General features: G+C 70.3%; 46 protein-coding genes, 1 tRNA gene and 3 pseudogenes (1 of these 50 running past the window's edge). 26 read left to right on the forward strand and 24 right to left on the reverse strand.

Going from position 1 to position 50,827, the window contains the following annotated elements; all coding sequences use genetic code 11:
• The 3 genes in view from ACFV7R_RS33435 to pdhA (ACFV7R_RS33445) are tightly spaced (at most 10 nt apart) and all read right to left on the reverse strand, a layout consistent with a single transcriptional unit that may run on beyond the window.
• On the reverse strand, nucleotides 1-870 hold the 5' portion of the coding sequence (locus ACFV7R_RS33435) for a dihydrolipoamide acetyltransferase family protein (protein WP_385270167.1). It extends 537 nt beyond the left edge of the window; only the first 870 of its 1,407 coding nucleotides appear in the window; its start codon is at nucleotides 868-870; its stop codon lies off the left edge, out of view.
• A gap of 10 nt (nucleotides 871-880) precedes the next feature.
• Nucleotides 881-1,876, reverse strand: a complete 996-nt coding sequence (locus tag ACFV7R_RS33440; protein ID WP_385270169.1) for an alpha-ketoacid dehydrogenase subunit beta — start codon at nucleotides 1,874-1,876, stop codon at nucleotides 881-883.
• Between the two features lie 2 nt (nucleotides 1,877-1,878).
• Nucleotides 1,879-3,159: a pyruvate dehydrogenase (acetyl-transferring) E1 component subunit alpha gene (pdhA, locus tag ACFV7R_RS33445; RefSeq protein ID WP_385270171.1), complete on the reverse strand. Its 1,281-nt coding sequence runs from the start codon at nucleotides 3,157-3,159 to the stop codon at nucleotides 1,879-1,881.
• 474 nt (nucleotides 3,160-3,633) lie between these two features.
• On the opposite strand from pdhA (ACFV7R_RS33445), the gene ACFV7R_RS33450 reads away from it, so the two are divergent.
• Complete coding sequence (locus tag ACFV7R_RS33450) at nucleotides 3,634-4,677, forward strand: phosphotransferase (RefSeq protein ID WP_385270173.1); 1,044 nt, start codon at nucleotides 3,634-3,636, stop codon at nucleotides 4,675-4,677.
• A 27-nt stretch (nucleotides 4,678-4,704) separates the two neighbouring features.
• On the opposite strand, the gene ACFV7R_RS33455 is transcribed toward ACFV7R_RS33450, so the two are convergent.
• Nucleotides 4,705-6,285: a protein kinase gene (locus ACFV7R_RS33455; protein ID WP_385270177.1), complete on the reverse strand. Its 1,581-nt coding sequence runs from the start codon at nucleotides 6,283-6,285 to the stop codon at nucleotides 4,705-4,707.
• Between the two features lie 370 nt (nucleotides 6,286-6,655).
• Between ACFV7R_RS33455 and ACFV7R_RS33460 the strand changes: the two genes are divergently transcribed.
• Nucleotides 6,656-8,290, forward strand: a complete 1,635-nt coding sequence (locus ACFV7R_RS33460; protein ID WP_385270178.1) for a protein kinase — start codon at nucleotides 6,656-6,658, stop codon at nucleotides 8,288-8,290.
• Nucleotides 8,291-8,397: 107 nt separating this feature from the next.
• Here ACFV7R_RS33460 and ACFV7R_RS33465 read toward each other — a convergent pair whose 3' ends face one another.
• Nucleotides 8,398-8,937: a bacterial proteasome activator family protein gene (locus tag ACFV7R_RS33465; protein WP_129798897.1), complete on the reverse strand. Its 540-nt coding sequence runs from the start codon at nucleotides 8,935-8,937 to the stop codon at nucleotides 8,398-8,400.
• A 231-nt stretch (nucleotides 8,938-9,168) separates the two neighbouring features.
• On the opposite strand from ACFV7R_RS33465, the gene ACFV7R_RS33470 reads away from it, so the two are divergent.
• Nucleotides 9,169-9,636, forward strand: a complete 468-nt coding sequence (locus ACFV7R_RS33470) for a hypothetical protein (protein ID WP_385270180.1) — start codon at nucleotides 9,169-9,171, stop codon at nucleotides 9,634-9,636.
• Nucleotides 9,637-9,639: 3 nt separating this feature from the next.
• Here ACFV7R_RS33470 and ACFV7R_RS33475 read toward each other — a convergent pair whose 3' ends face one another.
• Nucleotides 9,640-10,620, reverse strand: a complete 981-nt coding sequence (locus tag ACFV7R_RS33475; RefSeq protein ID WP_385270182.1) for an NAD(P)H-quinone oxidoreductase — start codon at nucleotides 10,618-10,620, stop codon at nucleotides 9,640-9,642.
• 242 nt (nucleotides 10,621-10,862) lie between these two features.
• Between ACFV7R_RS33475 and ACFV7R_RS33480 the strand changes: the two genes are divergently transcribed.
• On the forward strand, nucleotides 10,863-11,882 hold the full coding sequence (locus ACFV7R_RS33480) for an ATP-binding cassette domain-containing protein (protein ID WP_385270184.1): 1,020 nt from the start codon (nucleotides 10,863-10,865) through the stop codon (nucleotides 11,880-11,882).
• Nucleotides 11,879-12,727: an ABC transporter permease gene (locus tag ACFV7R_RS33485; RefSeq protein WP_385270186.1), complete on the forward strand. Its 849-nt coding sequence runs from the start codon at nucleotides 11,879-11,881 to the stop codon at nucleotides 12,725-12,727. The genes ACFV7R_RS33480 and ACFV7R_RS33485 overlap by 4 nt, the downstream gene beginning before the upstream one ends.
• A gap of 7 nt (nucleotides 12,728-12,734) precedes the next feature.
• Here the strand turns inward: ACFV7R_RS33485 and ACFV7R_RS33490 are convergent.
• Nucleotides 12,735-13,415: pseudogene (locus tag ACFV7R_RS33490) on the reverse strand (potassium channel family protein); the annotation flags it as partial.
• 162 nt (nucleotides 13,416-13,577) lie between these two features.
• Between ACFV7R_RS33490 and ACFV7R_RS33495 the strand changes: the two are divergent.
• Nucleotides 13,578-14,693 (forward strand): potassium channel family protein, encoded by a 1,116-nt coding sequence (locus tag ACFV7R_RS33495; RefSeq protein WP_385270188.1) that lies wholly within the window; start codon nucleotides 13,578-13,580, stop codon nucleotides 14,691-14,693.
• A gap of 16 nt (nucleotides 14,694-14,709) precedes the next feature.
• Here ACFV7R_RS33495 and ACFV7R_RS33500 read toward each other — a convergent pair whose 3' ends face one another.
• From ACFV7R_RS33500 to pdhA (ACFV7R_RS33520), 5 genes are read right to left on the reverse strand one after another with little or no spacing between them, the layout of a single operon-like run.
• Nucleotides 14,710-16,095 carry a molybdopterin molybdotransferase MoeA gene (locus ACFV7R_RS33500; protein ID WP_385270190.1) on the reverse strand — a complete coding sequence of 462 codons (1,386 nt, stop codon included), beginning with the start codon at nucleotides 16,093-16,095 and terminating at the stop codon, nucleotides 14,710-14,712.
• A complete protein-coding gene (locus tag ACFV7R_RS33505; RefSeq protein WP_385270192.1) occupies nucleotides 16,092-17,036 on the reverse strand; it encodes an NTP transferase domain-containing protein in 945 nt (314 codons plus the stop codon). The genes ACFV7R_RS33500 and ACFV7R_RS33505 overlap by 4 nt, the downstream gene beginning before the upstream one ends.
• Nucleotides 17,037-17,089: 53 nt before the next feature.
• Entirely contained in the window at nucleotides 17,090-18,538 is a 1,449-nt protein-coding gene (locus ACFV7R_RS33510) for a dihydrolipoamide acetyltransferase family protein (RefSeq protein WP_385270193.1), read from the reverse strand.
• A complete protein-coding gene (locus ACFV7R_RS33515; protein ID WP_385270195.1) occupies nucleotides 18,538-19,542 on the reverse strand; it encodes an alpha-ketoacid dehydrogenase subunit beta in 1,005 nt (334 codons plus the stop codon). The genes ACFV7R_RS33510 and ACFV7R_RS33515 overlap by 1 nt, the downstream gene beginning before the upstream one ends.
• Nucleotides 19,539-20,675, reverse strand: a complete 1,137-nt coding sequence (gene pdhA, locus ACFV7R_RS33520; RefSeq protein WP_385270197.1) for a pyruvate dehydrogenase (acetyl-transferring) E1 component subunit alpha — start codon at nucleotides 20,673-20,675, stop codon at nucleotides 19,539-19,541. Before pdhA (ACFV7R_RS33520) ends, ACFV7R_RS33515 begins: the two co-directional genes overlap by 4 nt.
• Nucleotides 20,676-20,865: 190 nt before the next feature.
• Here pdhA (ACFV7R_RS33520) and ACFV7R_RS33525 point away from each other — a divergent pair, with 190 nt between their 5' ends.
• Nucleotides 20,866-21,351, forward strand: coding sequence for an Lrp/AsnC family transcriptional regulator (locus ACFV7R_RS33525; RefSeq protein WP_385270244.1), 486 nt, complete (start codon nucleotides 20,866-20,868; stop codon nucleotides 21,349-21,351).
• Between the two features lie 3 nt (nucleotides 21,352-21,354).
• Here ACFV7R_RS33525 and ACFV7R_RS33530 read toward each other — a convergent pair whose 3' ends face one another.
• Nucleotides 21,355-21,945 (reverse strand): TetR/AcrR family transcriptional regulator, encoded by a 591-nt coding sequence (locus ACFV7R_RS33530; protein WP_129798888.1) that lies wholly within the window; start codon nucleotides 21,943-21,945, stop codon nucleotides 21,355-21,357.
• On the reverse strand, nucleotides 21,942-23,459 hold the full coding sequence (locus ACFV7R_RS33535; protein WP_385270200.1) for a 3-hydroxyacyl-CoA dehydrogenase: 1,518 nt from the start codon (nucleotides 23,457-23,459) through the stop codon (nucleotides 21,942-21,944). The genes ACFV7R_RS33530 and ACFV7R_RS33535 overlap by 4 nt, the downstream gene beginning before the upstream one ends.
• Nucleotides 23,460-23,618: 159 nt before the next feature.
• Here ACFV7R_RS33535 and paaN point away from each other — a divergent pair, with 159 nt between their 5' ends.
• Nucleotides 23,619-25,310, forward strand: coding sequence for a phenylacetic acid degradation protein PaaN (gene paaN / locus ACFV7R_RS33540; RefSeq protein WP_385270201.1), 1,692 nt, complete (start codon nucleotides 23,619-23,621; stop codon nucleotides 25,308-25,310).
• Here the strand turns inward: paaN and ACFV7R_RS33545 are convergent.
• The 3 genes from ACFV7R_RS33545 to ACFV7R_RS33555 all read right to left on the reverse strand — a co-directional run bounded on the left by ACFV7R_RS33545 (nucleotide 25,307) and on the right by ACFV7R_RS33555 (nucleotide 28,229).
• A complete protein-coding gene (locus ACFV7R_RS33545; RefSeq protein ID WP_385270246.1) occupies nucleotides 25,307-26,017 on the reverse strand; it encodes a TrmH family RNA methyltransferase in 711 nt (236 codons plus the stop codon). The genes paaN and ACFV7R_RS33545 overlap by 4 nt on opposite strands.
• A 233-nt stretch (nucleotides 26,018-26,250) precedes the next feature.
• Nucleotides 26,251-27,480: an HTTM domain-containing protein gene (locus ACFV7R_RS33550; protein WP_385270203.1), complete on the reverse strand. Its 1,230-nt coding sequence runs from the start codon at nucleotides 27,478-27,480 to the stop codon at nucleotides 26,251-26,253.
• Nucleotides 27,477-28,229, reverse strand: coding sequence for a DUF5819 family protein (locus ACFV7R_RS33555; protein WP_385270205.1), 753 nt, complete (start codon nucleotides 28,227-28,229; stop codon nucleotides 27,477-27,479). The genes ACFV7R_RS33550 and ACFV7R_RS33555 overlap by 4 nt, the downstream gene beginning before the upstream one ends.
• A 216-nt stretch (nucleotides 28,230-28,445) precedes the next feature.
• Between ACFV7R_RS33555 and paaA the strand changes: the two genes are divergently transcribed.
• The 6 genes from paaA (at nucleotide 28,446) to ACFV7R_RS33585 (ending at nucleotide 33,316) form a co-directional block, all read left to right on the forward strand.
• Nucleotides 28,446-29,471, forward strand: coding sequence for a 1,2-phenylacetyl-CoA epoxidase subunit PaaA (gene paaA / locus ACFV7R_RS33560; protein ID WP_385270207.1), 1,026 nt, complete (start codon nucleotides 28,446-28,448; stop codon nucleotides 29,469-29,471).
• The gene (gene paaB, locus ACFV7R_RS33565; RefSeq protein WP_054242083.1) at nucleotides 29,468-29,755 is read left to right on the forward strand and encodes a 1,2-phenylacetyl-CoA epoxidase subunit PaaB; all 288 of its coding nucleotides are present in this window, start codon (nucleotides 29,468-29,470) and stop codon (nucleotides 29,753-29,755) included. Before paaA ends, paaB begins: the two co-directional genes overlap by 4 nt.
• A complete protein-coding gene (gene paaC, locus ACFV7R_RS33570) occupies nucleotides 29,752-30,471 on the forward strand; it encodes a 1,2-phenylacetyl-CoA epoxidase subunit PaaC (RefSeq protein ID WP_385270209.1) in 720 nt (239 codons plus the stop codon). The genes paaB and paaC overlap by 4 nt, the downstream gene beginning before the upstream one ends.
• Complete coding sequence (paaD, locus tag ACFV7R_RS33575; protein ID WP_129798881.1) at nucleotides 30,465-30,995, forward strand: 1,2-phenylacetyl-CoA epoxidase subunit PaaD; 531 nt, start codon at nucleotides 30,465-30,467, stop codon at nucleotides 30,993-30,995. The genes paaC and paaD overlap by 7 nt, the downstream gene beginning before the upstream one ends.
• Nucleotides 30,995-32,056, forward strand: coding sequence for a 2Fe-2S iron-sulfur cluster-binding protein (locus tag ACFV7R_RS33580; RefSeq protein ID WP_385270212.1), 1,062 nt, complete (start codon nucleotides 30,995-30,997; stop codon nucleotides 32,054-32,056). Before paaD ends, ACFV7R_RS33580 begins: the two co-directional genes overlap by 1 nt.
• Before the next feature lie 114 nt (nucleotides 32,057-32,170).
• The gene (locus ACFV7R_RS33585) at nucleotides 32,171-33,316 is read left to right on the forward strand and encodes an acyl-CoA dehydrogenase family protein (RefSeq protein WP_385270214.1); all 1,146 of its coding nucleotides are present in this window, start codon (nucleotides 32,171-32,173) and stop codon (nucleotides 33,314-33,316) included.
• A gap of 22 nt (nucleotides 33,317-33,338) precedes the next feature.
• On the opposite strand, the gene ACFV7R_RS33590 is transcribed toward ACFV7R_RS33585, so the two are convergent.
• The 4 genes from ACFV7R_RS33590 to ACFV7R_RS33605 all read right to left on the reverse strand — a co-directional run bounded on the left by ACFV7R_RS33590 (nucleotide 33,339) and on the right by ACFV7R_RS33605 (nucleotide 36,487).
• Nucleotides 33,339-33,686 (reverse strand): rhodanese-like domain-containing protein, encoded by a 348-nt coding sequence (locus ACFV7R_RS33590; RefSeq protein WP_129798878.1) that lies wholly within the window; start codon nucleotides 33,684-33,686, stop codon nucleotides 33,339-33,341.
• A gap of 128 nt (nucleotides 33,687-33,814) precedes the next feature.
• Nucleotides 33,815-34,663, reverse strand: coding sequence for a hypothetical protein (locus tag ACFV7R_RS33595; RefSeq protein ID WP_385270216.1), 849 nt, complete (start codon nucleotides 34,661-34,663; stop codon nucleotides 33,815-33,817).
• Nucleotides 34,664-34,708: 45 nt separating this feature from the next.
• On the reverse strand, nucleotides 34,709-36,190 hold the full coding sequence (locus ACFV7R_RS33600; RefSeq protein ID WP_385270218.1) for a DUF2252 domain-containing protein: 1,482 nt from the start codon (nucleotides 36,188-36,190) through the stop codon (nucleotides 34,709-34,711).
• A 210-nt stretch (nucleotides 36,191-36,400) separates the two neighbouring features.
• A tRNA-Leu gene (locus tag ACFV7R_RS33605) sits at nucleotides 36,401-36,487 on the reverse strand.
• Between the two features lie 516 nt (nucleotides 36,488-37,003).
• Between ACFV7R_RS33605 and ACFV7R_RS33610 the strand changes: the two genes are divergently transcribed.
• The 7 genes and pseudogenes from ACFV7R_RS33610 to ACFV7R_RS33640 form a co-directional block, all read left to right on the forward strand.
• Nucleotides 37,004-37,867, forward strand: coding sequence for an FhaA domain-containing protein (locus tag ACFV7R_RS33610; RefSeq protein ID WP_385270220.1), 864 nt, complete (start codon nucleotides 37,004-37,006; stop codon nucleotides 37,865-37,867).
• A 10-nt stretch (nucleotides 37,868-37,877) separates the two neighbouring features.
• Nucleotides 37,878-38,387, forward strand: coding sequence for an FHA domain-containing protein (locus tag ACFV7R_RS33615; RefSeq protein WP_129798875.1), 510 nt, complete (start codon nucleotides 37,878-37,880; stop codon nucleotides 38,385-38,387).
• 132 nt (nucleotides 38,388-38,519) lie between these two features.
• Nucleotides 38,520-40,058, forward strand: coding sequence for a Stp1/IreP family PP2C-type Ser/Thr phosphatase (locus tag ACFV7R_RS33620; protein WP_385270248.1), 1,539 nt, complete (start codon nucleotides 38,520-38,522; stop codon nucleotides 40,056-40,058).
• Nucleotides 40,059-40,085: 27 nt separating this feature from the next.
• Nucleotides 40,086-41,522: an FtsW/RodA/SpoVE family cell cycle protein gene (locus ACFV7R_RS33625; protein WP_385270222.1), complete on the forward strand. Its 1,437-nt coding sequence runs from the start codon at nucleotides 40,086-40,088 to the stop codon at nucleotides 41,520-41,522.
• Complete coding sequence (locus ACFV7R_RS33630; protein ID WP_385270224.1) at nucleotides 41,519-42,994, forward strand: peptidoglycan D,D-transpeptidase FtsI family protein; 1,476 nt, start codon at nucleotides 41,519-41,521, stop codon at nucleotides 42,992-42,994. Before ACFV7R_RS33625 ends, ACFV7R_RS33630 begins: the two co-directional genes overlap by 4 nt.
• 171 nt (nucleotides 42,995-43,165) lie before the next feature.
• The gene (gene pknB / locus ACFV7R_RS33635; RefSeq protein WP_385270226.1) at nucleotides 43,166-45,139 is read left to right on the forward strand and encodes a Stk1 family PASTA domain-containing Ser/Thr kinase; all 1,974 of its coding nucleotides are present in this window, start codon (nucleotides 43,166-43,168) and stop codon (nucleotides 45,137-45,139) included.
• Nucleotides 45,140-45,207: 68 nt separating this feature from the next.
• A pseudogene (locus ACFV7R_RS33640) lies at nucleotides 45,208-45,351 on the forward strand (transposase); the annotation flags it as partial.
• 106 nt (nucleotides 45,352-45,457) lie between these two features.
• Here the strand turns inward: ACFV7R_RS33640 and ACFV7R_RS33645 are convergent.
• Together ACFV7R_RS33645 and ACFV7R_RS33650 are read right to left on the reverse strand one after the other, a co-directional pair.
• Nucleotides 45,458-46,639, reverse strand: a complete 1,182-nt coding sequence (locus ACFV7R_RS33645) for a transposase (protein WP_385270250.1) — start codon at nucleotides 46,637-46,639, stop codon at nucleotides 45,458-45,460.
• Nucleotides 46,640-46,831, reverse strand: a complete 192-nt coding sequence (locus ACFV7R_RS33650) for a hypothetical protein (protein WP_385270228.1) — start codon at nucleotides 46,829-46,831, stop codon at nucleotides 46,640-46,642.
• A gap of 353 nt (nucleotides 46,832-47,184) precedes the next feature.
• Between ACFV7R_RS33650 and ACFV7R_RS33655 the strand changes: the two genes are divergently transcribed.
• The 5 genes from ACFV7R_RS33655 (at nucleotide 47,185) to ACFV7R_RS33675 (ending at nucleotide 50,046) form a co-directional block, all read left to right on the forward strand.
• A complete protein-coding gene (locus tag ACFV7R_RS33655; RefSeq protein ID WP_385270230.1) occupies nucleotides 47,185-47,610 on the forward strand; it encodes a peptidase inhibitor family I36 protein in 426 nt (141 codons plus the stop codon).
• Nucleotides 47,611-47,790: 180 nt separating this feature from the next.
• A complete protein-coding gene (locus ACFV7R_RS33660) occupies nucleotides 47,791-48,645 on the forward strand; it encodes a hypothetical protein (protein WP_385270232.1) in 855 nt (284 codons plus the stop codon).
• 219 nt (nucleotides 48,646-48,864) lie between these two features.
• A complete protein-coding gene (locus ACFV7R_RS33665) occupies nucleotides 48,865-49,164 on the forward strand; it encodes a transposase (protein ID WP_385270234.1) in 300 nt (99 codons plus the stop codon).
• Nucleotides 49,161-49,388, forward strand: coding sequence for a hypothetical protein (locus tag ACFV7R_RS33670; protein WP_385270236.1), 228 nt, complete (start codon nucleotides 49,161-49,163; stop codon nucleotides 49,386-49,388). The genes ACFV7R_RS33665 and ACFV7R_RS33670 overlap by 4 nt, the downstream gene beginning before the upstream one ends.
• A 16-nt stretch (nucleotides 49,389-49,404) precedes the next feature.
• Nucleotides 49,405-50,046: a hypothetical protein gene (locus ACFV7R_RS33675; protein WP_385270238.1), complete on the forward strand. Its 642-nt coding sequence runs from the start codon at nucleotides 49,405-49,407 to the stop codon at nucleotides 50,044-50,046.
• 117 nt (nucleotides 50,047-50,163) lie between these two features.
• On the opposite strand, the pseudogene ACFV7R_RS33680 reads toward ACFV7R_RS33675, so the two are convergent.
• Nucleotides 50,164-50,714, reverse strand: a pseudogene (locus ACFV7R_RS33680) (transposase).
• Between the last annotated feature and the right edge of the window lie 113 nt (nucleotides 50,715-50,827).

Consider the following 50,827-nt stretch of genomic DNA (forward strand, 5'->3'; position numbering starts at 1 on the left):
GCCCGTGAACTCCTTGTCCTCCTTCAGCTCCTCGACCAGCTTCATCGTGCGCGTCACGTCGACCGTCACGAACTCCGTGACGTGCGGCGCGGTGAAGGCCGAGCCGACCATGGCGGCGGCGGTGGCCTTGCGGACGCCGCGGACGGGGATGCGGGTCTCGCGGGTCGTGTCGTACGAGGCCACCGGCGCCGGGGCCGCGACCGGGGCCGGCGTCACCGGCTCGGGCGCCTTCGGCGGCGCGGCCGCCGCGTGGACGTCCTCGCGGGTGATGATGCCGTCCGGGCCGGTCGGGGTGACCGTCGCGAGGTCGATGCCGAGGTCCTTGGCCAGCTTGCGCACCGGCGGCTTGGCGAGGGGGCGCTGCTGCGGGGGCGCGGTGGGCGGCGGGGCCGGGGTGGCGGTCTGTGCCGTCCCGTGGCCGTTCAGCTCGGACTGGATCGCGGCCGAGGCCTGCTGGGCCGGGGCCTCGGGTCCCTTGCGGGGGCGGCGCTTGGTGGAGGACGTGGCCACGCCGTACCCCACGAGGACCGGCTGGCGGCCCTCCGGCTTCGGCTCCTCCTGCGCCGGCGCCTGCTGCGGCTCGGCGGGCGCCTGCGGTGCCGGTGCCCCGCCGCTCACGTCCACCGCGATGATCGACGTGCCGACGTCCACCGTCGTGCCCTCGGGGAAGTGCAGCTCGCGGACGACTCCGTTGTAGGGGATGGGGAGTTCGACGGCCGCCTTCGCGGTCTCGACCTCGCACACCACCTGGCCGTCGGTGACCTTGTCGCCGGGCTGGACGTACCACTTGAGAATCTCGGCCTCGGTCAGGCCCTCGCCCACGTCGGGCATCTTGAACTCGCGTACGGAAGCTTCCGTCATCGTCGTCACGACCCTCTCCTCAGTACGCCAGCGAGCGGTCGACGGCGTCCAGCACCCGGTCCAGGCCGGGCAGGTACTCCTCCTCCAGGCGGGCCGGCGGATAGGGGGCGTGGTAGCCGCCGACCCTGAGCACCGGGGCCTCCAGGTGGTAGAAGCAGCGCTCCGTGATCCGGGCGGCGATCTCCGCACCGGAACCGAAGAACACCGGCGCCTCATGGACCACCACCAGGCGGCGGGTCTTCTCCACCGAGGCCTGGATCGAGTCGAAGTCGAGCGGGGAGACCGAGCGCAGGTCCAGCACCTCCAGGGAGCGGCCCTCCTCGGCGGCCGCGTCCGCGACCTCCTGGCAGAGCTTCACCATCGGGCCGTACGCAACGAGAGTGAGGTCGGTGCCCTCGCGGACGACCCGTGCCTTGTGCAGCGGGCCGGGGATCGCCTCCGTGCTGACCTCGGCCTTGTCCCAGTAGCGCCGCTTGGGCTCGAAGAAGATCACCGGGTCGTCGCTCTGGATGGCCTGCTGCATCATCCAGTAGGCGTCCGAGGCGTTGGACGGCGACACGATCTTCAGGCCCGCCACATGCGCGAACAGCGCCTCCGGGGACTCGGAGTGGTGTTCGACCGCGCCGATGCCGCCGCCGTAGGGGATGCGGACGACGACCGGGAGCTTGACCTTGCCCAGCGAGCGGGCGTGCATCTTCGCGAGCTGGGTGACGATCTGGTCGTACGCCGGGAAGACGAAGCCGTCGAACTGGATCTCCACGACCGGGCGGTAGCCGCGCAGGGCCAGGCCGATCGCCGTACCGACGATGCCCGACTCGGCGAGGGGGGTGTCGATGACGCGGCTCTCGCCGAAGTCCTTCTGCAGTCCGTCGGTCACGCGGAACACACCGCCGAGCTTGCCGACGTCCTCGCCCATGATGACGACCTTGGGGTCGGTCTCCAGGGCGCGGCGCAGCGACTCGTTGATCGCCTTGGCCAGGGCCATGTTCTTGGATGTCACATTCTCCACGGCCATGTTCAGACCCCCTCTACGTCCGCGAACGACGCCTGGTAGGCGGCGAACTGGGCTCGCTCCTCGTCGACGAGCGCATGCCCGTCCGCGTACACGTTCTCGAAGATGGCGAAGTGGTCCGGGTCCGGCATGGCACGGACCGCTTCGCGCACTCGCCTGCCCAACGCCTCGCTCTCCGCCTCGAGTTCCGCGAAGAATCCCTCGTCCGCGTGGTTTGAGGACTCCAGGTGGCGGCGAAGGCGCAGGATCGGGTCCTTCGCCTCCCACGACTGCCGCTCCTCGTCGCCCCGGTAGCGGGTGGGGTCGTCGGAGGTGGTGTGGGCGCCCATCCGGTACGTGTACGCCTCGACCAGCGTCGGGCCCTCGCCGTTGCGGGCGCGCTCCAGCGCCCACTTGGTGACGGCGAGGCAGGCCAGCACGTCGTTGCCGTCGACGCGGACGCCGGGGAAGCCGTAGCCCTGCGCGCGCTGGTAGAGCGGGACGCGGGTCTGCTTCTCGGTCGGCTCGGAGATCGCCCACTGGTTGTTCTGGCAGAAGAACACCACGGGGGCGTTGTAGACCGCGGAGAACGTGAACGACTCCGCGACGTCGCCCTGGCTGGAGGCGCCGTCGCCGAAGTACGCGATGACCGCCGAGTCGGCGCCGTCCTTGGCGATGCCCATCGCGTAGCCGGTGGCGTGCAGCGTCTGGGAGCCGATGACGATCGTGTAGAGGTGGAAGTTGTTGCCGTTCGGGTCCCAGCCGCCGTTGTTCACGCCGCGGAACATGCCGAGCAGGTTGGTCGGGTCCACACCGCGGCACCAGGCGACGCCGTGCTCGCGGTAGGTCGGGAAGACGTAGTCGTCCTCGCGGGTGGCCCGGCCGGAGCCGATCTGGGCGGCCTCCTGGCCGAGCAGCGAGGCCCACAGGCCCAGCTCGCCCTGGCGCTGCAGGGAGGTGGCCTCGGCGTCGAAGCGGCGGGTGAGCACCATGTCGCGGTACAGGCCGCGCAGCTCTTCGGGGGTGATGTCGGCGACGTAGCCGTCGTACTCGGCGTTCTGGACGCGCTCGCCCTCGGGCGTCAGCAGCTGCACCAGCTCGGGGCCGGCGGTCTGCGCGGCGCCCGTGGCCTTCCTGGCGACGGCGGCCCGCTTGGCGGGCGTGGCCTTCTTGGCGGTGGTCTTCTTGGCGGTCGTGCGGGTGGTGCGCTGGGTGCCGGTGGCGTCGGTTGCTTCGGCGCCGGTGGACCCGGCCTTGCTTCCGGCGCTGCGTCGCGGCTTGCGCGGGGCAGTGCTCTCCACGGTCACGTGTGCTCCTCCGTCGGTCCGGCCCCCGGGGTTGCCGGTAGGCCAGTGCGGCTCACCTGTTCCGACCCTCGGGCACGGGGTGGGTGCCACTCGGCCGGGAACAGGCGTGACAGGTGCCCCGGCGAGCGCCCTGCAAGAGGCACGTTACCCAGTGCTCCACATTTCTGTGTAACCCCTCCTGACCTGCGTTTTTGCTTGGAAATCCAAGTAAATCGCCAAGTCGGGAAGGGGCCCAGGTCACAGCCTTGCAGGGGGCCGGAACACCGGCACGTTATCCCGCGCACCCAGTTCACGGGAAGAGTTCGTGTCCGACACCGACTCAATGCCCGAAAAAGGGTAAATAAGGCTATTCATCCTCGGCGATCACGCGGGTGCGCGAACGGGATCACCCACTTGTGACCGAAAGCGACCGTCGACGACTTCCCGTGACAACGCCCAGCTCACAGGCTCGCCAGGTGCCCTAGCATCTGGCGCGTGCCGCGCCCATGTGTACCACCCCCTGCGCTCCACGCGCCCCCGCTGAGCGTCCTTCTGCGCCAGTACTCCGCCGGATCCGCCCTCACCTGCGACCCCGTCGACCAGGGGCTGCTCAACCGCGGCTACCGGCTGTGCACGACCCGCGGCCGCTACTTCCTCAAGCACCACTTCGACCCCGACACCGCCGACCCCGCCGCGATCGAACGCCGGCACCGGGCGACCCAGCGCCTGGCCGACCTCGGCGTCCCGGTGGCCCCGCCGCTGGCAGGCCGGGACGGGCGCACGGTCGCGGTCGTCGGCGGCCACGCGTACGCCCTGCACCCGTGGATCGACGGCCGGCACCGGCACGGCGGCCAGCTCAGCACCGGCCAGTGCGCACGGCTCGGCGCGCTGCTGGGGGCGGTCCACGCAAGCCTGGAGCGCGTGATGCCGCCCAAGGGGCGCACGCCCCCGGCCACAAGCCCCCACCCTGTGGAGAGCGCCGACCCCGCCGACACGTTCGACCTCATCGACGACCTCCTCGCGCGCGTACGCCGGCACCGCCCCGCCGACTCCTTCGACGAACTCGCCCGGCACCGGCTCCTGGAACGGCGCACGCTGCTGGAGCGGCACGCGGACCGGCGTCCCCCGCGCGGTGGCTCGGTGGGCTGGGTGCACGGCGACTTCCACCCGTTCAACCTGCTCTATCAGGGGGACGCCCCGGCCGCGATCGTCGACTGGGACCGGCTCGGCGTCCAACCCCGCGCGGAAGAGGCCGTACGGGCCGCCGCGATCTTCTTCGTACGCCCGGCGGGCACCCTCGACCTGCCCAAGGTGCGGGCGTACGCGCGCGCGTACCGGCGTGCCGCCGGAGCGGCGCCCTCGGAGCTCGCGGCGGCCGTGCACCGCGTGTGGTGGGAGCGCCTGAACGACTTCTGGATGCTGCGCTGGCACTACGAACGCGGCGACACCCGCGCGGACTCCCAGTTCCCGGCCGCTTCGGCGCTCGCGGTGTGGTGGACGCGGGAGTACGAGGCGGTGTGCGGGGCGTTCGTGCAGTGACGTACGCCCCGCGTCACCGGCTGCGGCTCAGAGGCCGCCGCCCTCGGTGCCGCCGTTGACGGTGCCCGCCGTATTGTCCGTCGGCTCCACGTCCGTCGGCTCCACGTCCGTCGGCTCGGTGTCCGTCGGTTCCGTGTCCGTCGGTTCCGTGTCCGTCGGCTCGGTGTCCGTCGGCTGGGTCTCCGAGGGCTCACCACTCGGCGTGGCGGACGGCGTGTACGAGGGCGTGTAGGACGGGGTGTAGTCCCAGTCGCCGCCCGTGCCCGTGTCGTCCTCCTCCGTCGAGGTGTCCGTGGGCTGCTCGGACTCGTCCTCGCTCGGCGACTTGCTGGTCTTGTCCTTCTCGGTGGTCTGCGAGGTGGTCGGCGACTGCGTGGTGCCGCCACCGCCCTTACCACCGCCGGTGTTCTGCAGCGCCAGCGCGACACCGGCCACGACGGCGATCACGGCGAGGGCGGCGAGAATCCACAGCTTGCCGCGGCCACTGCCCTTGTTGCCGTGCCCCTCGAAACCGCCGTCGTCGCCACCGCCGTAGGGCGGCAGGATCGGCTGCGGGATCTGCGTGGTGCCCTCGGCCGAGTGCGGCAGCACGGTCGTGCCCGCCATGCCCCTCGCCGGGGTCTGACCGCCCTCGTGCAGGTTCACCGGGCCGGTGTTCCAGGTGCCGGTGTGGCCGCCCTGGTCGTACAGCATCTGCAGGCCGTACTGGACCAGCCCGCGCATCTCCTCGGCGGTCTGGAAGCGGTCGTCGGGGTCCTTGGCGAGCGAGCGCATGACGAGGCCGTCGAGCTCCGGCGGCGAGACGTCGGAGGCCTCGGACGGCGGCGTCGGGATGTCCTGGACGTGCTGGTAGACCACCGACAGCGGGGTCTCGCCGACGAACGGCGGGCGCAGCGCGAGGAGTTCGTACAGCAGACAGCCGGTCGCATACAGGTCGGAGCGGTGGTCGACGGCCTTGCCGAGGGCCTGCTCCGGGGAGAGGTACTGCGGGGTGCCCATGACCATGCCGGTCTGCGTCATGGTTGTGGACGCGCCGTGCAACGCGCGCGCGATGCCGAAGTCCATCACCTTGACGGCGCCGTTGTGGGTGATGATGACGTTCGCCGGCTTGATGTCGCGGTGCACGATGCCGTGCTGGTGCGAGTAGGCGAGCGCCTCAAGGACACCGGAGACGATGATCAGGGCCTGCTCCGGGCCGGGCGCCTCGGCGTTGAGCAGCAGATCGCGGATGGTGCGGCCCTCGACCAGCTCCATCACGATGTACGGCACCGACTGGCCGCCCACGAAGTCCTCGCCGGAGTCGTACACAGCGACGATCGCGTGGTGGTTGAGGCCCGCCACGGACTGGGCCTCGCGCGTGAAGCGGGCCTTGGACACCGGGTCCTCGGCGAGATCGGAGCGCAGCAGCTTGACCGCCACGGTGCGCCCGAGGCGCACGTCCTCGGCCGCGAACACCTCGGCCATGCCGCCCCGGCCGAGTCTGCGGGTCAGCCGATACCGGCCGTCCCCGACAAGCCCTCCGTTACCCCACATTTCCGGCGCATCTGACATCCCGCCGCCAGTCGCCTCGGGGTCGGACGGGCCCTGAGCGCGCTGCTGCTGTGCCATCAGTCCTCGCCGTCGTTTCTGCCCGCGGTGCGCGCGGTGTTGTTACGGTCTCCGTCGGCCACGCTACAGCCTCCGCGCAAGCCGCCGGTCCCAGATGGATACCGGGACCGGCCCGGGACGGACCGCCCGTCGAACCGGTCATCAAACCCTCGCGCCGTGGTGTCGTGCAAATCCTGTGTACCGGCCGTACGGCCGCTGTAACGCTTCCGCGACGCTTCTTTCGCGTACGGTCACGGAACGGGCACCGAGCTTGACGTGTCAGTGCCCTGGGGCAGACTTGGCCGGGAATAACACATTCGATCAACGACATTCGATCAACGCGGGAGCACAGCGGCACCGCTGCCGCGGCGCCTATGGGGGACGCAGAAAGATGAGCCAGGACGGCGCACAGGGCCGGTACATGGGACGGGCGCTCGCCGGCGGCCGCTATCAACTGCGTGATCTGCTCGGCCAGGGCGGCATGGCCTCGGTGCACCTCGCATACGACTCGGTGCTCGACCGTCAGGTCGCGATCAAGACGCTGCACACCGAACTGGGCCGCGAACAGGCCTTCCGCGAGCGCTTCCGCCGCGAGGCGCAGGCGGTGGCGAAGCTCACGCACACCAACATCGTCTCGGTCTTCGACACCGGCGAGGACGAGCTCGACTCCATGACAACGCCGTACATCGTCATGGAGTACGTCGAGGGCCGCCCGCTGGGGTCGGTCCTCGACGAGGATGTACGGCAGTACGGCGCGATGCCCGCCGACAAGGCCCTGAAGATCACCGCGGACGTGCTCGCAGCGCTGGAGATCAGCCACGAGATGGGCCTGGTCCACCGGGACATCAAGCCGGGCAACGTGATGATGACCAAGCGCGGCGTCGTCAAGGTCATGGACTTCGGCATCGCCCGTGCCATGCAGTCCGGCGTGACCTCGATGACACAGACCGGCATGGTCGTCGGCACCCCGCAGTACCTCTCGCCGGAACAGGCACTGGGCCGCGGGGTGGATGCCCGGTCCGACCTGTACTCGGTCGGCATCATGCTGTTCCAACTGGTCACCGGGCGGCTGCCGTTCGACGCGGACTCACCGCTGGCCATCGCGTACGCGCACGTGCAGGAGGAGCCGGTCGCGCCCTCCTCGATCAACCGTTCCCTGCCGCCGGCCGTCGACGCGCTGGTCACCCGCGCGCTGAAGAAGAACCCGAACGAGCGCTTCCCGACCGCCGCGTCCATGCGCGACGAGTGCCTGCGCGTGGCCGCGTCCTTCCAGGCGGCCCCGCCGAGCATCGTGCCGGGCACCCAGACGCAGAGCGGTGCGGGCGTCGGCTCCGCGGTGTTCCCGCCGGTCGACCAGTCCACCCCGGCGCCCACGGGGGGTGTCCAGACGCCGTACCAGCCGACGCCGACGCCGAACCCGTACGGCACTCCGACGCCCTCCCCGGCGTACGGCTATCCGCAGCAGGGCGGCTACCAGACGCCGAACCCGTCCGCGTACTCGCCGCAGCCGACCCCGTCCACGCCGCCGCCGTACAACATCACGCCGCAGCCCCAGGCACCTTCGGGCGGGGGCAAGAGCAACAAGCCGGTGATCATCGGCTCGATCGTCGTCGCAGTGATCGCGGTCGGCGGCCTGATCGCGGCACTGATGCTGAACGGCGGCGACAGCAACAACGAGGGCGGGGGCGGCGACGCCAGCGCGTCCGCCTCGGCCACCAAGGCGGCGGGCTACCGCGGGCCGGACACGTCGAAGACCATCGACAAGGAGGAGTGCACGGAACCGGAGGAGTCGTACAACGACCCCGAGAAGATCCAGGTTCCGGACTTCACCTTCAAGTACATCAAGTCAGTCAAGGAGTGCCTCCAGGCCGCCGGCTGGCAGGTGAAGGAAGTGAAGGTCGACGAGAACACGTACGGCGAAGGCTCGGTCAGGGAGCAGTTCCCGCCAGCCGGCACGGACGTCGACCCCGAGGACATGCCCGAGATCACCCTCAAGGTCTCGACGGGCAACCCGCCGTCGGCCTGACGGGACGGGTGCTCAAGGCGCTTGAAGGCGCTTGAAGGGAAAGGCCCGGCACGTGCCGGGCCTTTTGGCGGTGGGGCTGTCTGCCGGATCTGGCGGACCCGGCGGGCCTACAGGTAGGGCCCGCCCGAGCGGCCACCCGCGCGCGGGTCGTCGTTGCCCTCGTGGGCGACGCCCGGCGGGAGGGCGCGGCGCATCTGCTCCAGCTGGGCACGCGCGGCCATCTGCTGGGCGAACAGCGTCGTCTGGATCCCGTGGAAGAGGCCTTCCAGCCAACCGACCAACTGGGCCTGCGCGATCCGCAGTTCTGCGTCGCTGGGGGTCGCCTCGTCCGTGAACGGCAGGGAGAGCCGCTCCAGTTCCTCGACGAGCTCCGGTGCCAGGCCGTCCTCCAGCTCCTTCACCGAGCTGGCGTGGATCTCCTTGAGCCGGACCCGGCTGGCCTCGTCCAGAGGAGCAGCACGCACCTCCTCGAGCAGCTGCTTGATCATGCTGCCGATCCGCATGACCTTGGCCGGCTGCTCGACCTGCTCGGTCACCGGGATCTCGTGGGAGTCCTCGTCCGTGCCGCCGAGAGCCATACCGTCCTGGCCCACGACCAGGATCTTCTGGGCGTTCTCCGGCGACCTGTCGTTCCTCGGCATCTCCATGCCGTCATTCTCTCGCACCGGTACACCTCATCATCGCGGTGCCCCCTGTGGTGGGTGATCCACCGACTTACCACCACTCGGAGGCATCCGGAATGCCGGGATCGACAGCGAATGTGAGGCTTGTTCCGTTGATCGTTCCGATTGTGACGAACCTGGCTCCGGGAGGGGGTCACCGACGTGACTCCATGGCTGCGCATATGGCGTGCGACGGGGGTGTCTGTGGGGGTGGGGGTGGCCGTGGTCTCGTGCGGGGCCGTTTCGACGTACGGGGCCGTTTCGACGTACGGGGCCGTATCGACGTATGGGGCCATATCGACGTACGACGCGAAGCCGCCCTCGCCGAGCGGCACCCCCTCCGGCTCCGCGTCCGCCGGTGAGCCGACGCGGGCCGGGAGCCGGGCGGGTGAGGGGCGGGCGCGGCCGGGGCGGCAGGAGCCGGCAGCGACCGGGGCCGCGACGGCACCGCCGACAGGGGACGGCGCCGACGACGACGTATCCGCATCACCGCCGGCGTCCGACGAGCCCGCGCCCACCGCGCCGCCGGGGCAGGAAGAGCCGGTGCGGCAGGCCGTCGCGGAGTCCGAGGCCACCGGCGAACCGGTGCTGAAGATCCTGCCGCTGGGCAGCGGTCTGGTGCTGATCGGACTCGGGCTCGGGCTCGCCTTCGTCGCCCTTCGGGTGCGCCGGAGCCAGGGCTGACGATCAGGACGTGGTGAGCAGGACCTTTCCGACGTGGCCGCTCTCCTCCACCAGACGGTGGGCCGCAGGGGCCTCACGCATCGGGAGTTCGCGGTCGACGACCGGGCGGACGTGGCCGGCCGCGAGCAGGGGCCAGACGTGCTCGCGTACGGCCGCGACGATCGCCGCCTTCTCGTCGAGCGGGCGGGCGCGCAGCGAGGTCGCACTGATCGCGGCCCGCTTGTTCAGGAGCGCGCCGATGTTCAGCTCGCCCTTGACGCCGCCCTGCAGGCCGATGATCGCGAGCCGGCCGTTGACGGCGAGGGTGCGGACGTTGCGGTCCAGGTACTTGGCGCCCATGTTGTCGAGGATGACGTCGGCCCCGGCGCCGTCGGTGGCCTTCCTGACCTCCTCGACGAAGTCCTGGTCCCGGTAGTTGATCAGGATGTCGGCGCCCAGCTCGGCACAGCGCTCCAGCTTCTCCCCGGTTCCGGCCGTGACGGCGACCTTGACGCCGACGGCCTTGGCGAGCTGGATCGCCATGGTGCCGATGCCGCTGGACCCGCCGTGCACGAGGAGGGTCTCGCCGGGGCGGAGGTGGGAGACCATGAAGACGTTCGACCAGACCGTGCAGGTCACCTCGGGCAGCGCTGCGGCCTGCTGCAGGCCCACACCTGCGGGAACCGGCAGCAGCTGGCCGGCCGGGACGGCGACCTTCTCGGCGTAGCCGCCTCCGGAGAGCAGCGCGCAGACCTCGTCGCCGACGGCCCACCCGGCGACGCCCCCTCCGAGTGCGGCAATGCGCCCGGAGCACTCCAGGCCGGGGTAGGGGGACGCGCCGGGCGGCGGATTGTAGAAGCCCTGCCGTTGCAGGATGTCGGCCCGGTTGACGGCGCTGGCCGCCACCTCGACCAGGACCTCGCCCTCGCCGGGCACCGGATCCGGGACCTCGTCCCACACCAGCGCCTCGGGCCCACCAGGTTCGGGAATCGTGATCGCATGCATGAGGGGGACGCTACTGGACCGAACCTTCCCCGTCGCCGGACCGAGCCCCTCTCAAGGACCGAACCTTCCTCCTCGCCGGACCGAGCCCCCTCAGCCGCCGGACCGAGTCTTCTCAGTCGTCCGGCCGAACCCCCCTCCGTCGCTGGGCCGAACCCGTGAGAAATCCCTGTGCGCGACCGATGAGTTTGCGCGACCGTGGAGGTCTCCCATGCGTAACCGGAGTACGCGGAAGGACACCCCATATGAGCCAGCAGACGCCCGGTCTGGCCATTGAGACAGCGGGCTTGGTGAAGACGTTCGGCGAGACCAGGGCCGTCGACGGCGTCGACCTGGCCGTTCCCACCGGAACGGTGTACGGCGTTCTCGGTCCGAACGGCGCCGGCAAGACGACCACCGTGAAGATGCTCGCCACCCTGCTCAGGCCGGACGGCGGAGAAGCGCATGTCTTCGGGCACGATGTCGTCCGGGAGGCGGACGAGGTGCGCAGCCGGGTCAGCCTGACCGGTCAGTACGCGTCCGTCGACGAGGACCTGACCGGCGCGGAGAACCTGGTCCTGCTCGGCCGGCTCCTCGGCCACGGCAAGAAGGCCGCACGTGAGCGCGCCGCCCAGCTGCTGGAGGCCTTCGGACTGACGGACGCGGCCGGCAAGCAGGTCAAGAACTACTCCGGCGGCATGCGGCGTCGTATCGACATCGCCGCGTCCATCCTGAACACGCCCGACCTGCTCTTCCTCGACGAGCCGACCACCGGTCTGGACCCGCGCAGCCGCAACCAGGTGTGGGACATCGTGCGCGCGGTCGTCGCCCAGGGCACGACCGTGCTGTTGACCACGCAGTATCTGGACGAGGCCGACCAGCTGGCCTCGCGGATCGCCGTCATCGACCGCGGCAAGGTGATCGCCGAGGGAACGAAGGGCGAGTTGAAGTCGTCGGTCGGAGCCGGGTCCGTGCATCTGCGGCTGCGGGATCCGGAGCAGCGGCCGGAGGCCTCGCGGGTGCTGCGGCTGGTGCTGCAGGCGGACGTACAGCTGGAACCGGATCCCGTGGCGCTGACGGCCCGGGTCGGCGCCGGTGCGGCGAACGGTCAGGGCGCGGCTGAGCAGGCCGCCCAGGCGCTCGCCGAACTGGCCCGCGGCGGCATCGTCGTCGACAACTTCTCGCTGGGCCAGCCCAGCCTGGACGAGGTGTTCCTCGCCCTCACCGGACATGACACCAAGGTGCACGACCAGGCCGACGACGTGAAGGACGGGGCAGCCGCATGAGTACCGTGACCCCCACCGAGGCCAAGGAACTGGCCCCCGTCAGCACCGAGTCGCTGGCCGGGCTGCTCGTCGCCAAGGAGCGGCCGTCGCGCCCGAGCGCGCTGTCGACGTCGCTGACCTTCGGCTGGCGGGCGATGCTCAAGATCAAGCACGTGCCGGAGCAGCTGTTCGACGTCACGGCGTTCCCGATCATGATGGTGCTGATGTACACGTACCTGTTCGGCGGGGCGCTGGCCGGTTCGCCGAAGGAGTACATCCAGTTCCTGCTGCCGGGCATCCTGGTGATGTCCGTCGTGATGATCACGATGTACACCGGTGTCTCGGTCAACACCGACATCGAGAAGGGCGTGTTCGACCGGTTCCGCACCCTGCCCATCTGGCGGCCGTCGACGATGGTCGGCTACCTGCTGGGCGATGCGCTGCGCTACACCATCGCGTCCGTGGTGATGCTCACCGTCGGCATGATCCTCGGCTACCGGCCGGACGGCGGCGTCGGCGGCGTGATCGCCGGGATCGCGCTGCTGATCGTCTTCTCGTTCGCTTTCTCGTGGATCTGGACGATGTTCGGGCTGCTGCTGCGCACCGAGAAGTCGGTCATGGGCGTCAGCATGATGGTGATCTTCCCGCTGACCTTCCTGTCCAACGTCTTCGTCGACCCGCGCACCATGCCGGGCTGGCTGCAGGCGTTCGTCAACAACAGCCCGGTCACGCATCTGTCCTCGGCGGTGCGGGGGCTGATGGGGGGCGACTGGCCGGCCGACGAGATCGCCTGGTCGCTGGGCTGGGCCGGGCTGTTCGTGCTCGTCTTCGGGCCGATCACGATGCGGCTGTACAACCGCAAGTAGGCATCGCTCAGCTCCTCGGGCCGCGCCGGTTGTCCGGTGCGGCCCGAGGCACGATGGTGATCACCCGGTCCGTCAGCTCCAGGGCACCCACGGCCGGATCGTCGTAGTGCAGGACCCGGTGCCCGCGTACGACGCTGATCACCAGGTCGTCCATGTCGCGCGGGCTCCTGCCCATCTCGGTCTTGGTGACCGGCCGGTCGACGACGTCCAGGCGACTGCCCTGCCGGATGAGGTCCTCCATGACCAGGCCGGCGGCGGGGCTCAGCACGGACAGGCCCAGCAGACGGCCGGCCGCTCCGGCGCTGGTGATGACCTCGTCGGCGCCGGACTGCTTCAGCAGCGGCGCGTTCTCCTCTTCCCGCACCGCGGCCACGATCTTCGCGCCCGAGTTGAGCTGCCGGGCAGTCAGCGCCACGAGGACGGCCGTGTCGTCGCGCTCGGTCGCGATGACGATCTGCCCCGCCCGCTGCACCTCGGCCCGTTTCAGCACATCGCTGCGGGTGGCGTCCCCGACCACGCCGGCGTAGCCCTCGTCCGTCGCGGCGGCGATCGCCTTGCTGCTGGGGTCGATCACGACGACCTGTTCCTTCTTCAGCCCCTTGGCGCAGACGGCCTGGATCGCTGCCCGCCCCTTCGTGCCAAAACCGACGACGACGGTGTGGTCGCGCAAGGGAGACCTCCAGCGGTGTCAGAGAAGTCGGGCGCCCGTCCGGCACCGGGTCCGACGCTACCGCGCCCCGGAGACTGCCCGGCCGGGCGGCGTGTCGGGCCGGGGGGCTCGGTGACTGCTGCGGATGCTGTGCGGAACCATGGGGGCCACTGTCAGGATCACGGCCGCAGGGGGCAGACGATGAGGGACGACGAGCAGCCATCTTCCCGGAGGGTGACCCGCTCCATCCTGCGGTCCCTCTGGAGCCGCTCACGCAAGGAGGCACGCGACGACGCGGAGGCGGGCCGTTCGATCGCGATGCCCGTGCAGGGTGTCGTACCGCCGCTCCAGCAGGTCCTCAAGCGCCTGTTCATGGCCATACTGGTGCTGGTCATCACCATCTTGATCGTCTATGTCGACCGCGAGGGCTACACCGACAACTCCGACGGCTCCGTCGACCTGCTGGACGCCGCGTACTACGCCACCGTCACGCTCTCCACCACCGGATACGGCGACATCACCCCGGTCGGCGACGCCGCCCGGCTCACCAACATCTTCGTCATCACGCCGCTGCGCGTGCTGTTCCTGATCATCCTGGTCGGCACGACCCTGGAGGTGCTCACCGAGCGCACCCGCCAGCAGGTCCGCATCCACCGGTGGCGGGCCCGCACCCGGGATCACGTCGTGGTCATCGGCTATGGCACCAAGGGCCGGCACGCCGTGCAGACGCTGATCGGACAGGGCATCGGCAAGGAGCGGATCGTCGTCGTGGACACGCAGGGCAAGGCGGTCGAGGCCGCCGGCGACGACGGCCTGGTGGCGGTCACCGGCGACGCCACGCGCTCCGAGACCCTGCTGAAGGCGGAACTCCACCGCGCCTCCCGCGTGATCATCGCCCCGCAGCGCGACGAGACGGCCACTCTGGTCACGCTCACCGCACGCCAGCTGAACCGCCACGCCACGATCGTCGCCGCCGTCCGGGAGGACGAGAACGTACCGCTGCTCAAGCAGAGCGGCGCGGACACCGTCGTCACCAGTTCCAGCTCGGCCGGGCGGCTGCTGGGGACGTTCATGGCCAGCCCGCCCGTGGCCCGGACCCTGGAGGACCTGATGACCCTCGGCAGCGGGATGGACCTCATCGAGCGGGCGGTCACCCAGGACGAGGCGGGCCGGACGCCCCGCGAGTGTGCGGACCTGGTCGTGGCGGTCGTACGCGACAAGAAGGTGCTGGACTACGACGAGGGCCGGCGCGCCCAACTCCGGCCGGGAGACCGGGTCATCACCATCAGCCGACCCGTGTCCGCGGCGGCCGGGTAGGGCCCGGCGCGACGTTTCACGTGAAACACACCCCGATCCCGGCCGCCGCCCACGGCAGATCCAGGAGCTCCACCTCCTGACCGGGCCGAGTACCGCCCGGCGGTACGACCGCGAGAGCATCGGCGGCCGCGACCCCGCGCAGCATGGCCGGACCGTTGTAGTGCAGCGGCACCGCACGGTCGCCGCGCAGAACGACGGGGATGATCCGGGTGTCGTACGGATGGCCGTGCACCGCGTCCGTCACCGGCAGCGCGTACGGCTCCTGCGCCGGGCGGGCGGCCAGCGTCCGCAGGACGGGCTCGGCGAGCGTGAGCAGGCCGGAGACCGCGGCGAGGGGGTTGCCGGGCAGGCCGACGAGGTGCTGGTTCTCCTTGGTGCGGGCCAGCAGCATGGGGTGGCCGGGGCGCACCTTGACCCCGTTCACCAGGAGCTCTGCGCCCATGCGGCGCAGGGTGGGGTGGACGTGGTCGACAGGGCCCGCGGCGGTGCCGCCCGTGGTGACGACGAGGTCGGCGTCACTTCCGGTGATCGCCCGGTACAGGGCTTCGGCGTCGTCGCCGAGTCGGCGCACCGCGGTGACCTCGGCGCCGAGCGCGCGCAGCCAGGGCGGCAGCATGGGGCCGAGCGCGTCCCGGATGAGTCCGTCGTGCGGCCGGCCCTCGGTGAGCAGTTCGTCGCCGAGGACGAGGACGTCGGCACGGGGGCGGGGAACGGCGGTGAGGGTGTCGTATCCGGCGGCTGCGGCAAGGCCGAGCACGGCGGGGGTCACGAGGGTTCCGGGGGCCAGGAGGTGGTCGCCGCTACAGCACTCCTGTCCGCGGGGGCGGATGTCCTGACCGTGCGGCAGCTCGCGACCGGCGTGCAGTCGGCCCTTGTCGTCCGTGCGGCCGTGCTCGCTGCGCAGCACCGCGGTCGTGTCCAGGGGGATACGGGCGCCGGTGGCGATCCGGACGGCCTCACCGTCCGCGAGGGGCTCATGCTCCGCGTGCCCGGCCAGCACACCCTCGTCCCGTACCGCCCAAGGGCCGGGTCCGGCGACCGCCCACCCGTCCATCGCGGAGGTGTCGAAGGAGGGGAGGTCGGTGAGCGCGGTGAGGGGAGCGGCCAGCACGAGGCCCAGGGCTGCGTCGAGGGGCACGGAGACGGGAGCGCGACGGACGCCGGCGCGGGCGGCGCGGGCTGCGGTCTCGCGGGCCTCGGGCCATGGGGTGGCCTTGTGGCGCCCGTCCGCTGCGCGCGAGGCGGCCTGGTGCCGGAGCGGGGCGGGGCTGTCGTGCGCTCCGGTGCCGTCCTGCGGGGAGGGCACGGCCGCGGTGTCCCTGTCCTCCTTCACGAGAGCCAGTACCTCCTCGACGCCGAGATCCTCGTCGTCCTCGCTGTGGCGGATACCGCGGGCGGTCATCCGGCGTCCGGGCGGGGGTCGGTCGCGGGGGCGGGCTTCGCGTCGTTGTCGGCGGCGTCCTCCTCCGCCCAGCGCTGCGCCAGGGCCGCCGCCTTGCGGGAGGCCTCGGCGACGGCTTCTGGGCTGCCGCCGGCGCGGGCCGCGGCGTAGCCGACGAGGAAGGTGGTCAGCGGTGCCGCGGGCCGCGCCACGCCGTGGGCGGCGTCGCGGGCGAGGTCGAGCAGCACACCGGTGTCGACCTCGAGGTCGATGCCCAGTTCGTCCTTGACTGCGGAAATCCATTCATCCAGCACGTGACCATGCTCCCTGATGCGTGCCCTGGCGGTGGCGATGTCGTCCCAGGTGTCGCAGTCGAAGGACGCGACGGGGTCGGAGATACGCGTGAGATTCAGTGCGGCGGTGAGCAGCCGCAGAGGCAGCCCGGTGAGGCCGCCGTGTTCGGTCCCGAGGGACGCGAACGTCCGGTGCAGGTGCCGGGCACGGTAGGCGGCCACGAGCGGCTGGTCCCGGCCGGTGGGGTCGGTGAGGACGACACCGTCGGCCCCGCCCTCGTCTTCCTCACCCGCCGTGTCCAGGGTGGACAGCAGGCGGTCCACGGTCCGTCCGTCGAGGAAGGGCAGGTCCGCGGAGAGCACGAGCACCCGGTCGGCGGCGGTGTGCTGCAGGCCCGCTGCGAGGGCGGCGAGCGGACCGCCGCCGGGCGGCTCCTCGCGCGCCCAGGTCACGGGCCGAGCCGTCGGACGGGGATCGGCGACGACGACCGTGGTCCGTGCGTCGGCGCAGGCGGCGAGTACCCGGTCGAGCAGCGCCCGCCCGCCCACGCGTACGCCGGGCTTGTCCGCACCGCCGAGCCGCCGCGCGGCACCGCCGGCGAGTACGACGGCGTCGTAACCGCCGGCGTCACCGGCTGCGGGGCTCGTGGGCGGCTGATTCTCTGTCACCCCCTGAGTATGCGTGCCACCGCGACCTCAGGGAACGCGGGCGAACCGGCCGATCACAGGGTCCGCAGCAGCACCGCCGGCTGTTCCACACAGTCCGCGACATACCGCAGGAAGCCACCCGCCGTGCCGCCGTCGCACACCCGGTGGTCGAAGGTGAGCGACAGCTGGACGACCTGCCGCACCGCCAGCTCGCCCTCGTGCACCCAGGGCTTGGGGACGATACGGCCGACGCCGAGCATGGCCGCCTCGGGGTGGTTGATGATCGGTGTGGAGCCGTCGACGCCGAACACGCCGTAGTTGTTCAGCGTGAAGGTGCCGCCGGTGAGTTCCGCGGGCGTGAGCGTCCCGGCCCGGGCCGCCTCGGTCAGCCGGGCGAACTCCGCGGTCAGCCCCTCGGCGTCGCGCGCGTGGGCGTCCCGTACGACGGGCACGACGAGCCCCCGCTCGGTCTGTGCGGCGAAGCCGAGGTGCACATGGTCGAGCTGGACGACTTCCCGGGCGTCCATGTCGACCGTGGAGTTGAGCTCGGGGAACCGGGCGAGCGCCGCCGTGCAGATCCGGGCCAGCAGGGCGAGCAGGGAGATCTTCGGTCCCCCGGTCGCGTTCATGGCGGTGCGGGCCCGCATCAGCTCCGTGGCGTCGGCATCCACCCAGCAGGTCGCGTCCGGTATCTCGCGCCGGCTGCGGGAGAGCTTGTCGGCAACCGCGCCCCGGACGCCCTTGAGGGGCACGCGGGTGCCGCCAAGGGCGGGAGTAGGGGCGTGAGGCTCGGTGGCTGCGGCCGGAACGGCCGACACGCGCGCGTGCGGCTCGGTCGGCCGGGCTGTACGTCCCTGTGCGGCGGCGGCCCGCAGCGCGTACTCCACGTCCGCCCGCAGGATCAGGCCGTCGGGGCCGGAGCCCGTCAGCTCCCGCAGGTCCAGCCCGTTCTCGCGGGCGAGGCGCCGGACGAGGGGCGAGATCACCGGCACAGGGCCTTCACCACGGCTGCCGTCGTGGTGGGCTGCACCGTTGGCGTGGCCTTCCGCGGGCCTGACCGGCGACTTCGGAGCCGATGGAGCCGTTTGAGCCGCGGGAGCCTCTCGCGAGGCCCCCGCCCGCGCGGGAGCCGTCTCGGACGCGGGACGCACCCTCCGGCGCCGCGCCGGAGGCGCACCCGTGCCATAGCCCACGAGGACGTTGCCGGAGCCCGCGTCCGAGCCCTCGGCATCCCGCTCGCCCAGGCCCTCGCCGTCGGTCGCACCGCCGGCGGCCGACGCGCCCACCGCGACCGTCAGCAGCGGTGCCCCGACGGGCAGTTCCGTGCCCTCCTCGCCGAAGCGGGCCGTGACCACGCCGCCGTAGGGGCAGGGCACCTCGACCATCGCCTTGGCCGTCTCGACCTCGACGACCAGCTGGTCGACGGCGACGACGTCGCCGACCTGCACCAGCCAGCGCACGATCTCCGCCTCGGTGAGCCCCTCCCCGAGGTCGGGGAGCTTGAACTCCAGCACCTGTGCCATCAGCTCTCGGCCTCCCATTGCAGACGCGCCACGGCGTCCAGGATCCGGTCGACGCCGGGCAGATGGTGCTTCTCCAGCATCGGCGGCGGATAGGGGATGTCGAACCCGGCCACGCGCAGCACCGGTGCCTCCAGATGGTGGAAGCAGCGCTCCGTGACTCGGGCCGCGATCTCCCCGCCCGGCCCACCGAACCCGCCCGACTCGTGTACGACGACCGCTCGCCCGGTCCGCCGTACCGAGGCGCAGACCGTCTCGTCGTCGAACGGCACCAGGGAGCGCAGGTCGACGACTTCGAGGTCCCACCCCTCGGCCCGTGCCGCCTCGGCGGCTTCGAGGCAGACGGGTACGGACGGCCCGTACGTGATGAGCGTGGCGCTCCGGCCGGAGCGCCGCACCACCGCGCGGCCAATGGGTTCAACGGTCTGGGGGTCGTCCGGGTTCCAGGCGTCCTTCGACCAGTACAGCCGCTTGGGTTCCAGGAAGACGACCGGGTCGTCGGAGGCTATGGCGGCCCGCAGCAGCCCGTAGGCGTCGGCGACGGTCGCGGGCGTGACGACATGGAGCCCCGGAGTCGCCATGTAGTACGCCTCGGAGGAGTCGCTGTGGTGTTCGACGCCGCCGATTCCGCCGCCGTACGGCACGCGGATGGTGATCGGCAGCGGCATCGTCCCGCGGGTGCGATTGCGCATACGGGACACGTGGCTGATGAGCTGCTCGAACGCGGGATACGCGAAGGCGTCGAACTGCATCTCGACGACCGGGCGCAGTCCGTACATGGCCATGCCGACGGCCGTCCCGAGGATGCCCGCCTCGGCGAGCGGCGTGTCCGTGCAGCGGTCGTCGCCGAACTCCTCGGCCAGCCCGTCGGTGACGCGGAAGACGCCGCCGAGCGTGCCGACGTCCTCGCCCATGACGTGCACGGCCGGGTCGGCGGCCATCGCGTCGCGGAGCGCGCGCGTGAGGGCCTGCGCCATGGTGGCGGGCTTCACGGCGACCGTGGTCATAGGTGCGTCCCTTCCTGCTCGGCCTGGAGCTCCGCGTTCAACTGGTCCTGCTGCTCGCGCAGTTGCGGCGTGGGTTCGGCGTAGACATGGGCGAACAGGTCCCTGGGGTCGAGGACCGGATCCTGGTTCATGCGTGCGCGCAGGTCGGCGGCGAGGACCTCGGCGTCCTCGCGCGCGTGCTGGATGCCGGACTCGTCGATGAGGCCGCGCTCGGTCAACTCCCGCTCCAGGAGCGCGATCGGATCATGGTCCCGCCAGGCCTCGACCTCGGAGTCGGGTCGGTAGCGCTTGTCGTCGTCCGCGTTCGTGTGGGCCTCCATGCGGTACGTCACCGCCTCCACGAGCGTCGGACCACCCCCCGCGCGCGCGTGCTGTACGGCGTCGGCGAGGACCTCGTGCACGGCCGCGGCGTCGTTGCCGTCGACCAGGCGGCCCGGCATGCCGTACCCGACGGCCTTGTGGGCCAGGGAGGGGGCGGCGGTCTGCTTGGCGAGCGGGACGGAGATCGCGAAACCGTTGTTCTGGACCAGGAAGACGACCGGCGCCTGCCACACGGCGGCGAAGTTCAGCGCCTCGTGGAAGTCGCCCTCGCTGGTGCCGCCGTCACCGACCAGGGCGAGCGCGACCACGTCGTCGCCCTTGAGGCGGGCGGCGTGCGCGAGGCCGACGGCGTGCGGGAGCTGGGTGGCGAGCGGGGTGCACAGGGGGGCGACGCGGTGGGCGTAGGGGTCGTAGCCGGTGTGCCAGTCGCCGCGCAGCAGGGTGAGGGCCTGGACGGGGTCCACGCCGCGTACGACGGCGGCGAGGGTGTCCCGGTAGCTGGGGAAGAGCCAGTCGCGGTCCTGCAGGGCCAGGGCGGCGGCGACCTCGCAGGCCTCCTGGCCGGTGCTGGAGGGGTAGACGGCGAGGCGGCCCTGCTTGGTAAGGGCGGTGGCCTGCGCGTTGTAACGGCGGCCGCGCACCAGCTGCGTGTACAGCCGGCGCAGCAGCTCGGGGTCGGCCTTGGCGGCCGCCTCGGTGCCGAGGACGCGGTACGGAGCCGCGTCGGGCAGCAGCGGCGCGGGGTCGGTACGGGGCTGCCAGGCGGGCGGCGGCGACGGCCGATACGCGCCACGCTGCTCCATGACCGTCATAACGGCACCTCCTCGTGGGAGCGGCTACGAGAGGCGCGTCGGCTGTGATGCGCCTCACCTACCGATTGTTCGGTCGACGGCACATTTTGGCTACAGGCCCCCGCGGGCTGTGGACAAACGGTTCTCCACAACCTGAGATGGACGCATTACGTCCATGGTAGGGAGGCGGGGGGACATGGCATCTGAACAAATGGCCGAGGGCCCGGAGGCCGGTTCCGCCGTGCCGCCGCCGCGTCCGCTCGACGCCATAGATCAGGACATCCTCCGGATGCTCCAGGCCGACGGCCGCGCATCGGTGCGGTCCGTCGCCGAACGGGTCCATGTCTCGCGCGCGAACGCCTACACGCGGATCAACCGCCTCGTCGAGGACGGCGTCATTCGCGGCTTCGGTGCCCGCGTGAACCATGAACGGGCCGGCCAGGGGACATCGGCGTACATCACCCTGAAGATCGTCCAGAACTCCTGGCGTACGGTGCGCGAGCAGCTCAGACAGCTGCCCGGCGCCTCTCACATCGCCCTCGTCGGGGGCGATTTCGATGTGCTGCTCCTGGTGCACACCTCCGACAACCGGGCGCTGCGCGAGCTGGTGCTCACCCGGCTCCAGGCGATCCCGGAGGTGCTCAGCACGCGCACACTGCTGGTGTTCGAGGAAGAGGACCTGGAGCCGCAGGGCTGAACGTCAGAAGTCCTGTCTGAGCCCGCCGAACACCAACCGCACCACCGCGTCGGCCACTTCGCGCTCGCTCATGCCCCGGCCGTCGGGCCGGTACCACTCGACGATCGAGTTGATCATCCCGAAGACCAGCCGGGTGGCGAGCCTCACCTCCACGTCGCCGCGCACGTCCCCGTCCGCGGCGGCCGCCTTCAGCAGTTCGGCGACCCGGTGATCGAAGTCGCGCCGCCGTTCCAGGGCCCACCGCTCGGTGTCCGTGTTGCCGCGCACGCGCAGCAGCAGCGTCACGTACGGCAGCTCGGCTATCAGCACCTCGACCATGCGCCGTACGACGTACTCGAGGCGCCCGGCGGCCCGCCCCACGCGCGCGTGCTCCTCGTCGAGGATCCCGAAGAGCCCGTCCAGCGCCCGGCTCACGGCCCGGCGCAACAGCTCCTCCTTGCCCGTGACGTGGTGGTAGATCGACGACTTGGAGATGCCGGCCGCCTTGGACAGGTGCTCCATGGAGGTGCCGTCGTAGCCACGCTCGTTGAAGACCTGGACGGCGACCGACAGCAGCGTCTCCGGCGTGTACGTGTCGCGCTTGGCGGTGGTCATGAGGTGCTGCCCTCCCGCTTGTCGGTGGCGTACGCGTGGCGGTACAGCGCGAGGGACGGCGCGTAGCGCCCGGACGGGTCGCGCAGGTGCAGGTCGTCGAGGAGGGCGTACGCCCAGTTGCGGCCGAGGCGGCGGCTCCATTCGAAGGGGCCAAGGGGGTAGTTGACGCCCAGGCGCATGGCGGTGTCGATGTCCTCTTCCGTGGCGACGCCCTTGGCGACGGCGTCGTGCGCCAGATCGACGATCCGCGCGACCGTGCGGGCGACGATCATGCCGGGCACGTCGCCGATGACACTGACCTTCTTGCCGAGCGCCTGGAACAGGCCGGTGGCCTCTGCGAGGGTCTGCGGGGCGGTGTCCTGGGAGGCGGACAGGGCGATGCGGGTGGCCTTGCGGTAGTCGAGCGCGAGGTCGAAGTAGACGACGTCCCGGAACTCCACGGAGGTCTGGCCGTCGGCGAGGACCAGCTGGCCGCCGCCGGGCAGGACCAGCCGGGAGCCGTGGTCCTCTTCCTCCTCGCGGACCGGGATGCCCGCCTCGCGGATCAGCGCGAGCAGCTCGGCGGCCGGGCCCAGATCACCCTCGGCGACGACGTACGCGGGCGGCCGGGCCGGCTCCGCGGTGTGCGGCTCGGACTGCTCGGCGCCCTCGCGGTAGTCGTACCAGCCCTGCCCGCTCTTGCGGCCCAGCCGGCCGGACTCGACCAGCCGCCGCTGGGCGAGCGACGGCGTGAAGCGCACGTCCTGGAAGAAGGACTGCCACACGGAGTGCGTGACGGACTCGTTGACGTCCTGCCCGATGAGGTCGGTCAGTTCGAAGGCGCCCATCCGGAAGCCGCCCGACTCGCGCAGGACGGCGTCGATGGTGGCGGGGTCGGCGCCCTGCGCCTCGTACACCGCGAAGGCCTCCGCGTAGAACGGCCGGGCGATGCGGTTGACGATGAAGCCGGGGGTGTCGGCGCAGGCGACCGGGGACTTGCCCCAGGCGCGTGCCGTCTCGTACGCGCGCGTGGCCGAGGTGACGTCGGTGGCGAACCCGGAGACGACCTCGACGAGCGGCAGCAGCGGGGCGGGGTTGAAGAAGTGCAGGCCCACGAAGCGGCCCGGGGCGCGCAGGGCGCCGCCGATGGCGGTCACCGACAGCGACGAGGTGTTGGTGGCGAGCAGACAGTCCTCGGCGACGACGTCCTCCAGCGCGCGCAGCAGCTCCTGCTTCACGTCCAGCCGCTCCAGAACGGCCTCGACGACCAGCGCGCAGTCGGCGAGCTCGGCGAGGCTCTCGGCGGGCAGCAGCCGGGCACGCGCGGCGTCCCGGTCGACGCCGGTGAGCCGGTCCTTCTCGACGAGCCGGTCGAGCCGGGCGGCGATCGCGTCGGCCGCTTCCCGGGCCCGCCCGGGGACGGCGTCGTACAGCCGTACGGAGTGGCCCGCGACCAGCGCCACCTGGGCGATGCCCTGGCCCATGGTGCCGGTGCCGACGACGGCCACGGGGCTGCTGAGGTCGAGTGCTGTCATGTGCGCGATCCTCCCGCACGGGGTTTTCCACAGATGCGGCGGACCCCCTTGTCCCGACCGATCGTTCGGTTACTCTAACTCTGACTGCCTGTTTCTGCCCATGTCTCTGCCCAGGTCATGAGCTCGACGAAGAGTTCCGAGACAAGGAGTTGGTCCCGCATGGCCGCCGAACTCACCGCCCACGAGCTGATCGCCCAGCACCGGCCCACCCTCGACCAGGCGCTGGAAGCGATCCGCACGCGCGCGTACTGGTCCCCGCACCCCGAACACCCCAAGGCCTACGGGGAGAACGGCAGCCTGGACGCGGCAGCGGGCAAGGCCGCCTTCGACGCCCTCCTGGGCACCCGCCTGGACCTCGGCCAGCCCGGCACGGACGACTGGACGGGCGGCGAGACCTCGCCGTACGGCATCGAGCTGGGCGTCACCTACCCGCACGCGGACCTCGACGTCCTGCTGCCCGCCATGAAGGCCGGACAGCGCTCGTGGCGCGACGCGGGCGCGGAGATCCGGGCGATGGTGTGTCTGGAGATCCTCAAGCGGATCAGCGACCGGACGCACGAGTTCGCGCACGCGGTGATGCACACCAGCGGCCAGGCCTTCATGATGGCGTTCCAGGCGGGCGGCCCGCACGCGCAGGACCGCGGCCTGGAGGCGGTGGCGTACGCGTACGTGGAGCAGGTCCGCACGCCCGACACCGCGGAGTGGACCAAGCCCCAGGGCAAGCGGGAGCCGCTCGCGCTGACCAAGCGGTTCACGCCGGTGCCGCGCGGGATCGCGCTGGTCATCGGCTGCAACACCTTCCCGACGTGGAACGGCTACCCGGGCCTGTTCGCCTCCCTCGCCACCGGAAATGCCGTCCTGGTCAAGCCCCACCCGCGCGCGGTGCTGCCGCTGGCGCTGACCGTGCAGGTCGCGCGCCAGGTGCTCGCCGAAGCGGGCTTCGACCCGAACCTGGTCGCACTGGCCGCCGAGCGGCCCGGCGAGGGCATCGCCAGGACGCTCGCCACCCGCCCCGAGATCCGGATCATCGACTACACCGGTTCGACGGCGTTCGGCGACTGGCTGGAGGCCAACGCCCGCCAGGCGCAGGTCTTCACGGAGAAGGCCGGTGTCAACACGGTGGTCGTGGAGTCCACCGACGACTACAAGGGCATGCTCGCCAACCTGGCGTTCTCCCTGTCGCTGTACAGCGGCCAGATGTGCACCACGCCGCAGAACCTCCTCGTCCCACGGGACGGCATCCGCACCGACCAGGGCCCCCGGTCCTTCGACGAGGTGGTCGCCGACCTGGCGAAGGGGGTCGACGGGCTCCTCGGTGACGACGCGCGCGCGAACGCCCTGCTCGGCGCCATCGTCAACCCGGACGTCAAGGCCCGCCTCGAGGCCGCGGCCGGCCTCGGCGAGGTCGCTCTCGCCTCGCGGGAGGTCGTCAACCCGGAGTTCCCGGGCGCGGTGGTCCGTACGCCCGTGATCGTGAAGCTGGACGGGGCCAAGCCGGACGACGAGGCCGCGTACATGAGCGAGTGCTTCGGGCCCGTCTCCTTCGCCGTGGCCGTCGACTCCGCGGCCGACGCGGTGGAGCTGCTGCGGCGGACCATCAGGGAGAAGGGCGCGATGACGGTGGGCGCGTACACGACCGACGAGGAGGTCGAGCGTGCGGTCGAGGAGGCCTGCCTGGAGGAGGCCGCGCAGCTGTCCCTGAACCTCACCGGCGGGGTGTACGTCAACCAGACGGCCGCGTTCTCCGACTTCCACGGCTCGGGCGGCAACCCGGCGGCCAACGCGGCCCTCACCGACGGCGCGTTCGTGGCGAACCGGTTCCGGATGGTGGAGGTGCGGCGCGAGGCCTAGGCCTTGATCGGTGCGCCCCCGGTGGCGCTCCAGTGGTACAGCGTCATGGCCACGCTGGTCGCGAGGTTGTAGCTGGAGACCTGGGGGCGCATCGGCAGCGCCACCAGATGGTCGGCCCGCGCGCGCAGGTCCGCGGACAGGCCGCTGCGCTCCGAGCCGAAGGCGAGCAGCGCGTCGTCCGGCAGCTTCAGGCCGCGGATGTCCTCGCCCTCCGGGTCGAGGGCGAACACCGGCCCCGGCGGGAGCTCGTCGACGGCCAGCCGCTCCACCGCGGTGGCGAAGTGCAGCCCGGCTCCGCCGCGTACCACCGTGGGATGCCAGGGGTCGAGCGTGCCGGTCGTGACCACGCCGGTCGCCCCGAAGCCGGCGGCCAGCCGGATGACCGCGCCGGCGTTGCCCAGGTTGCGCGGCTGGTCGAGTACGACGACGGGCGCGCTGCGGGGCGTGCGGGCCAGCGTCCGCAGGTTGGCCTCGCGGGACGGCCGTACGGCCAGGGCGGCCACGGCCGTGGGATGGGGGCGCGGCACGAGGGACGTGTACGTCGACTCCGTGACCTGTGTGAGCAGCGCGTCCAGCGTCTCCCGTACGTCCGGAGCCAGCTCGTCGGCGAGTGCAAGTGCGGCCGCCCGGTCGACGGTGACCGCCAGGGGCACCTCGGCCCCGAAACGCACGGCGTGCTTGAGCGCGTGGAAACCGTCGAGCAGCACAGAGCCACCGACGAGCCGCCGCCAGACGCCGACGGGGTCGACGGCCTGCCGATGTGCGGGACCGGCGGCACCGAGGCTTGCCGGACCGGGCGGGGCTTGGTGCACGGCGCCAGTCGGGCCGCGGCCGGCCGATCCGGTCGCGGGGTGTTTCGCGGGGCCGGTCGCGCCACGGCTCGCCGAGTCCGCCGCGTCGGGGCTCGCCGAGCCGTTCGTGCCGTGGCTCGCGGACTCCGTCATGCCCTGAAGCCTACGTGGGTCTGCTCGGGTTTCCCGGTGTGCTCGGGGGCGTCGTCCATGTCCCGCTGAGCGGGCACCGTTCCGCCTGCCCGCGGGAACAGGCGGGCACGCGCGCGTGCGGCACCGTCGCCGAGCCGGCGCAGGAACGGCGTCGGCAGGAAGACCGCGTCCGCCGCGATCATCGCCAGTGAGAAGAACGGCAGCCCGAGGACCACGGCGATCACCGCATGCTCGGTGATCATGATGGCCAGGAGGACGTTCTTGACCCGCCGGTGGAACAGCGTGAACGGGAAGGCGACCTGCACGATCACCGTCCCGTACGTCACGAGCATGACCAAGGTGCCGCTGGCCGACAGCAGGTCGGCGAGGGCGGGCCAGGGCGAGAAGTAGTCGAGGTGGAGGGGGTAGTAGACCGCGGTGCCGTCCTGCCAGCGCGAGCCCTGGATCTTGTACCAGCCGGCCGTGGCGTAGATCAGACAGGCCTCGGCCATGATCACCAACAGGGCACCGTTGTGCAGGACGTTGCCGATCACGTCGAGCATGATCCGGGGCTGAGCCGTCCGCGCAAGGCGCCCGACGATCCACCACAGGGCCTGCGCCACCCACACGGCCCACAGCAGCGCCGGTACGAACCAGTCGCCGTCCAGCCGCCCCACCACGGTCACCGCGAACAGCGCCAGACCGAGCACGCCCCACAGCACCGGGCCGGTCCGGTCGGTGACCCGCTCGCCACGCGCGCGTGCCGCCCGCGCGAGCCGGGCACGCCGCGCGTCCAGCGACCACACCTGGCCGCACCGCGTGAACACCAGGTAGATGCACATCAGGTGCAGGACGTTGTCGCCGCCGTCCCCCATGAAGACGCTGCGGTTCTGCAGCGAGAGCACGCCGACCATGAACAGCACGGACATGGTGCGGGTGCGCCAGCCCACGATCAGCAGCAGGCTCGACAGAGCGGCGAGCACGTAGACGGCCTCGAACCAGAACTGCCCGTCGGACCACATCAGGGCGGTGAACGCGCCGTTGGCCCCGATCAACTGCTCGGCGAGGTCCCAGCCCCACGGGCCGTCGGGGCCGTACAGCTCCTGCCGATGGGGAAACTCGCGCAACAGGAACAGCAGCCAGGTCGCGGCGAATCCGATGCGGATCACCGCGGTCTGGTACGGGCCGAGGGCGGACTCGGTGACGCGGCCGATCCCGCGGGAGACGGCCAGGGCGAGACGGCTCACCGGACACCTCCCTCGGCCTCGTTCTGCGGCACCGACCACCAGGGCAGCACCCGGTACGTCGGCTTGAGGGATATCTGCTCCTCGCTCCAGTCGGGCGGGCGGACGTTGGTGGTCTGCGAGCGGACCTGCACCCGCTCGACGACATCACCGGGCCCGGCCGCGTCCGCACGGTCCAGGCGCAGCACCACGATGTGGCGCAGATAGGTCTCGCTCAGCGCGCCGCGCAGGCCGGAGGGGCGGTTGTCGCCGTCGTGCGTGGAGACATAGAAGTCCCAGGCGCGGCGCAGTTCGTTCTGCTGGGTGTGGCTGGGCAGCAGGTTGCCGTCGATGGCCCGGCCGTCCTGCGCGGACAGGTCGTACCAGCCGGTGGTGCGTATCTCGCCGTCCGTCGTGTGGATCTCGGCGCGCACCTGCACGGCGATGTTCTGCTGGAGCGGGTTCGGGGCGAACAGCTTCCAGTTCTGCTCGAACTCCGGGTAGATCCACTCGTCGATCGCCTCACCGTGCTTCTTGGTGACCGTGTTCGACGGCGCGACGTGCAGGAAGACCATCCCGATGTGGACACAGACGGCGACCGCGACGACCGCGAGGGCCAGCGCGACGCCGATCCGGTAGCGGAGCGAGAGGGCGGCGACGCCGGTGCGGAGCTCCTGCGGCGCACTCACCACGTCGGGTCCGTCCTGTTCACCCGGCCCGTGCGGAACGCTCGCAGCTCCGCCGTACGCGTCCTTCGCGCGATGCGCGTCCATTCCGCCCCGATCCCTGTCCGTCTCCGCCGCCCGGCAGCCCCCCTTGCACGCGAACGGTACTCAGGCCGACCCGCCCGGCACAGCCCGTTCCCTCAGCCGTCCGCAGGTTATCCACAGCGGTTGACACCTTACGGCGCTCGACCGACCATGGAATCGCACGAACCGAACGATCGGTCGGGAGCAGCTCCGGGCAGAGCCCAAGGTCGAGGGGGCCTCATGGCGACAGCAGCCGCGCACGAGACGGACCGCACAGCGGCATACGGCACCGACGACGGCGCCACCGATGCGTACGAGCGCGCCTTCGACGCCGCCGTGGCCGCCGACGAGCGCATCGAGCCGCGTGACTGGATGCCCGACGCGTACCGCGCGACACTGGTCCGGCAGATCGCCCAGCACGCCCACTCCGAGATCATCGGCATGCAGCCGGAGGCGAACTGGATCACGCGCGCGCCCTCGCTGCGCCGCAAGGCCATCCTGATGGCCAAGGTCCAGGACGAGGCGGGCCACGGGCTGTACCTGTACAGCGCGGCCGAAACGCTCGGCACCAGCCGCGAGGAACTGCTGGACAAGCTGCACAGCGGCCGCCAGAAGTACTCCTCGATCTTCAACTACCCCACGCTGACCTGGGCGGACGTCGGCGCGATCGGCTGGCTGGTGGACGGCGCCGCGATCACCAACCAGGTACCGCTGTGCCGCTGCTCCTACGGCCCGTACGCCCGCGCGATGGTCCGTATCTGCAAGGAGGAGTCCTTCCACCAGCGCCAGGGCTACGAGCTGCTGCTCGCCCTCAGCCGCGGCACCCCCGAGCAGCACGCGATGGCGCAGGACGCGGTGGACCGCTGGTGGTGGCCGTCCCTGATGATGTTCGGCCCGCCCGACGACGAGTCCCAGCACTCGGCCCAGTCGATGGCCTGGAAGATCAAGCGCCACTCGAACGACGAGCTGCGCCAGCGCTTCGTCGACATCTGTGTCCCGCAGGCCGAGTCCTTGGGCCTCACCCTCCCGGATCCGGACCTGAGGTGGAACAAGGAGCGCGGGCACCACGACTTCGGCCCGATCGACTGGACGGAGTTCTGGGAGGTCCTCAAGGGCAACGGCCCGTGCAACGAGCAGCGGATGACGCAGCGCAGGCAGGCACACGACGAGGGCGCCTGGGTGCGGGAGGCGGCCGCGGCCCACGCGGCCAAGCATGCCGCCCGGGGCCCGCGTACCACGCAGACGACGGGAGCGACGCGAGCATGACGAACACCGACTGGCCGCTGTGGGAGGTCTTCGTGCGCTCACGCCGCGGCCTGTCCCACACCCATGCCGGCAGCCTGCACGCCCCGGACGCGGAGTTCGCCCTGCGCAACGCGCGCGACCTGTACACCCGGCGCGGCGAGGGCGTCTCGATCTGGGTCGTCCCCTCGTCCGCCATCACGGCGTCCTCGCCCGACGAGAAGGACCCCTTCTTCGAACCGTCGGCCGACAAGCCCTACCGGCACCCGACGTTCTACGAGATCCCGGAGGGGGTGAAGCACCTGTGACGACCACCGTCCCCACCACCGCCGCCCTCGCCCTGGGCGACGACGCGCTGGTGCTCTCCCACCGCCTGGGCGAGTGGGCCGGCCGCGCCCCCGTGCTGGAGGAGGAAGTCGCCCTGGCCAACATCGCGCTGGACCTGCTCGGCCAGGCCCGTGTGCTGCTCTCACTGGCCGGCGACGAGGACGAGCTGGCGTACCTGCGCGAGGAGCGCGCCTTCCGCAACCTCCAGCTGGTGGAACAGCCGAACGGCGACTTCGCCCACACCATCGCCCGCCAGCTGTTCTTCTCCACCTACCAGCACCTGCTGTACGCCCGGCTGGCCGCCGCAGACGGCCCCTTCGCCCCCCTTGCCGCGAAGGCCGTCAAGGAGGTCGCCTATCACCGCGACCACGCCGAGCAGTGGACCGTGCGCCTCGGCGACGGCACCGAGGTGAGCCATGAGCGGATGCAGCGGGCGTGCGCGGCGCTGTGGCGGTTCACCGGCGAGATGTTCCAGCCGGTGGAAGGCCTGGACGTCGAGGGGGAGAAGTTGCAGGCGGACTGGCTGGAGTCGGTCGGAGACGTCCTGCGCCGCGCGACCCTCACGCTCCCCGAGGGACCGCAGTCCGGGGCCTGGACGGCAGGCGCCGGCCGGCAGGGCCTGCACACCGAGCCGTTCGGGCGCATGCTCGCCGAGATGCAGCATCTGCACCGCAGCCACCCGGGGGCGACATGGTGACCGGTACGACGACTCTGGAGGCGGAGCTGCTGCGAGTGGCGGGCTCGGTGCCCGACCCCGAGCTGCCCGTGCTCACCCTGCAGGAACTGGGCGTCCTGCGCGCGGTGCACCTGCGCGACGCAGACGCGGTCGAGGTCGAGCTGACCCCGACGTACACCGGCTGCCCCGCCCTCGAGGCGATGAGCGTGGACATAGAACGGGCGCTGCACGAGCACGGCATACGGGACGTGACCGTCCGCACGGTGCTCACACCGGCCTGGTCCACGGACGACATCACGCCCGAAGGGCGCCGCAAACTCAGGGAGTTCGGGATCGCGCCGCCGCGCGTGCGGCGGGATTCCGGGCCGGTGGCGCTGGAGTTGGGGCCGACGCGCACGCTCACCGAGGAGACAGAGCCCGTCCGCTGCCCGCACTGCGGATCCGCCGACACCGAGCTGCTCAGCCGTTTCTCCTCCACCGCGTGCAAGGCGCTGCGGCGCTGTCTGGCCTGCCGTGAACCGTTCGACCACTTCAAGGAGTTGTGATGGCCCGCTTCCACACACTCCCGGTGACCGCGGTCGACCGGCTCACCGACGACTCCGTCGCCGTCACGCTCGCGGTCCCCGAGGAACTGCGCACGGAGTACCGGCACGCCGCCGGGCAGCACCTCGCCCTGCGGCGCGTGGTCGACGGGGTCGAGATCCGGCGGACGTACTCGATCTGCTCCCCGGCTCCGGAGAACGGCGAAGGGCCGCGCACCCTGCGGGTGGGGGTGCGGCTCGTCGAGGGCGGGGCCTTCTCGACGTACGCGCTGAAGGAGATCAACGTCGGTGACGAGCTGGAGGTGATGACACCGGCAGGGCGCTTCACCCTCGATCCCGCGCCCGGTCTGTACGCCGCGATCGTCGGCGGCAGCGGGATCACACCGGTGCTGTCGATCGTCTCGACGCTGCTGGCACGCGAGCCGCAGGCCCGTTTCTGCCTCATACGCAGCGACCGGACGTCCGCCTCGACGATGTTCCTGGAGGAGGTCGCCGACCTCAAGGACCGCTACCCGGAACGCCTCCAGCTGGTGACGGTGCTCTCGCGGGAGGAACAGCAGGCCGGACTGCCCTCCGGGCGGCTCGACCGGGAGCGGCTGACGGGTCTGCTTCCGGCGCTGCTGCCGGTGACGGAGGTCGCCGGGTGGTTCCTGTGCGGGCCGTTCGGGCTGGTGCAGGAGGCCGAGCGGGCACTGCGCGGGCTGGACGTACCGCGCAGCAGGATCCACGAGGAGATCTTCCACGTGGACGCCGGAGCGCCCGCCGCACCGAGTGTTCCCGCGCCCGCGCACAGCACGGTGACCGCTCGGCTCGACGGCCGCGGCGGGACCTGGCCCGTGCAGGACGGCGAGTCGCTCCTGGAGGCGGTGCTGCGCAACCGGCCCGACGCTCCCTACGCCTGCAAGGGCGGGGTGTGCGGCACCTGCCGGGCGTTTCTGGTCTCCGGCGAGGTGCGCATGGACCGCAACTTCGCGCTGGAGAGGGAGGAGACGGAAGCCGGGTATGTGCTGGCCTGCCAGTCGCATCCGGTGACGGAGCGGGTGGAGCTGGACTTCGACCGTTGAGAGCGCCGGGCGCACGGTGAGCGGTACCGGCGTCCCCGTCATTCCCTTCTTCTAGAACCTGTTCTATCTTGACGCTCCGTCAGATCAGCGGAGCCGCCCGGGAGGACAGGGACCGTGGACTTCACCTTCACCGAGGAGCAGCAGGCGGCAGCCGAGGCGGCGCGGGGCGTCTTCGCCGACGTCGCGCCGGACGCCGTGCCGAGCCCGGCGCTCACCACCGGCGCCGTGGCCGACGACTTCGACCGGGCGCTGTGGGCCAGGCTCGCCGACGCCGACCTGCTGGGCCTGCTCCTCGACCCGGAGTACGGCGGGGCGGGCCTCGACGCCATCGCGTTGTGCCTGGTGCTGCGCGAGTCGGCGAAGGTGCTGGCGCGGGTGCCGCTGCTGGAGAGCAGCGCGGCCCTGGCGGCCGTACAGGCCTACGGCGGAGAGGAGTTGAAGTCGGCCGTGCTCGCGAGGGCGGGGCGCGGTGAGACCGTGCTGACCGTCGCCGGCGAGGGCCGTACCGGGGGCCATGATTCCGCCGAACGTGCCGTCAGCGCACGGCAGGACGGGCCGGACGGGGCCGACTGGATCCTCGACGGGGTGCAGACGGCGGTGCCCTGGGCATACGACGCCGACTTCACGCTCGTCCCGGCACACACCGGTGCCGACCGCAGCATCCTCGCCGTGGTGCCCCGCGGTCACGAAGGGGCGGTTCTCGCCGAGCAGGTCTCCACCACCGGCGAGCGGCTCGGCGAGCTGCGGCTGGAGTCCGTGCGGATTCCGGAGCGGTACGTCATCACGGCCGACGGCGCCTGGGAGTGGCTGCGTGAGCTGCTGGCCACCGGGACGTGCGCGCTGGCGCTCGGGCTCGGGGAGCGGGTGCTGAGGATGACCAGCGAGTATGCGAGCAAGCGGGAGCAGTTCGGGTTCCCGATCGCCACCTTCCAGGCCGTCGCCGTGCAGGCCGCCGACCGGTACATCGATCTGCGCGCCATGGAGGCCACCCTGTGGCAGGCCGCATGGCGCATCGCCTCGGGTGCCCAGGGTGCGCTGCCCGCCTCCGGGGACGTCGCGGTCGCCAAGATCTGGGCGGCGGACGGCGTACGCCGGGTCGTGCAGACGGCGCAGCACCTGCACGGGGGGTTCGGCGCCGACGTCGACTACCCGTTGCACCGGTACCACGCCTGGGCCAAGCACCTGGAACTGTCGCTCGGCCCGGCCGCGGCGCACGAGGAGGCACTGGGCGACCTGCTGGCAGCCCATCCGCCGGCCTGACGCCCCGGGACCCCGGGGGCTACTAGAGGACGTGCCCCGGTTCACCCGCGTCGGTCACCACGGGACGGCCGGCGGCCGCCCACACCTGCATACCGCCGTCGACGTTCACGGCGTCGATGCCCTGCTGGACGAGGTACATCGTGACCTGGGCCGAACGCCCGCCGGAGCGGCAGATCACATGCACCCGGCCGTCCTGCGGGGCGGCCTCGGTCAGCTCGCCGTAGCGCGCCACGAACTCGCTGATGGGAATGTGCAGCGCCCCTTCGGCGTGACCCGCCTGCCACTCGTCGTCCTCGCGGACGTCCAGCAGGAAGTCGTCGTCCTTGAGGTCCGTGACCTCGACCGTGGGAACACCGGCTCCGAAATTCATACTCCCGACGCTACCCGACGCAACACCGGGCGTTCAGGCCCGACAGGTCGGCACCGCTCAGGACCGGCAGGCCGGACGCCTCACGCCCGCCGGGCAGGCACCGCTCACGCCCGCCCGGTATGCACCGCTCACGCCTGCCCGGTCAGCGCCGCCAGCTCCGCCTCGCGTGCCGCGACGTCCGCCAGCAGTTGCTCGGCGATCTCCTCGAGGAGACGGTCCGGGTCGTCCGGCGCCAACCGGAGCATGGAACCGATGGCGCCCTCCTCCAGTTCCCGGGCGACGACGGTGAGCAGTTCCTTGCGCTGGGCCAGCCACTCCAGGCGGGCGTACAACTCCTCGCTGGGGCTCGGACGCCGCTCCTCGGGCACCGGCCCGGCGGCCCACTCCTCGGACAGCTCCCGCAGCAGCGCCTCGTCGCCACGGGCGTAGGCGGTGTTGACGCGGGTGATGAACTCCTCACGCCGCTTGCGCTCACCCTCCTCCTGCGCCAGGTCGGGGTGGGCCTTGCGAGCCAGCTCACGGTAGAGCTTGCGGGCCTCCTCGCTGGGCCGCACCCGCTGCGGGGGCCGCACGGGCTGGTCCGTGAGCATCGCCACGGCCTCCGGGAACAGGCCGTCGCCGTCCATCCAGCCGTGGAACAGCTCCTCCACGGAGGGCATCGGCAGCACCCGGGCCCGCAGCTCCTGCGCACGGCGCAGGTCCTCAGGATCACCGCTCTGTGCGGCCCTGGCCTCGGCGATCTGCGCGTCCAGCTCCTCGAGACGGGCGTACATCGGGCCGAGCTTCTGGTGATGCAGCCGGGAGAAGTTCTCGATCTCGACCCGGAAGGTCTCGACCGCGATCTCGTACTCGATCAGCGCCTGCTCGGCCGCCCGTACCGCCCGCTCCAGCCGCTCCTCGGGCCGGGGCGCGCCGTCCTCGGGCGTCGCCTGCGCATCACCGGCGACACCACCCTGCTCAGCATCCGGGGTCGTCACCCGACCAGCGTAGGCCACGGGCGGACCGGCCCCGGAGACTCACCCTCATACGCCCAGCTCAGCCGCGACCCGCCCGGCCCGCACCGCCGACACCAGCGCCGCATGGTCCGCCTCCGTACGGTCGGCGTAGGCGACGGCGAACGTGGCCATCGCCTCGTCGAGCTCCTCGTTCTTGCCGCAGTAGCCGGCGACCAGGCGGGGATCGGCGCTGTGGGAGTGGGCGCGGGCGAGAAGCGCGCCCGTCATGCGGGCGTAGTCGTCGAGCTGGTCGGTGGACAGGGCGGCAGGGTCGACGCTGCCCTTGCGGTTACGGAACTGGCGGACCTGGAACGGGCGGCCGTCGACGGTCGTCCAGCCGAGCAGGATGTCACTGACGACCTGCATGCGCTTCTGGCCGAGGACGACCCGGCGGCCCTCGTGGTCGACGGGCGGGGCGTCGAAGCCGGCGGTCAGCAGATGGGGCAGCAGAGCCGAGGCGCGGGCCTCCTTCACCTGGAGTATCAGCGCCTCGCCCCGGTGGTCCAGCAGCAGCACGACGTACGACCGCATGCCCACACTGCCCGTGCCGACGACGCGGAACGCCACGTCGTGCACCGCATGGCGGGCCAGCAGCGGGAGGCGGTCCTCGGAGAGGGTCGTCAGGTACTGCTCCAGAGAGGCCGCCACGGTCGCCGCCTCCGCGTCCGGGACGCGACGCAGCACCGGCGGGGCGTCGACGAAGCGGCGGCCGCCGTCCTCGGTCGGCTCCGTCGATCGGGCGGCGAAACGTCCGCTGGTGTTGGCCCGCGCCTTCTCGCTGACCCGCTCCAGAGTGCCGAGCAGGTCATGGGCGTCGGTGTGGGAGACGAGCTCCTCGTCCGCGATGGCGTTCCACGCGTCCAGCGCCGGGAGCCTGGCGAGCAGCCGCATGGTGCGGCGGTACGCGCCCACCGTGTCGTGCGCCGCCGCCCGGCACGTGTCCTCGTCGGCACCCGCCTCCCGGCCCGCGAGCACCAGGGAGGCGGCCAGCCGCTTGAGGTCCCATTCCCAGGGGCCGTCGACCGTCTCGTCGAAGTCGTTCAGATCGATGACCAGGCCGCCACGGGCGTCGCCGTACAGGCCGAAGTTCGCCGCGTGCGCATCGCCGCAGATCTGGGCGCGGATCCTGGTCATGGGGGTGCGGGCCAGGTCGTACGCCATGAGGCCCGCCGAACCGCGCAGGAAGGCGAAGGGGGTGGCCGCCATCCTGCCGATCCGTATCGGCGTGAGCCCGGGGATGCGGCCACGGCTCGACTCCTCGACCGCGGTCACCGCGTCGGGCCGGGAGCCGTCGGCATCGAGGGAGGCGTGCGTACGCCGCGGAACCCGCTCCCGCAGGGCCTTGCCCTCCTCCTTGGGCGACGCCTTGGCCGGCCCGGAGACCGAAGCCCTCCCGAGCGGCCACTCGGCAAAGCCCCGCACTCGCGGAATCCGCACCGTCCCGGAACCCGCCTCCTGCGCCCCGACCTCGGTCACCACGACCGCCTCCCCCGCGACTCGCACGAACATCAACTCGTGCCGACCGTACAACCGGCCGCCGAATCCCGTCAGACCCTGTGGACAACTCCTCACCTGTGGACACACCCCGCCGTGAGATAGCTCACGGGCGGAGCCCACCGCATACGTCCCCCGGGCTGTGCATCGCCTCACACCGCACGGCACAACGAGAAACGGGCCCCTGCCGTGACTTCCGTCACTGCAGAGACCCGTTCATCGGTCTGGTGCGCGAGGGGGGAGTTGAACCCCCACGCCCTTGCGGGCACTGGAACCTGAATCCAGCGCGTCTGCCTATTCCGCCACCCGCGCATTGGGTGTGTCCTCGGGCTGCTTTCCCTTGGGTTCGGCGCCCTCCGACACCCAGAACATTAGCACGCTGGACGGGGTGGGTTCACATCCCTTTGTTCGGGGCAGGAGCAGTCCCCGTCAGCCCCCGCCAGTCCCCGTCAGCCCCCGCCAGTCCCCGTCAGCCCCCGCCAGTCCCCGTGAGCCCTCCGTCAGCATCGACGGCCCTCCGTCCGTATCAACCTCGTACCGGTCCGGCCCGTCTGCCCAGGAGAGGGGCGGAGTCCACAGTCCGGTGCGGGACACTTGTTTGCGGCCCCCTCTACGATCCATGGAGTTCGAAGGGGAGCGCCGAAGGGAACTTCGTCAGGCGTCGACACCCGTCGACCGGGCTGACAGGGGGAACCACCCGATTCACCGGCGCGTGGATACGATCAGTAAGCAGTACCGGGTAAGCAGCACGGACGGCAGTACCGCCGGAACCAGCAGTACCGGCAGTACCTGCAGTACACAGGACAGCAACAACGGAGGAGGTGCCCCATGGGAGTCCTGAAGAAGTTCGAGCAGCGTCTCGAAGGTCTGGTCAACGGCACCTTCGCCAAGGTGTTCAAGTCCGAGGTCCAGCCCGTGGAGATCGCCGGCGCGCTCCAGCGCGAGTGCGACAACAACGCGACCATCTGGAACCGCGACCGGACGGTCGTCCCCAACGACTTCATCGTGGAACTGAGCGCCCCCGACTTCGAGCGCCTCAGCCCGTACTCCGGCCAGCTCGGCGACGAACTCGCCGGCATGGTCCGCGACTACGCCAAGCAGCAGCGCTACACCTTCATGGGACCGATCAAGGTCCACCTGGAGAAGGCGGACGACCTCGACACCGGCCTGTACCGGGTGCGCAGCCGTACGCTCGCCTCCTCCAGCAGCCAGGAGGCCCCGAACCGCGGCCCCGCCGCCGGCGGCGCCCGCCCCGGCGGCTACGGCTACCCGCAGCCGGGCAGCCCCGCGCAGCCCGCCGGCGCTCCCCCCATGCCCGCCGCGCCACCACCCGGCGCCCGCCCCGGCGGCTACGGTTACCCGCAGCCGACCCAGCCCGCCGCACAGCGCCCCGGCGCCGCGCCGGGCACGCGCACCAGGTACTGGATCGAGATCAACGGCACCCGCCATCAGATCTCCCGCCCGACCCTGGTGATGGGCCGCAGCACCGAAGCCGACGTGCGGATCGACGACCCCGGCGTATCGCGCCGGCACTGTGAGATCCGGACCGGAACGCCCTCGACGATCCAGGATCTCGGGTCCACCAACGGCATCGTGGTGGACGGGCAGCACACCACCCGCGCTACGCTCCGCGACGGCTCGCGAATCGTCGTGGGCAGCACCACCGTTATCTATAGGCAAGCCGAAGGGTGATCCGGGGGCAATGTCAGAGCTGACCCTCACGGTCATGCGGCTGGGTTTCCTGGCCGTACTGTGGCTGTTCGTGATCATGGCCGTGCAGGTCATCCGCAGCGACCTGTTCGGGACGCGGGTCACCCAGCGCGGGTCCCGCCGGGAGGCCGGCCGGCCACAGCCGGCCGGCCGCCAGGCACCCCCGCAACAACGCCAGCAGCCCGCCCAGGGCCGCCAGCGCCGTAACGCCCCGACGAAACTGGTCGTGACCGAAGGCACACTCACCGGCACGACCGTCGCGCTCCAGGGACAGACCATCACCCTGGGCCGGGCACACGACAGCACGATCGTGCTGGACGACGACTACGCCTCCAGCCGGCATGCCAGGATCTACCCCGACCGGGACGGCCAGTGGATCGTGGAGGACCTCGGGTCCACCAACGGCACGTATCTCGACCGGAGCCGCCTCACGACCCCCACGCCGATCGCGCCCGGCGCACCGATCCGCATCGGCAAGACCGTCATCGAGCTGCGGAAGTAGTACGACAATGAGCGAGCGGAGCGAGCACGCAGCGGCGGTCCACACCCGGGGCCCCGGCGCGCTCCCGACCGGAGGGTGGGCAGTGTGGCTCGACACGATCGGCTGTACCCGGAGCCGACGGGCGAGGTGCGCATGAGTCTGTCACTGCGCTTCGCCGCCGGTTCGCACAAAGGCATGATCCGGGAAGGCAACGAGGACTCCGGATACGCCGGCCCACGCCTGCTCGCCATCGCCGACGGCATGGGCGGCGCCGCGGCCGGCGAGGTCGCCTCCTCCGAGGCGATCTCCACCATCGTCCAGCTCGACGACGACGTCCCCGGCTCCGATGTGCTCACCTCCCTCGGCGCCGCCGTCCAGCGGGCCAACGACCAGCTGCGGCAGATGGTCGAGGAAGACCCGTCCCTGGAAGGCATGGGCACCACGCTCACCGCCCTGCTGTGGACCGGCCAGCGCCTCGGCCTCGTCCACGTCGGCGACTCACGCGCGTACCTGCTCCGCGACGGTGTCCTCACCCAGATCACCCAGGACCACACCTGGGTGCAGCGACTCGTCGACGAAGGCCGCATCACGGAGGAGGAGGCGACCACGCACCCGCAGCGCTCGCTCCTGATGCGCGCGCTCGGCAGCGGCGACCACGTCGAACCCGACCTGTCCATCCGTGAGGTCCGGGCCGGCGACCGCTACCTGATCTGCTCCGACGGACTGTCCGGAGTCGTCTCCCACCAGACGATGGAAGACACCCTCGCCAGCTACCAGGGCCCCCAGGAGACCGTCCAGCAGCTGATCGAGCTCGCGCTGCGCGGCGGCGGCCCCGACAACATCACCGTCATCGTCGCCGACGTCCTCGACCTCGACACCGGCGACACCCTCGCCGGGCAGCTGTCCGACACCCCGGTCGTGGTCGGCGCCGTCGCCGAGAACCAGAACCACCTGAACGACAACGGCATCATGCAGACCCCGGCCGGCCGCGCCTCCGGCCTCGGCCGCCAGATCCCCGGACAGGGCGGCGGTGGCGGCGAGTTCGGCCCGCCCGGCTCCGGCGACACCACCGGCTACATCCCGACCAGCGGCTTCGGCGCCTACGGCGACGACGACTTCGTCAAACCCCGGTCCGGCCGTAAATGGCTGAAGAGATCCGTCTACGGGGCACTCGCCCTGGCCGTGCTCGGCGGCGGACTCTACGGCGGCTACCGCTGGACACAGACGCAGTACTACGTCGGCACCAACGGCGAACACGTCGCCCTCTACCGGGGCATCAGCCAGGACCTCGCCTGGGTCTCGTTGTCGAAGGTCGAGAAGGACCACCCCGAGATCGAACTCAAGTACCTGCCGCCGTACCAGCAGAAGCTGGTCAAGGCCACCATGGCCGAAGGCGGCCTGAAGAACGCCCAGGCCAAGATCGACGAGCTGGCCGTGCAGGCCTCCGCATGCAAGAAGGAAGCGGACCGGCGCACCGCCGAGGCCGAGAACAACGCGCAGACCGGCCAGGGCGAGGCCGGCGGTACCACGGGAACCACTCGTACCTCCCTCACGTCCAAGGCCACGCCGAGTCCCTCGGTTTCCGGAACACCGACCCAGACCCCGACCCCGTCCGCGACCGCCACTCCCAGCCCCGGCCCCAGCCTCTCGGAGGAAGAGCAGAAGGTCGTCTCGCTGTGCGGTAAGCAGTAGGCAAGCCGTGAGAGGCCCCGTCACACGATGAGCAGTACTACCAACACGTCGACACAGCACACCTCCACGATCGGCTCGATCGGCACACCGAGCCGGCGCAACACCGAGCTCGGACTCCTGGTGTTCGCCGTCCTCATCCCGGTCTTCGCCTACGCCAACGTGGGACTCGCCATCGACGGCACCCTGCCCGCCGGTCTGCTCGGCTACGGCCTGGGAGTCGGCCTGCTCGCAGGCGTCGGCCATCTGGTCGTCCGGAAGTTCGCGCCGTACGCCGACCCGCTGCTGCTGCCGCTCGCGACGCTGCTGAACGGGCTGGGCCTGGTCGTGATCTGGCGCCTCGACCAGTCGGAACGGCTGCAGAACCTGGCCGAGATCCAGTACGGGGCCTTCAGCCCATCGGCGCCCAAGCAGCTGCTGTACTCGGCGATCGGAGTGGCGCTGTTCGTCGCGGTGCTCGTCTTCCTCAAGGACCACCGCATCCTGCAGCGCTACACCTACATCTCCATGGTCGCCGCCCTGGTCCTCCTCCTGCTGCCGCTCGTACCCGGCCTCGGTGCCGACGTGTTCGGCGCCAAGATCTGGATCAGCGTCGCCGGATTCTCCATCCAGCCAGGCGAGTTCGCGAAGATCGTCATCGCGGTCTTCTTCTCCGGCTACCTCATGGTCAAGCGCGACGCGCTGGCGCTCGCCAGCCGCCGCTTCATGGGCCTGTACCTGCCGCGCGGCCGCGACCTCGGCCCGATCATCACGATCTGGGCCGTCAGCCTGCTCGTCCTGATCTTCGAGAACGACCTCGGTACGTCGCTGCTGTTCTTCGGCATGTTCGTGATCATGCTGTACGTCGCCACCGAGCGAACCAGCTGGATCGTGATCGGCCTGCTGATGTCGGCCGCCGGCGCGGTGGGCGTCGCCTCGTTCGCCAGCCATGTGCAGGCCCGCGTCGACGCCTGGCTCGACCCCTTCGGCTGCTACCAGACGTCCGGCGCCTGCGAGCAGATCGGCCAGTCGATCATGTCGTTCGGCTCCGGCGGCGTCCTCGGCACCGGGCTGGGCCAGGGCCACTCCGACCTGATCGGCTTCGCCGCCAACTCCGACTTCATCTTCTCGACCTTCGGCGAGGAGCTGGGCCTGGCGGGCGTCATGGCGATGCTCCTGCTCTACGCACTGATCATCGAACGCGGTGTACGGACCTCGCTGGCCGCCCGCGACCCGTTCGGCAAGCTGTTCGCGGTCGGCCTGTCCGGCGCCTTCGCCCTCCAGGTCTTCGTGGTCGCCGGCGGTGTGATGGGGCTCATCCCCCTGACCGGTATGACCATGCCGTTCCTGGCCTCCGGCGGCTCCGCCGTGATCGCCAACTGGGCCCTCATCGGCATCCTGCTGCGCATCAGCGACACCGCGCGCCGCCCGGCCCCGACCCCGCCGACCAACCCCGACGCCGAGATGACCCAGGTGGTCCGCCCGTGAACAAGCCCCTGCGCCGGATCGCAATCTTCTGCGGCCTCCTCATCCTGACCCTGCTGATCCGCGACAACTGGCTCCAGTACGTCGAGGCCGACGCGCTGCAGAACAACGAACGCAACCGCCGTATCGCCATCGAGCGCTACGCCCAGCCGCGCGGCGACATCATCGTCGACGGAAAGCCGATCACCGGGTCGAAGGAGACCTCGGGCAGCGACTTCCAGTACAAGCGCACCTACACGGACGGCCCGATGTGGGCGCCGGTGACCGGATACGCCTCCCAGGCCTTCGGCGCCAACCAGTTGGAGAGCGTCGAGGACGACATCCTCACCGGCAACGACGACCGGCTCTTCTTCCGCAACACCCTCGACATGATCACCGGCAAGGAACAGCAGGGCGGCAACGTCGTCACCACCCTCAACACCGCCGCGCAGAAAGCCGCGTACGAGGGGCTGGCCAAGCGTGGCAAGGGCGCCGTCGCCGCCATCGAGCCGTCCACGGGCAAGATTCTGGCGCTGGCCTCCTACCCGTCGTACGACCCGTCGACCTTCGCGGGCAACTCCACGACGACGGACACCAAGGCCTGGCAGAAGCTCCAGAAGGAGAACAACCCCGACGACCCGATGCTCAACCGGGCGCTGCGCGAGACCTACCCGCCGGGCTCCACCTTCAAGGTCGTCACCGCGGCCGCGGCCCTGGAGCACGGCCTGTACACGGACGCCGACGCGGCCACCAAGACGCCGCTGCCGTGGACCATGCCCGGCACCACCACGCCGCTGAAGAACGAGGGGAACATCCCCTGCGAGAACGCGACCCTGCGGGTCGCCCTGCAGTACTCCTGCAACACCGTCTTCGGCAAGGTCGGCTCCGACCTCGGCAACGACAAGATGCTCGAGACGGCGAAGAAGTTCGGCTTCACCTCCGAGCAGTACACGCCGGTCCGCTCCACCGCGTCCGTCTTCTCCGACGACATGAACGAGTCGCAGACCGCGCTGTCGTCGATCGGCCAGTTCAACACCGCCGCGACTCCGCTGCAGATGGCCATGGTCGCCTCGGCCGTCGCCAACGACGGCACGCTGATGAAGCCGTACATGGTCGACAGGCTCCAGGCATCCACCGTCGACACCATCGAGCAGACCGACCCCGAGGAGCTCAGCAAGCCCCTCTCCTCGGAGAACGCCCAGGTCCTGCAGTCGATGATGGAGACGGTCGTCAGCAAGGGCACGGGAACCAACGCACAGATCGACGGCGTCACCGTGGGCGGCAAGACCGGTACCGCCCAGCACGGCGTCGACAACAGTGAGAAGCCGTACGCCTGGTTCATCTCCTACGCCAAGCTCGACGACGGCAGCTCACCGGTCGCCGTGGCCGTGGTGGTCGAGGACGAAGCCGCCGACCGCGGCGACATCTCGGGTGGCGGCCTCGCGGCGCCCATCGCCAAGAGCGTGATGGAGGCGGTCATCAAGAGCAAGCAGTGAGAGACCCGTCACGTCACCTTCACATCGGTGCACGTTGCGATACCGGTCCTGTATCGGCTGACGGGCTTGGCCAGGTCACACAAATTGAGCCGGGTACGGTAGGCCCGGACGGCAGCCTCCGGCCGCACGACGTGCCGGTCGGGACCGACGGAGAGGGCTGGTAGGTAGCTTATGGAAGAGCCGCGTCGCCTCGGCGGCCGGTACGAGCTGGGCCAGGTGCTCGGCCGTGGTGGCATGGCGGAGGTATACCTCGCGCATGACACCCGCCTCGGCCGCACCGTGGCGGTGAAGACGCTGCGCGCTGACCTCGCACGCGACCCGTCGTTCCAGGCCCGCTTCCGCCGGGAGGCCCAGTCGGCCGCCTCGCTCAACCACCCCGCAATCGTGGCGGTCTACGACACGGGCGAGGACTACATCGACGGGGTCTCGATCCCGTACATCGTCATGGAGTACGTCGACGGCTCCACCCTCCGTGAGCTCCTCCACAGCGGCCGCAAGCTGCTGCCGGAGCGCGCCATGGAAATGACCATCGGCATCCTCCAGGGCCTGGAGTACGCCCACCGCAACGGCATCGTCCACCGCGACATCAAGCCGGCCAACGTCATGCTGACGCGCAACGGCCAGGTCAAGGTGATGGACTTCGGCATCGCCCGCGCCATGGGCGACTCCGGCATGACGATGACCCAGACCGCGGCCGTCATCGGCACCGCCCAGTACCTCTCCCCGGAGCAGGCAAAGGGCGAGCAGGTCGACGCGCGATCCGACCTGTACTCGACCGGCTGTCTGCTCTACGAGCTGCTGACCGTCCGCCCGCCTTTCGTCGGCGACTCCCCGGTCGCGGTGGCCTACCAGCACGTCCGCGAGGAGGCCCAGCCCCCCTCGGTCTTCGACCCCGAGATCACGCCCGAGATGGACGCCATCGTCCTGAAGGCACTGGTCAAGGACCCGAACTACCGCTACCAGTCCGCCGACGAAATGCGCGCCGACATCGAGGCCTGCCTCGACGGCCAACCGGTCGCGGCCACGGCAGCCATGAGCTCGGTCGGCTACGGCGGCTACCCCGACGACCAGCCCACCACCGCCCTGCGCTCCGACGGCCACGCCGGCGCCACCACCCTCCTCCCCCCGACCAACCCGGACGACGGCAGCTTCGGCTACGACGACCGCCCCGACCGGCGCCGCCAGAAGAAGTCCAACACCTCCACGATCCTGTTGGTCGTCGCGGCCGTGCTGGTCCTGGTCGGCGCGATCCTGATCGGGCGGTGGGCCTTCGGTGGCGGGGGTGTCGGGAACGACACGGTGCCTGTGCCGAACTTCGTGGGGCTGACGCAGGAGGACGCGCAGAGGCAGGCGACCAACTCCGATCTGGAGCTGTCGGTCAGCAAGCGGCCCTGCGAGGACCAGAAGAAGGGCAACGTCTGCTCCCAGGACCCGAAGGACGGCGCCACGGTCGACAAGGGCACCTCGATCAACGTCGTGGTGTCGACGGGGGCGCCGAAGGTGGCGGTGCCGAATGTGATCGACAAGGACATCGACACAGCCACGCAGCAGCTCGAGGACAAGGGCTTCAAGGTCGCGACCAAGCAGACGGAGTCGTCCCAGGAACCCGGCACCGTCCTCAGCCAGGATCCAGATCCGGGCACCGAGCTGGAAAAGGGCGAGACAGTCAAACTTGAGATCGCCAAGGAGAAGGAACTGGTCACCGTTCCGAACGTCTCCGGCGGCAACCTCACCTGTGACGAGGCGAAGGCCCAGTTGGAGGCCAGTAACCTGAAGGCCAATTGCACAGAGGAGGAGAACACCACGGTCGAGGCTGGCAAGGTCTTCTCCCAGTCCCTCAGCCCGAACAGCCAGGCCGAGCCGGGCTCCACGGTGGAATTGAAGTTTGCCAAGGCGGCCGAGCAGGTCCAGATTCCTGCAGACATCGGCGGCAAGAAGCTCAAGGACGTGCAGCAGCAGCTGTCCGGCCTGGGCCTCACCGTCCAGCTGGCGCCCGGGTCCTCCAACGACCCGAACGCGACGGTCGTCACAAGCCAGCCGACCCCTGGCAGCCCTGTGAACAAGGGCGACACCGTGCAGCTGTTGACCGCCGCCCCTGCCAATAACAACAACGGCGGCCTCTTCGGAGGCGGAGACTCCGACTGACACTCCGCACCACGCAAGGCGAGAGCCCCGGCACCCCCTCGTGGGGGGCCGGGGCTCCGTGCTCGTCACTGCCGCGGCGGGATCAGCGACGGTGGGGCGAGTGTTCCCTGGGCGGCCTGATGCTGGATGGGTAGCGCAAGTCGATTCAACCGATGGCTGAGCAACTGCTGGACGGAAACATGAAGGCTTTGCGGCAGTTCGTGAACCAGTCCGCCCAGCGTGTGAACGCCGGTGCGGCAGCGGAGGCGGCACGAGCGCCTGACGAACTCCCAACCCAAACCGACGGGTCAATCAAGCTCTTCCTTGCCCCGCTGAGTTTCAACTCGGCGGGGCAAAGCGCTGTTGCCGGTGGTTTGTTAGGGCGGGACCAGGTAGGGGTTGAGCTGTTGGCCGTGGCTGACGGCGTTGATCAGGTCTTGTAGTTGTCTGGGTGGGGGCGTGCTGGACCAGGCTTTCCACCAGCGTTGCAGCATGATGGCGGGGGTCAGCCAGCTGCGGACTGTGCGAAGAGTCTGGGGCCAGCGGGCCGGTTGGGGTGTTGAGGTCCCCCCTCTCTGTGCCCGGTGGGTTGGCGGCTGCCGGGGGCAGGCCGGTTTCCCAGCAGAAGGAGAACGCGCAGTTGACCAGGGTCTGGTGTCGGCGAATGGCGCGGTCGGTGCGGACCTGGAAGTCGGCCCACCCGAGTTCGTCCTTGACCTGCTTGTAGCTCTGCTCGATCCAGTTACGGATGCCGTAGATCCGCACGACCTCCTCCAGGTCGGCGGGCGGGTAGGGCGACTGGTCGGCCCGTGTGCTGCCGAGGCGGGGCAGGTCGGTGACCAGGTACCAGGTGCTCTTGTCCGGCAGCGTCGCCGGGTCGGTGGTGGCCACCACCAGCCGGTTCAGTGCGTCCGGTCCCCAGAAACCCAAGGTGGCATCGGCCGCCCACCGCGTGGCGGTGTGCCCGTCGCGGAAGGTGCGGGTCACCGGTGTCCACTCACCGGGCCGGTCGGGGCCGTGCCAGGCCAGCTCGCGGGCGGCGTCGATAGGCGTGTGCGCCTGGTTGCCGTAAGCCCAGGTGCCACGGCGGCGTCTGACGGCCATCACGAACGGTATGTCGGCGGCGTGCAGTTCGCAGCGGAAGTCGTCCACGTCGCGGTAGGCACCGTCGGCTACCGCGGCCCGGAAGGGAAACCCGGCCGCGCAGGCCTGCCGGGCCAGTTGGGCGGCGATGCGCCACTTGGTGCGAAAGCCAGGACCGGTGCGGCCCTTGGCGAAGTGGTGGGCGGGTGTGTAGGGCACCGCGTGCAGGGGATGGTAGAGGTTCTCGTCCGCCCACAGCGTGGTCACCGTGACCACGGCATTGTCGGTCTTGCCGTATCGGCCCAGCCACTGCCGGCCCACGTTCGCAGTCGCCCCACCGTCTTTGCGATCGCCGGAATCGTCGATGACCAGCACCCCGCCCGCATGCGGAGTGGTCCGCTCATCGCCCAGTAGCCGCCCCAGACGCCGGGCATTGATTCACTCGTGCTCCCAGGGGGATTCGGAGAGGAAGAACTGCAGCCGCTGCACCGCGGGATGCTGGGCTCCCGTCACCGGCTCGGCCCCAGCCAGACACGTCAGCGTCTTGTTGGGCTCCCGCGGCGCCGGCAACCCGGTCAGGTACTGGCGAAAGCCCCGACGCTGAGCCAGAGAGTCGAACAGATCGTCCAAGCCGGCAGCGTACTGCTCCAATGGGCCCGGAGCCGGCGGACACGGACGACGAGCAGTCATCACACCCACCCCTACTCGTCCTTCTACTGCGCCCACTGACCCACGTCAACAAACCACCGGTAGGCACGACGAGCTGACGAGTCAAAACGACCCAGACCACTTCAGAATATTGGAATCGTAGCGGCAGGCTTGAATTCTCCGCTCATTCACTTCTGCTCAATTTAACCATAATCACCCTGTGACTTAGGTCACCTTCCCCTCTCTTCTGATGGAGCGATCTTGCGGGCTAAAGTGGCGATCGAAGTAATCAGGGGGCCATAGAAGTAAATGACCCCGTGGAGAGAGGTGGGTTCATGAAGAAATCGCTCCGACCGCTAGCACTCATCCCCATGATTGCGGGCGTCATCGCAATCGGTTCGCCTGCTTACGCGGGTTCGTACAACGGCACGTGTGAATCTTCCAACGGAGGGGAGATCTGCCTCTACGATAACGTAACCGGGGCCGGACACGACATTAACAACAGCGGGCAAATCATCGGGCCCCTGTACGACACCCTCTACAGCAAGCCGGACTTCACGGGAAGTACCTACTATGGCACTTCCAGGCTGGTCGACAATACATTCGAGAGCGCCTGGAACAGAGACCCCGACACTGCAGTGAAGATGTTCACGAACCAGAACTACACGGGTTCCTCCATCTCCACTCCCGCAGGAAATAGTTCGAGTTTCATTACGGGATGGTCTTCGGTCTGCTTTACCAGCAACGTATCCTGCCCGTAATGGAAATTGGTGGGTGCCGAGTATCGGCCGGCACCCACCGTGCAGCCTCAGCAGAATCACCTGAACCGGAGCCACATGCACCCGCGGCGCTTCCCTCTTCACCGACTCGCCATCTCCCTCGCGGGAACCGCTCTGTGCATTTCCGCCTGCAGTTCCCAGGGCAAGGACTCGCCGTCGAGCGTGCATACCAACCACGGCAGCGAAAAACTTCCGACCAAGTCTGTCGCTGGCATCACCGTCCCCGTACTTCCACTAGATAACTACGTTCCCGACACACGTCAGCAGAACGATATTGATCAAGCAATTTATGCCCTGGCGAGCAAGTGCATGAAGCCCAAAGGTCTTTCTTGGCCCGCTCCTTTGCCAATAATTGGAACTCCCCACTCGCCGAATGAGCGCCGATATGGCATATCCGATGAGGCCACTGCTCGCGAGTACGGCTACCAACTCCCGCCCTCGAAGGGAGTCTCTCGGGAACAGGCTCTGCAGCGGGAGAAATCGGAGCAGCTGCGGAAATCAAAGATGACCCGAAAGGCCATAGCTGCATATACGGGGGAGTCCTCCGATGGAAGTAAGACGGATAGCGAGGGAGGCTGCCGAGGACGCGCACTGGCTCAACTGCGTCTGAACCAGAAAACTGAAGGCCTTTCCCCGGCCGATAAATCGACGCTTGAAGCATGGGAATCAACTAACCGCGATCAGCACGCGATTGAAGCCAACGCTTCATGGAGCAAGTGCATGAAGAGATCTGGATACGATTATCCAGACCCTTATGCCGCCGCAGCCGATCCAGCGTGGCTCCCAAGCGGTGCACCGGACTACTCGAAGAAGCCCTCCCCTCGCGAAGTTGCAACAGCACTTGCCGACATACGGTGCAAGCGTGAGGTCAACTATTTGAAGACGTGGCAGGCCGTGGAGACCAAGTATCAGCTTGGCCTGATTCATACACGATCAAAGTCACTGAATGAAGCTCGCAGCGCCTGGCAGCGGTCACTTCGGCTGGCTCGTGAAGTAATTGCCAATAATTACCGGTAGTTCGTTGAACTCGTCGGTAGCGCAGGTTGACGGCAAGGCGGATTGGCCGTAGGGCGGTGGTAGGGAGTCAACTTCCGTACTGAAAGCCGAAGATGACCGTCCGTCGTCCGTGTCCGCCTGCGCCGGGACCGCTGAAGGAGTACGCGGCCCGGTTCGCTGACCTCTTCGTCAGCCTGGCCCAGCGGCGAGGGTTTCGTGAGTATCTGACCGGGGCTGCTGGTGCCGCGGGAACGGAACAAGACGATCACCTGCCTGGCGGGGGCGGAGCCGGTGGCCGGCGCAGGGATACCGGGGGTGCAGCGGCTGCAGTTCTTCCTGTCCGAGTCCACCTGGGACGCCGAGCAGGTCAACGACCGGCGGCTTGAGCTGCTGCGTGAGCGGAGGGGCGACCGCGCCGCACGACGGCGGAGTGATGTGCTCGACGATTCCGGGGACCGCAAGGACGGCCGGGCGACCGCGCATGTGGGCCGGCAGTGGCTGGGCCGGCATGGCAAACCGACAACGGCATCGTCACGGTGACCACGGTGTGGACCGACGGCCGCGTGTACTACCCGCTGCACGCGACTCCCTACACCCCCGCCCACCACTTCGCCCGCGGCCGGTCCGCCCCGGCCTTCCGCACGAAACCACAGCCGGCCGCCGCCCTCGCGGCCCGGGCGAAGGAGGCGGGCTTCGGCTGCCGGGCGGTGGTCGCCGACTGCGCCTACCTCCGTCAGCGACGACTGGTACCTCGCACTGCGTGACGCCCACCTGGCCTACATGGTGGCGCTCAAACCGCGCAACGGTGTCTGGGCCCCGGCCGACCAGCCGCACTCCCCCATCGATGCCGCCCACGCCCTGACCTGGCGGGATGCCGGTCATCCCGGCGACTGGACACCCGATGAGCGTCACTTCCGCGACGGGCACACCGAGACCTGGTGGGCCGCTGACGCCCGCCTGGGCGGCTACGGCCCCGACTCACCCTGCCGCCTGATCGTGGCCGCCACCGGCCCGGCCGACCTGTCGGAGAAGGCCACCTGGTACCTGTCCACCAACCTGCCCCATCCCGACGCACCCCACGCCGCCACCAGCCCGCACCCGTCGGCCGACCCCGCCGAGATCGTCCGTCTCTACGGTCTGCGGCCGTGGATCGAGCAGAGCTACAAGCAGATCAAGGACGAACTCGGCTGGGCCGACTTCCAAGTCAGCTCCGACCGCGCCATCCGCCGCCATCAGACCCTGGTCAACTGCGCCTTCTCCTTCTGCTGGGACCAGTGGTTCGCCCCACCCGGACCACTGGATGCCACCGAGCCGGACCCGTGCCCCGACAGCGGGCCAGAGAGGGGGCCCAGCCCCGACTGCCCTGCTGGCCCAAGGCCTTACGCGCCATCCGTTCCTGGCTCACCCCCGCCACCACCCTGAACCGCTGGTGACGAGCCTGGACGGACAAAGACCCGCCCGTCGAACTCCAGGCCCTGATCGCCGCAGTCACCACCGGACACGGCATTGATCTCTACTGCCGGATTTGACGAACTACCCTTACTGAGCTCTTCGGGTTGTTGTCGGGTGGAGGGTCAGTCCGGTGCCGACAAGGCAGCCGTCGATGAGGTCGGGCCGTAGTTGGATATGGCGTAAGCCTCGGCGGAGAGTTTGTTCGAGGTGGTCGTCGTCGGTGAAGGCGGTGTTGGCCAGCGGGCCGCGTCGTAAGAGCGACCAGACGCCCTCCACGGGATTAAAATCCGGTGCGTAGGAGGGAAGTTGCACGATGGTGAGCCAGTCGTGTGCGGCGGCGTACTCGCGCATCCCAGCGGCCTCGTGGGTATTGAGATTGTCCCAGACCAGGACGATGGGGCTTTGAGCTGGATGTGGGCGCGCACGACCAGGTCGCGGTAGTCGGTCCAGGTGAAGCTGTTGCGTCCGGCGCCCCGGTGCTTGCGGTGTCGGCGCGACCGGAAGATCAGCCGCGAGGATCCGCCCGGCCGGTAGCAGCACATGGCGGCGATCGACCAGCGGCGCCAGGACCGGCCCCGCACCCGCACCGCCGGGGTGTGCCCACGCCAGCCCCAGGTGCGGGCGCGCGGCGGCGTCATCGAGAGGCTCAGTCAAGATTTTCGTGATGGGGTGACCGGACGTCACTTCGTTGGGCCAGGAGGACGCGTTTGCGGAGGAGGGCGAAACCGGCTCTGCCATACATCTGTCGTTT

This window comes from Streptomyces sp. NPDC059866, assembly GCF_042731325.1.
Classification (GTDB): Bacteria; Actinomycetota; Actinomycetes; order Streptomycetales; family Streptomycetaceae; genus Streptomyces; species Streptomyces flavusporus.

Excerpts from the sequence above, each read along its gene's own strand:
- ACFV7R_RS33495 (WP_385270188.1), top strand. The coding sequence starts at position 13,578 with ATGAGGGACGACGAGCAGCCATCTTCCCGGAGGGTGACCCGCTCCATC.
- ACFV7R_RS33555 (WP_385270205.1), bottom strand. The coding sequence starts at position 28,229 with ATGGACGCGCATCGCGCGAAGGACGCGTACGGCGGAGCTGCGAGCGTT.
- ACFV7R_RS33440 (WP_385270169.1), bottom strand. The coding sequence starts at position 1,876 with ATGGCCGTGGAGAATGTGACATCCAAGAACATGGCCCTGGCCAAGGCG.
- ACFV7R_RS33610 (WP_385270220.1), top strand. The coding sequence starts at position 37,004 with ATGGGAGTCCTGAAGAAGTTCGAGCAGCGTCTCGAAGGTCTGGTCAAC.
- paaA (WP_385270207.1), top strand. The coding sequence starts at position 28,446 with ATGGCGACAGCAGCCGCGCACGAGACGGACCGCACAGCGGCATACGGC.
- ACFV7R_RS33620 (WP_385270248.1), top strand. The coding sequence starts at position 38,520 with ATGAGTCTGTCACTGCGCTTCGCCGCCGGTTCGCACAAAGGCATGATC.
- pknB (WP_385270226.1), top strand. The coding sequence starts at position 43,166 with ATGGAAGAGCCGCGTCGCCTCGGCGGCCGGTACGAGCTGGGCCAGGTG.
- ACFV7R_RS33455 (WP_385270177.1), bottom strand. The coding sequence starts at position 6,285 with ATGGCACAGCAGCAGCGCGCTCAGGGCCCGTCCGACCCCGAGGCGACT.
- ACFV7R_RS33475 (WP_385270182.1), bottom strand. The coding sequence starts at position 10,620 with ATGCATGCGATCACGATTCCCGAACCTGGTGGGCCCGAGGCGCTGGTG.
- ACFV7R_RS33500 (WP_385270190.1), bottom strand. The coding sequence starts at position 16,095 with ATGACCGCCCGCGGTATCCGCCACAGCGAGGACGACGAGGATCTCGGC.
- ACFV7R_RS33675 (WP_385270238.1), top strand. The coding sequence starts at position 49,405 with ATGGTGGCGCTCAAACCGCGCAACGGTGTCTGGGCCCCGGCCGACCAG.
- ACFV7R_RS33625 (WP_385270222.1), top strand. The coding sequence starts at position 40,086 with ATGAGCAGTACTACCAACACGTCGACACAGCACACCTCCACGATCGGC.
- ACFV7R_RS33465 (WP_129798897.1), bottom strand. The coding sequence starts at position 8,937 with ATGGAGATGCCGAGGAACGACAGGTCGCCGGAGAACGCCCAGAAGATC.
- ACFV7R_RS33525 (WP_385270244.1), top strand. The coding sequence starts at position 20,866 with ATGGCCGAGGGCCCGGAGGCCGGTTCCGCCGTGCCGCCGCCGCGTCCG.
- paaB (WP_054242083.1), top strand. The coding sequence starts at position 29,468 with ATGACGAACACCGACTGGCCGCTGTGGGAGGTCTTCGTGCGCTCACGC.
- ACFV7R_RS33510 (WP_385270193.1), bottom strand. The coding sequence starts at position 18,538 with ATGGCACAGGTGCTGGAGTTCAAGCTCCCCGACCTCGGGGAGGGGCTC.
- paaN (WP_385270201.1), top strand. The coding sequence starts at position 23,619 with ATGGCCGCCGAACTCACCGCCCACGAGCTGATCGCCCAGCACCGGCCC.
- ACFV7R_RS33515 (WP_385270195.1), bottom strand. The coding sequence starts at position 19,542 with ATGACCACGGTCGCCGTGAAGCCCGCCACCATGGCGCAGGCCCTCACG.
- ACFV7R_RS33485 (WP_385270186.1), top strand. The coding sequence starts at position 11,879 with ATGAGTACCGTGACCCCCACCGAGGCCAAGGAACTGGCCCCCGTCAGC.
- ACFV7R_RS33530 (WP_129798888.1), bottom strand. The coding sequence starts at position 21,945 with ATGACCACCGCCAAGCGCGACACGTACACGCCGGAGACGCTGCTGTCG.
- ACFV7R_RS33615 (WP_129798875.1), top strand. The coding sequence starts at position 37,878 with ATGTCAGAGCTGACCCTCACGGTCATGCGGCTGGGTTTCCTGGCCGTA.
- ACFV7R_RS33655 (WP_385270230.1), top strand. The coding sequence starts at position 47,185 with ATGAAGAAATCGCTCCGACCGCTAGCACTCATCCCCATGATTGCGGGC.
- ACFV7R_RS33590 (WP_129798878.1), bottom strand. The coding sequence starts at position 33,686 with ATGAATTTCGGAGCCGGTGTTCCCACGGTCGAGGTCACGGACCTCAAG.
- ACFV7R_RS33480 (WP_385270184.1), top strand. The coding sequence starts at position 10,863 with ATGAGCCAGCAGACGCCCGGTCTGGCCATTGAGACAGCGGGCTTGGTG.
- ACFV7R_RS33535 (WP_385270200.1), bottom strand. The coding sequence starts at position 23,459 with ATGACAGCACTCGACCTCAGCAGCCCCGTGGCCGTCGTCGGCACCGGC.
- ACFV7R_RS33580 (WP_385270212.1), top strand. The coding sequence starts at position 30,995 with ATGGCCCGCTTCCACACACTCCCGGTGACCGCGGTCGACCGGCTCACC.
- ACFV7R_RS33460 (WP_385270178.1), top strand. The coding sequence starts at position 6,656 with ATGAGCCAGGACGGCGCACAGGGCCGGTACATGGGACGGGCGCTCGCC.
- paaD (WP_129798881.1), top strand. The coding sequence starts at position 30,465 with ATGGTGACCGGTACGACGACTCTGGAGGCGGAGCTGCTGCGAGTGGCG.
- ACFV7R_RS33600 (WP_385270218.1), bottom strand. The coding sequence starts at position 36,190 with ATGTTCGTGCGAGTCGCGGGGGAGGCGGTCGTGGTGACCGAGGTCGGG.
- pdhA (WP_385270197.1), bottom strand. The coding sequence starts at position 20,675 with ATGACGGTCATGGAGCAGCGTGGCGCGTATCGGCCGTCGCCGCCGCCC.